The sequence below is a fragment of the Hydrogenophaga atypica genome, from assembly GCF_042665215.1.
Lineage (GTDB): Bacteria > Pseudomonadota > Gammaproteobacteria > Burkholderiales > Burkholderiaceae_C > Hydrogenophaga > Hydrogenophaga defluvii_A.
This window is the reverse complement of record NZ_JBHTCA010000026.1, coordinates 1-50,588: the sequence shown is the minus strand read 5'-3', so window position 1 is coordinate 50,588 and position 50,588 is coordinate 1. Positions and strand designations below refer to the sequence as shown.

The window sequence follows — 50,588 nt, the reverse complement described above, 5'->3', positions numbered from 1 at the left end:
GAGGCCACCATACCCGTTTACAAAGCGAACAGGAAAGTCAATGAAATCAACGGTCTACCCAGACCACCCCCGCGCCAGTGCTAGCTTTGCGTACCGTCACTTATTGCACTGAAAACGAGGAGACCCCTTCCACCACCATCTGGCAAGGCGCGAGTTGAGTCAGTTCAGTGGCGATGGACAAACGGCCCTTGAGTTGCGCCACCGCTTCGGCTGTGAGCTTGCCTTTGGCGGCCAGTTTGTCCCACTGTTCGCCCAAGGCCGCAGCGGCCTTCTCGGCAGCGCCTGCACCAGCGTCAAACAGCCACACCTGGCTGCCGGCCTGCGCGGCAATTTGCGCAATTCCGCGACCCATGGCGCCCGTGCCCACCACCCCTACTGTTTCAAATTGGAGACTCATTGCTCTGACCCTGCCTCAATCGTTAATTGGTTATGACAAAATGTTTCCGTACACCGAACAACGCCCATGGAAACCAAGGAACGCCTGATGCTCAAGTATGCGCTGGGCGGTATTGTGCTCTCGACCTCACTGCACAGTGCCGCATTGTCCTTGGGTGGCTCATCGGGGCAGGCCGTCATTGGTCGCCCGCTGGACATATCCGTGCGGTCGAGCGCGCCGCTGGCCGACATCGAATCCGCCGGTTGCCTGTTGGCCGAAGTGCAGTACGGTGACAGCGTCTTGCCCGCCAGCAGTGTGTCCCTGAGCGTACAGGCTGCGGGCGATGGGGCCCTCATACGCGTGCGCAGCAGTGTGCCGGTCAACGAGCCCGTGGTCAGTGTGTTGTTGCAAACCGGTTGCGCCGCAGATCGCTACAGCCGCAAGTACACCTTGCTGGCCGATCTGGACCCGGCATTGGCGCCGCCGCCCGCCGTGGCGTCGCCACCGCTGGTGGTGTTGTCGCCACGGACGGGTGCGCCCGCGCAGCTGCCCAGCTTGCCACCACTGGCACCGTCCAGCCCTGGCGCTGTTTTGGCCGATCCTGCACCGCTCGCCGCCAACCCGGTGCGCCCGTTGCCACCTGCAAGGCAGACGCCGCCACCCTCACCACAGGCCACCGCTAGCCCACCCCGTCCCAAGCCTGTGGCACGCCCCCCAGCGCGCCCCAAGCCCGTCGCGGCCAAGCAGGTGCCTGCGGCACCGGCCGCGCCCAAAGCGGCGGCAGCGGCGCCCGTGGCACCTGCGCCAGCGCCCGCAGGGTCACGGCTCAAACTCGATCCTGTGGACCTGTCGCCCGGGCAGCACCCAGGTCTCAAACTCAACACCGAGTTGCAGGGCCCGCCGACCGGCACCGAGGCAGATCGCAAAGCCGCGGCCGAGTTGTGGGCCGCCTTGAACACGCCGCCCGACAAGGCCGCCGAAGACGCCCGCCGTTTGGCCTCGATGGAAGCCGAATTGAAGGCCTTGCGCGAGCAACAGGCCGGGCTGCAAGCCAGCATGGCCGCACTCACCGCTCAGATGCAGGCCGAGCGCGATGAGCGTGCGCCCAAGTCGTTGTTGTACGCACTGGCGGCGGCGCTAGTGCTGGCAGGTGCGGCGCTGGCTTGGTTGTTGACCGAACGCAAGCGGCAGCGCGCCACGCAGGGGCAGGGCGATCTGCCCTGGTGGCAATCGGTGCAGGACAGCGGCGGCGTGGCCTCGCTGCCCGCCAGCACGGCCAGCGCACCGACGTTGGCCGCAGCGCCTGCCGCGCCCGTCACGCAGGCGGCTGCCGTGGCATTCCCTGAGGTGGACGACAACGCCATGGCGGCCTTGCATGTGAATGAGGCCACCGAGTCCTCGTTCGCCGCGTTCACAGAGGATGCGCCGGTGTCGCTGGAAGCCTTGCTGGACCTGGTGCAGCAAGTGGAGTTTTTCGAATCGCTGCAACAAAGCACCGAGGCCACCTTGGTGCTGGAACAGTTTGTGGAGGAGCACCCCTCGTCGTGCGAGTTGCCCTACCTGCTGATGATGCAACACGCGCAGGCGCAGGGCGACACCGAGCGCCTGCGCGAGCTGGCGCGTCGTTTTGAGCTGGCGTTTGGTGCCCAGGCACCCGATGTCACCTGCTACACGCCGAGTGTGGCTGGGCTGGACACGCAGTCCAAGTTCATCGATGTGCTCACGCGGTTCTGGCCCGACGAGCAGGTGCTGGGCTTGCTGCGCAACACCGTGCTGGCGCCGCCCGGTACCGGTTTGCTGGAGAAGCACAGCCTGCAGGCCTTTGAAGATGCGCTGTTGCTCTACAGCGTGGCGCACACCTTGTTGGGCGACACCGACTTGCGCGCGCCTGGCCCCGCGCCGGAGGCGGTGGCCTCCTGGGTGGCCCCTGCCGCTGTTGCGGTGGCCGCTGTCGCTGCGCCTGTACCTGCGCCAGCGCCGGTCGAGTCTGACGGTGGGCTGGATCTGGACCTGTCCTTCACCCCGGACCACGACATCCCTGCGCCGGCCGAGGCGCCGGTGCCCACCGACGAAGCACAGGGCCGCGACCTGCCCATGCTGGATTTCGACCTGTTTGCCATCGAGGAAGAAGGCAAGGGCGGCCAGCCGCCTGCCAAAACCTGAGGCGGCTTGTTCAGCGCCTGACCTGCAACGCGCCAGGGTTGACGATGTTGGTGGGGGTGCCTTTGATGAAGTTCACCACGTTGTCGAAGGCGGCTGAAAAATAGAGTTCATAGCTCTCTTGCTCCACGTAGCCGATGTGCGGGGTGCAGATGCAGTTTTCCAGGCGCAGCAGCGCGTGCCCTTGCAGGATGGGCTCGGACTCGAACACATCCACCGCCGCCATGCCTGGGCGCCCCCGGTTGAGTGCGCCCAGCAAGGCATCGGGTTCGATCAGCTCGGCGCGCGAGGTGTTGACCAGCACGGCAGTGTGCTTCATGCGGGCCAGGTCTTCGAGCGTCACGCAGCCTGTGGTGCTGTCGGCCAGCCGCAGGTGCAGGCTCAGCACGTCGCAGCTTTCAAAAAAGGCCTCTTTGGTGGTGGCCACGTCAAAGCCATCCTGCAGGGCACGTTGCCTGGCCGCTTCGCTGCCCCACACCTGCACCCGCATGCCAAATGCGCGGCCATAGCCTGCGACCAACTGGCCAATGCGCCCATAGCTCCACACGCCCAGCACCTTGCCCTTGAGCACCTGCCCCAGACCAAAGTTCGGTGGCATCGAGGCCGCCTTCAGCCCCGACTGCTGCCAGCCGCCGTGTTTGAGGCTGGAGATGTAGTGGGGCAGGCGGCGCATGGCGGCCATCACCAGGGCCCAGGTCAGCTCGGCCGGCGCCACCGGCGAACCCACGCCTTCGGCCACAGCCACGCCCTTTTCGGTGCAGGCCGCCACGTCGATGTGGGCGCCCACGCGGCCGGTCTGGGCGATGAGCTTCAGGCGCGGCAGTTTTTCAACCAGCTGGCGGGAAATGATGGTGCGTTCGCGGTTCAGCACCAGCACGTCGGCGTCGCGCAGGCGCACCGACAACTGGCCCACACCCTTGACCGTGTTGGTGTAGACCTTGGCGGGGTAGGGTTCAAGTTTCTCGGCACAAGCCAGCTTGCGGACGGCGTCTTGGTAGTCGTCCAAAATCACGATGTTCATGCCGCTATTGTGCCTTCCTGGGTTTTGTGGCCGGCCGGCCGGAAGTGCCGTGGCGAGGTTCCCATGCAGGCCTTGAACATGGCGCTGAACGCGCTTTCGCTGGCGTAGCCGCTGTCGGCTGCCACCTGGGCCACCGGCGTGCCTTGGGCCAGCCTTGGCAGCGCCCGCGCCAGCACCGCCTGCTGGCGCCAGTGGTGAAAACTCATGCCCAGTTCGGCCCGAAACAGCCGCGCCATGGTGCGCTCGCTCGCGCCGTGGGCGGCAGCCCACTGGGCCAGGGTGGCAAAGGTGTTCGGTTGCGCCAGCAGTTCGTTGCACAAGGCGCGCAACCGCCGGTCGCCTCGCCCGGCGGGGGGCATGGGCACCCCCACCGGCAGGCAGGTGGCGTGCGTCAGCTCGTGCCGCACCAAGGTGGTCAGCGCCGCTTGTTCATCGGCGTGCTCGCGGTAGCTGGCGTGGTCCTGCGCGTCGATGAGCGCGTGCAGCAGGGGTGTCACCGCGAGCACCCGCACCTGTTCCCAGCCCGCCTGGAACAGGCTGGCGTGCAGGTAGACCGTGCGCGACTGCGCGGCTTCCACCACCATGACGGAGTGCAAGGCGCCAGGCGGAATCCACACCGCACGTTGCGGTGGCACCACCACCGAGATGTCTTGTTCGCTGCCTCCGTGGCCTGCTGCGCGCACCGCGACCTGCAGCAGCCCACTGGCGCAACAGGCCAGTTGGGCCCATTCGTGCTGGTGGGGCTCGAAGTGGGTGTCTTGAGGCAGGTCACGCAGACGCGTGCGCAGGGGACGCTGCGGCGTGGGGGCGAAGGGCTCGGTGTCGTCCACCGTGATAGCGATGGGGGTCTTGGTGCGGCGCATGTCGGCAATGGGATGTGGACGGGTGTGCTCTTGGCGGTAATTCGCTACAAGTTGACGATTTGTCGGCAGACAGACTCTCGGTGGCAGCCTACCATGCCAGCCATGAACACCGCCACCCTTTCAAGCGCCGACATCGCCCCCGTGCCCCTCAGGCAAGACGCAGCCGTCATGGGGCTGGTTGGGCTGGCGCACGCCTGCTCGCACTTCACCCACCTGCTGTTGCCGCCGCTGTTCCCCATGTTCATGCGCGACTTCGGGCTGAGCTTCGCCGATGTGGGTTTTCTCATGACGGTGTTTTTTGTCATCTCCGGCATGGGCCAGGCCTTGTCTGGTTTTGTGGTGGACCGCCTGGGCGCACGCCCGGTGTTGTTTGGCGCCATCGGGCTGTTCCTGTTGGCATCGCTGGTGGCCTCGCAAGCCACCGGGTACGGCGGCTTGTTGTTGGTGGTGGTGCTGGCGGGCATGGGCAATGCGCCCTTTCATCCCTGCGACTTCACCATCCTCAACCAGCGTGTGTCCACGCCCCGGCTGGGGCATGCCTTCAGCGTGCACGGCCTCACAGGCAGCCTGGGCTGGGCCTTGGCGCCGGTGTTCCTGGTGGGCATTTCCTCCCTGCACGACCGCGAGACCGCTTACCTGTCGGCCGCTGTGCTCTATGTGGTGGTGCTGAGCGTGTTGTACTGGAAACGTGACCTGCTGCGTACCGAGGTGGTGGTGCGGCATGCCGATGCCCCCAAACACAGCGACCTGGCCTTCATGAAGTTGCCCGTGGTGTGGTGGTGTTTCGCCTTTTTCCTGCTCTCCACCATGACATTGGCCGTGGTGCAGAACTACTCGGCGTCGATTCTCAAGGCGGTTCACGGCATCAGCCTGGAGGCCGCCACACTCACCGTCACCTCGTACATGTTGTGCAGCGCGCTGGGCATGTTGGTGGGTGGTTTTGTGGCCGCCCGGTCCGCGCACAGCGAACGTGTGGTGGCCTGGTCCATGGGCTGCGGCGCGGTCTTGATGTTGGTGTGTGCCACCGCGTGGCTGGGTGGCACCGGCACCATGGTGGTGCTGGCCTTGACCGGTTTTGCCGTCGGCATTGGTGGCCCCAGCCGCGACATGATGATTCGCAAGGCCACGCCCAAGGGGGCCACGGGCCGTGTGTACGGCACTGTCTACTCTGGGCTGGACGTTGGCTTTGCGATTGCGCCGGTGGTGTTTGGTGTGGTGATGGACCGGGGCTGGTACGCGGCCACGCTGGTGGGGGCAGCCATCACCCTGATGCTCTCGGTGGTGGCTGCTGTGGGCGTGGGGCAGCGCACCCGGCAGGCTTGAAAAGGGCTCTCATGAGGCGTGGGACAGTGAGAGGTGGGGCAGGGCGCGGTCGGGGCACAATCACGCCATGACCCAAACCCTTGCTGGCCACCTCCTCGTTGAATGCCTTCTTGCCCAGGGCGTCACCCACGCCTTTGGCGTACCAGGCGAAAGCTACCTCGCTGTGCTGGACGGTTTCCACCACCACGCCGACAAGATCCAGTTTGTGATCTGCCGGCAGGAGGGGGGCGCCGCCTTCATGGCCGAGGCCCACGGCAAAGTCACCGGGCGCCCCGGTGTGTGTTTTGTGACGCGGGGTCCGGGGGCCACCAACGCGTCCATCGGCCTGCACACGGCCTTCCAAGACTCCACTCCGATGGTGTTGCTGGTGGGTGATGTGGCCAGCGATTGCAGAGACCGCGAGGCCTTTCAGGAGGTGGACTTCGCCCGCTTCTTTGGGCCCATGGCCAAACGGGTGGAGCGCATTGACGATGCGCGCCGCATCCCCGAGTACATCGCCCGCGCGTTTGCCACTCCCATGAACGGGCGCCCCGGCCCCGTGGTGCTGGTGCTGCCCGAGGACATGTTGACGCAGACCGTCACCGCGCAGGCCCTGCCGCGTGTGGAACCCGTGCAAGCCTGGGCCGATCCGGGGTCGTTGCGCGCCCTGCGCGAAATGCTCGTCAAGGCACAACGGCCGTTGGTGATTGCCGGTGGCGGTGGCTGGACGCCCCAGTCGGCACAGGCCCTGCAGCGTTTTGCCGAGGCCTGGCGCTTGCCGGTGGCCAACGCGTTCCGTTTTCAGGACACCTTCGACAACGACCACCCGCTGTACGCCGGCGACATCGGGCTGGGCATCAACCCGGCGCTGGCCGCGCGCGTGCGCACCAGCGACCTGTTGCTGGTGTTGGGCCCCCGCCTGGGCGAGGCCACCACCGGCAGCTACACCCTGATCGAGGCGCCGCGCCCGGTGCAAAAGCTGGTGCATGTGCACGCCAGCGCCGAGGAGCTCAACCGCGTCTACCAGGCCGATCTGGCGATTTGCGCCACCATGAACGCGGCCGCACGCGCGCTGGAGGTGCTGGATGCGCCGCCGCAGGTGGCCTGGGAGGCCTGGACCCAGGCCTGCAACCGCGACTACCGCGACAACATCGCCCCGGCCAATGGCGGTGTGGTGCTGCCCGGTGACGTCGACATGCCGGCCCTCATAGCCACCTTGTTCGAACACCTGCCGGCGGACGCCATTCTCACCAATGGTGCCGGCAACTTTGCCAGCTGGCTGCACCGCTTCTACCGCTACCGTGGGCTGGCCCGGGGCCACAAAACACAACTGGCGCCCACCAATGGGGCCATGGGCTACGGCGTGCCCGCTGGCGTGGGCGCCGCCATTGTCCAGCCCCACCGCACGGTGTTCACCATCGCCGGGGACGGCGACTTTCTCATGAACGGTCAGGAGCTGGCCACGGCCGCCCAGCATGGCGCCAAGACCATCGTGCTGCTGCTCAACAACGGCATGTACGGAACCATTCGCATGCACCAGGAAAAACACTACCCGGCGCGTGTGGCGGGCTCGTCTCTGGCCAACCCCGATTTTTGTGCGCTGGCGCGTGCCTATGGCTATGCGGCAGAACGTGTCACCCACACGGCCGCGTTCAAAGACGCTTTGTTGCGCGCCTTGGCAGCTCCCACAGGCACCGTGATCGAGGTGCCGCTGGACCCAGAGGTCATCACCACCCGTGGCACCCTCACGGCCATCCGCGAGGCGGCACAAAAAGCCGCGCGTTGAGCCACAGGCCCGCAGCCCATGAAAAAAGCCGGCATCTGCCGGCTTTTGTTTGTCTGCACCAGGGGCTGTTGCACAGCGTCCCGGGCAGGCGTCACTTCAGGTGTTCGTTGATCATCTTGGTCATTTCGAACATGGACGCCTGGGCCTTCTTGAAGATTTCCTTCAGCTTGGCGTCGGCGTTGATCATGCGCTTGTTGACCGCATCTTGCAGTTTGTTCTTCTTGATGTATTCCCACACCTTCTTGGTGACTTCGGTGCGCGGCAGCGGGGTGGCGCCGACGATGGCGGCCAGCGAAGCGCTGGGCGTCATGGCTTTCATGAAGGCGGCGTTGGGGGTGCGCTTCTTGGCAGGTGCAGCGGCCTTTTTGGCCGGAGCCGCCTTTTTAGCGGCGGGTGCTGCAGCTTTTTTGGCCGCAGGTGCAGCCTTTTTCGCCGGAGCGGCTTTTTTGGCCGCAGGCGCAGCGGCCTTTTTCGCTGGAGCCGCCGCTTTGGCGGGCGCTTTTTTTGCAGTTGCCATGGTTGAATGTCCTTCTAGAAGTGGTTCCAAGACCAGCGGAAAACGCGCTTTCTGCGTGGTCGGACCATGCTAATGGAGAAGTGAGGGGTTTTGAAGCGGTGCGCGCCCGATTTGATGCAAATTCTCCCTCTGGGAGCCCGTGTTTTTCGCAGAAAACAACACCCCATGCGGTGCTGTCTGCAAAGGGGTGTGCACGGGCGCCTGGCAGACGCGTCTTCAGCGCTGGCCCACCCAGCGGTAGCTGAGTGCGCCGAGCAGTGCGCCCACCACCGGTGCGACCCAGAACAGCCACAGCTGCTGCACCGCCGCACCGCCCACAAACAGCGCCATGCCCGTGCTGCGCGCCGGGTTGACCGAGGTGTTGGTGACCGGGATGCTGATCAGGTGGATGAGCGTGAGGCACAGGCCGATGGCGATGGGGGCCAGTCCGTCGGGGGCGCGGTTGTCGGTGGCTCCCAGGATGACAAACAAGAACAACGCGGTGAGCACGACCTCGATCACCAGCGCCGACACCAGGCTGTAGCCGCCGGGGGAGTGTGTGCCAAAACCGTTGGTGGCAAAGGCGCCTGCGGCTGCGGGGTCGATGGCAAAGCCAGGTTGGCCGCTGGCGACCACAAACAGCACGCCTGCGGCGGCGATGGCGCCCAGCACCTGCGCCATCACGTAGGGCAGCAGGTCGCGCCCTTCAAAACGACCACCGATCCAGAGACCGACCGACACCGCCGGGTTGAGGTGGCAACCCGAGATGTGCCCGATGGCAAACGCCATGGTCAACACCGTCAGGCCGAAGGCGAGCGACACGCCCAGCAAGCCGATGCCCACCTCAGGAAAGGCCGCGGCCAGCACGGCGCTACCACAACCGCCCAGCACAAGCCAAAAAGTGCCGATGAATTCGGCGACGTAGCGTTGGATGCCCACAATAAACTCCCTGTTGGTTTTTGATGGCGAGACTCTACAACCACGGCCTTGCGGTGATCCGCAAAAATAGTCAAATTTGTGGGTGAACCGCTCCACAATGTGCGATTGACCCTTGGCCACGGCCGCTGTTGTGGTGGCGGCTACGATCGGTGTTTCTGCATTCTGAAATGAGCCCATGACCACACACACTGAAACCATCACCCTGGGCGGCGGCTGCTTCTGGTGCCTGGAGGCCGTGTTCGACCGGGTAGCGGGCGTGCTCGACGTGGAGTCGGGCTATTGCAATGGGCGGGCCGAGTTGCACCCACCCACCTACGAACAGGTCTGCACCGGGCAGACTGGTTTTGTGGAGGTGGTGAAGCTGGTGTTTGACCCCGCACAGATTGGGTTGCGCGATCTGCTGGTCATCTTTTTTGGCATACACGACCCCACCTCATTGAACCGACAGGGCAACGACGTGGGGACCCAGTACCGCAGCGGCATCTATTGGCATGATGCCGCGCATGCTGAGATGGCGCGGGACGTGATGGCTGGTCTTCCGAACGCGTCTGAAGTGGTCACTGAGTTGGTGCCCATCGCCCACTACAGCGCGGCTGAAGCCTACCATCAGGACTACTTTCTCAAGCACCCCAACCAGGGCTATTGCGCCTTTGTGGTGGCCCCCAAACTTGACAAATTTCTGCGCGTGTTTGCCCAGCACGTGCGCCCCGACTGAACCATGAAACCCAGCACTCTCATCGCATGCGCCGCCCTGTTGTTCTTCAGCACGGGCGCGTGTGCCCAGCACAGCAGCAAAGAGGTCCAGGAGGACATCGAGCGCCACAAGCAGATGGCTGCGGCCCACAGCGCGGCGGCACAGTGCCTGCAATCTGGCCGCAACCCCGACGAATGCGCCAAGGCGCTTCAAGTGGCCTGCAAGGGACTGGCGCTGGGCAAGTTCTGCGGCATGCGCCACGCCCACTGAGCACGCCGCCCACTGAGGTGAGACGGCGCCGCTCCCACGCTCACATGCTCAAGCCTTTGTAGAGCATGTAGGCCGCCAGCACATAGAGCACCGCGGCAAACGCGCGCTTGAGCTGTTTGACAGGCAAGGCGTGGGCCGCCTTGGCGCCCAGTGGGGCGGTCAGCACGCTGGCCGTGGCAATGACGGCGAGTGCCGGCAGGAAGATGTAGCCCAGTGACCCGGCGGGCAGCCCCTGCACCGAAGCCCCGGCCACCACATAGCCTGCCACGTTGGCCACGGCAATCGGGAAACCCAGCGCGGCGCTGGTGGCCACCGCGTTGTGGATAGCCACGTTGCACCAGGTCATGAACGGCACGCTGACAAAACCGCCGCCTGCACCCACCAGGCCCGAGAGAAAGCCGATCACGCCACCTGCGCCCACCAAGCCGCCCGTGCCCGGCAGCCCCCGCGTGGGCGCCGGCTTTTTGTCCAGCAGCATCTGGGTGCCGGAAAAGCCGACAAAGGCGGCGAACAGCAGCGCCAGCCAGGCGCCTTTGAGCACCGCGAACACGCCCAGGCTCGCCACCATGGCGCCCAGCACAATGCCCGGTGCCAGGCCCTTGACGATGTCCCAGCGCACGGCTCCGCGTTTGTGGTGGGCGCGCACACTGGACACCGATGTGAAAATGATGGTGGCCATGGAGGTGGCAATGGCCATCTTGACCGACAACTCGGGCGCCACACCACGCGAACCCATGATGAAGGTGATGAAGGGCACCATGATCATGCCGCCCCCTATGCCCAACAGACCGGCCAGAAAACCGGTGCACAGGCCAAGCACGGCCAATTCGACGATGAGGATGGGGTCCAGGAGCATGGGGTGAAGGGAGGTGATGTTGAGCACACGCACGCTCAACTCACCATGCCGAACGCTCAACCGGAAAAAGAGGGTGTCTGCGGTGCCACCGGACCGGCATCCTGAACCGGGGTTCAGGTGGGCGAGGGCAGCAGGGCTTCGGGCTCGTCTGACGCGAGACGCTCACACCCACCATGCAATGTACCAAGCCCGGGCTCAATGAGCATTGGTTCAAGGAAATATAAAGCCCGGCACGCGCCGCAGACAGTTGACATTGTAGGCCAGTCGGGCCGCATCAAAGCAGTTGGCCGTCGTTTTCCAGGGCTTGGTCGAGGCGACGCACCAATTGCATCAGACGCGCTTCCACGGCGGTCGATTCTGTCGCCTGTGCATCCGATTGCGCCGGGTCTTCCGTGTGGCCGAAGGAGGACGCGTTGAACGCCAGCGCCTCTTTCTGCGACAGCTCAAAAGCGATGTTCAACGACGCCAAGACCGCAATTCGGTCACGTGCCTTGACCTTGCCCGCGTCGCGGATGCGGCACATCGCCGCATCGACCTTTTCCACCGCATCAAGCAGCGTTGCCTCGCCACCGTCTGGGCAGGCCAGCAAATAGCTGTTGCCCATGATCTGAACCTCGATCTGTTTCAGGCCGGGTTTGCTCATACTTCGTCTTTCACACCGGGCGTTGGCAGGCGTTGGATCAGCAGATCGATGCGCTGGCGCGCCGCGCCCAGCCGCCCCTTGAGGGCGTCACGTTCCTGGGTCAGCGTGCGCACCTGTTCGGCCAGCAAGGCGTTGGTGCGGCGCAGTTCCTCGTGTCGCAGCAGCAAGCGCTCGACGCGCTCGGCAATCTGATCGATGGGGTGGGTGGCAGCCATGTCGCCGCCATTGTAGGCGCCGCGCCCGGACCACGTGACTACAATCGGCGGCGTTGGTGCTCGCGGTGTGGCTCACATGCCGCAGTTCAACGGGAAGCTGGGGGATGGCCACCTGCACAGGTGGTGTCTAACCAGCGCTGCCCCCGCAACGGTAAGTGGACGAGAAAGTGGCTTCGCACAGCGGCCACGTCTCCGTTTCCTTCAACGCCACTGGTGGTCCACACGGCCCCTGGGAAGGCGAAGGGAATCGCTCCGCCAGCCCGGATACCGGCCAACAAGGTGGTGGTGCGCGCCCAGGTGCGCGCCGCCTTGACGTCCAGGCACCGTCGGGGAAGGCGGTGAGGACACCTTGATCGATGGACACTCCCATGCGTTCCCGCACCCCCGGCGCCCCCCTTGCCGCGTTGCCCCTGGCCTTGACCCTGGTTTGGCCTACCAGCTCCGCCCATGCGCAGCAACAGATCGCGCAACTGCGCGAAACCGTGGTCACCGCCACGCGCGTGGCCCAACCCCTGATGGATGTCGTGGCCGACGTCACCGTGGTCGATCGCGAAGCCATCGAGCGCAGCGGCGCCGTGGGTCTGGCCGACGTGCTGGCGCGCCTGCCCGGCGTCGAGCTGGCCCGCACCGGCGGCCAGGCATCGGTCACGGGCGTGTTTGTGCGTGGGGCCGACCCGCGTTTCACCGCCGTCTTCATCGACGGCGTGCGGGTGGATTCGCAGTCCACTGGCGGCGTGACCTGGAACGCGCTGCCACTCGCGCAGATCGACCGCATCGAGCTGGTGCGTGGCCCGGCCGCCGCCGTGTACGGCTCCGATGCCGTGGGCGGCGTGTTGCAACTGTTCACCCGCAAGGGCGATACCGGTTTTGCACCCACCGCCTCGCTGGGCGTGGGCAGCCACGGCCTGGCCAGCGTCCAGCTGGGCCTCAGCGGCGGCAACGGCACGGTGGACTACGCCTTGTCGCTGGCGGGCGAACGCGCCAGTGGCTTCGATTCCCAACCCGGCGCCAACCCCGACAAGGACGGTCACCGCAACCGCTCGGCATCGGCACGCCTGGGCTGGCAGGTGGACGCGCGCCACCGGCTGGAAGCCACGGCCCTGACCAGCCATGTGAACAGCCAATACGACGGCTACATGCCCGACGTGGACGACCGCAGCGTGCACGACCTCAGCACCCTGGGTTTGAACTGGACGGCGCGTTGGTCCGACAGTTACCAGACGCGCGTGAGCAGCAGCCGCAGCCGCGACCGCTACGACAGCCTGCCCTTCAGCTTCCTCACCGCGACCGACATCACCAGTCACCTGTTCCACAACGAATGGCGCCTGGGCGCACAGGTGTTCACCGCCGCACTGGAGCGCCGTGAAGACGAGTTGGACAACAGCAGCACCACGCCCACCATTTCAGGCCGCCATCAGGACGCGCTGGCGCTGGGCTATGGCTGGAATGCCGGGGCGCACGCCTTGCAGCTCAACGCCCGCCACGACAAGGACAGCGAGTTTGGCAACAAGACCACGGGCAGTGCCGCCTACGCCTATGGCTTTGCGCCCGGCTGGCGCGCCACCGCCTCGGCGGGCACCTCGTTTCGCGCGCCCACGCTGTTCCAGCGCTTCAGCGTCTATGGCGTGCCCCATCTCAAACCGGAATCCGGGCGCAACCTGGAGGCCGGCCTGCGCTACGCCCACCAGAACACGCGTTATGGCGTGGTGGCCTATCGCAACACGGTGTCTGACTTGATTGACTACGTGTCTGGCCCAGGCCCTTGCCTCAACGGCCTGGGCGACTGGGCCGGCTGCTACGCCAACACCGCGCGTGCACGCTTCAGCGGCGTCACGCTGCAGGCGGCGCGCCGCGTGGGCGATTTCAATCTCAGCGCCTCGCTGGACCTGCAGAACCCGCGCAACCTCGACACAGGCAAACGCCTGGTGCGCCGCGCCCAGCGCCACGCCAGCCTGAGTGCCGACACCCGCAGCGGTGCATGGCAATGGGGTGCGGAGTGGAAGCTGTCGGGCCAGCGCTACAGCGACGTGGCCAACACCGAGCGCCTGGGCGGCTACGGGCTGGTGAATGTGCATGCCAGCCGGCCCTTGGGGCAGGATTGGTCGCTGCTGCTGCGTGTGGACAACGTGGGTGGCAAGGACCACCAGACCATACGCGGGTACGCCACGGCGGGCCGCACGTTCTACGCGGGCCTGAAGTGGGCACCGAAGTGACGCCACCCACGGCAAGGAAGCCGTTTGACCCGGCACAGCCCGGGCCGCAGCGCATCGTTTGCCTCACCGAAGAAACCACCGAGTGGCTCTACCTGCTGGGGCAGGAGGCCCGCATCGTCGGCATCTCGGGCTACACCGTGCGGCCGCGCCGCGCGCGCGAGGAAAAGCCCAAGGTCTCGGCCTTCCTCAGCGCCAAGATCGACAAGATTCTGGCGCTGGAGCCCGACTGCGTGTTGGGCTTCTCCGACCTGCAGGCCGACATTGCGTCGGCCCTGGTCCGGCACGGCGTGCAGGTCACGGTGTTCAACCAGCGCAGCGTGGAGGAGATTTTTTCCGTGCTCTACCAGGTGGCCGCCATGGTGGGGCAGGCCGAGCAAGGCTTGGCACGGCTGGCTGCCATGCGAGCCCGGCTGGACGCCATTGCCGCCGCCGCAGCGGCCTTGCCCAGGCGCCCGCGCATTTATTTCGAGGAATGGGACGAACCCCACATCAGCGCCATCCGATGGGTGTCCGAGCTGTTGACCTTGGCCGGCGGCGACGACTGTTTCCCCGAACTGGCAGCAAAGCCGCTGGGGAAAGACCGGATCATTGCCGACGGCCAGCACATCGTCGACCGCGCGCCCGACATCATCATCGGCTCGTGGTGCGGCAAAAAATTCCGACCCGAAAAGGTGGCCGCCCGTGCGGGCTGGGAGGGCGTGCCGGCGGTGCGCGATGGCCAACTGTTTGAAATCAAATCCGCCGACATCCTGCAACCAGGGCCGGCGGCACTCACCGACGGGGTGGAGCAACTCCACCAACGCGTGCTCAACTGGGCCCATCGCCACGGCTGATCCCGGGCCGTCCGCATGAGGGCCTCGGTGTTTACCCTGAATTTGTGAATTGATTGTCAAGCTTGTCAGGTTTGATCAGTTAACTGTAAGCAAGCGCCCCGACAGTCCGCTCGACCACGGTGCCGAGACAAGCGGAACCGGGTTTTTGGCGCAGCGGTTCGCCGCTGTATTTCCACCTAAAACGAGGAGACTTCATGAAGGATGACTCAAACAGTCAGGCCTACTGGAAAGCCACGCTGGGCCTCTTGACCAAAATCATGGTCATCTGGTTCGTGGTGTCGTTTGGCGCCGGCATCTTGTTTGCCGATGTGCTCAACAACATCAAGCTCGGCGGCTACCCACTGGGATTCTGGTTCGCACAACAGGGCTCCATCTACATCTTCATTGCGCTGATTTTTTATTACGCCAAGAAGATGGGCGACATCGACCGTCAGTTTGACGTGCACGAGGACTGAACCATGGATCTGCAAACCACCATTTACATCGTGGTCGGTCTGAGCTTCGCGCTCTACATCGGCATCGCGATTTGGGCACGCGCTGGCTCCACCAGCGAGTTCTACGCGGCCGGCGGCAACGTCGGCCCCAAACTGAACGGCATGGCCACAGCCGCAGACTGGATGTCGGCCGCGTCCTTCATCTCCATGGCCGGCCTCATTTCCAACATGGGCTACGGCGGCGCGCTGTTCCTCATGGGCTGGACCGGCGGCTACGTGATCTTGGCCATGTTGCTGGCGCCCTACCTGCGCAAGTTCGGCAAATTCACCGTGCCCCAGTTCATTGGCGACCGCTTCTACTCGAAGTCGGCCTCCACCGTGGCCGTGATCTGCCTGCTGACCGCCTCCATCACCTACATCATCGGTCAGATGACGGGTGTGGGCGTGGCCTTCTCGCGCTTCCTGGGCGTGAGCAGCGAAGTTGGCATCTACGTCGGTATGGCCATCGTGTTCCTGTACGCCGTGTTCGGCGGCATGAAGGGCATCACCTACACCCAGGTGGCGCAGTACATCGTGCTGATCCTGGCCTACACCATTCCGGCCATCTTCATCTCGCTGCAACTCACCGGCAACCCCTTGCCGCAGCTGGGTCTGGGCGCTGGTTTCTCTGGCACCGACACCACCCTGCTGGCCAAGCTGGACCAGGTCGTGACCGACCTCGGCTTTGGCAAATACACCACGCAGATGCCGGGCAGCATGTTGAACATGTTCATGTACACGCTGTCGCTGATGATCGGCACCGCCGGTCTGCCGCACGTCATCATGCGATTCTTCACCGTGCCCACGGTGAAGGATGCACGTTCGTCCGCTGGCTGGGCGCTGATCTTCATCGCCATCCTGTACACCACGGCTCCCGCTGTGGCCGCGATGGCCAAGCTGAACCTGCACGCCACCGTCAACACCGCCGTCAAATCCGGTGGTGACCTGTACGCGCCGGAAGCCAGCCTGAAGAACGAAGACCGTCCGGACTGGATGAAGCGCTGGGAAAAGACCGGCCTGCTGAAGTTCGAAGACAAGAACGGTGACGGCCGCATCCAGTACTACAACGACAAGACCGGCAACGCTGCTGCCAAGGCCAAGGCCGAAGCGGCTGGCTGGAAGGGCAACGAGCTGACGGTGAACGCCGACATCATCGTGATGGCCAACCCCGAAATCGCGTTGCTGCCCAACTGGGTGATTGCGCTGGTGGCGGCGGGTGGTCTCGCGGCAGCGCTGTCCACAGCAGCGGGTCTGTTGATGGCGATTTCGTCTGCCGTGTCCCACGACCTGGTGAAGGGCGTGTTTGCGCCCAACATCAGTGAGAAGAACGAGCTGCTGGCAGGCAAGATCGCCATGGCCGTGGCCATCGTGATCTCGGGCTGGCTGGGTCTGAACCCGCCGGGCTTCGCGGCCGGTACGGTGGCGCTGGCCTTCGGTATTGCCGCCTCGTCGCTGTTCCCCGCCATCATGATGGGCATCTTCTCCAAGAAGATGAACAAAGAAGGCGCCATGGCCGGCATGATCGCGGGCCTTCTGGTGACGCTGTTCTATGTGTTCGCACACAAGGGCATCTTCTTCATCAAGGGCACCGAGTTCGTCGGCCTGATCGGCGGCCCGAACAGCTTCTTCGGCATCACGCCGGAAGCCATCGGTGCGGTGGGCGCGATGGTGAACTTCGTCGTCGCTTTCCTGGTGGACAAAGTCACCAAGGAGCCGCCGGCCCACATCCAGGCCATGGTGGAGGCCGTGCGCATTCCGCGTGGCTCCAAGGCTGTGGACGGCGCTCACTGAGCACCCGCAGAACGCCCCTGTTCGCCTCGGCGGGCAGGGGCCACAATACAGGCCCTGCCGGCCGCGCTGGCAGGGCCTTTTCATTTCAATCCCGTCTGGAGTGACCTCCCATGGTTTTTGACATCAGTGTCGCCGTGACCTGGATCTTGTTCCTGGCGCTGTTTCCCATGGCGTTTTTCTGGTTGCGCCGTGCCTGGCGCATCCTGGTGCGCCGCGACTTTTCCGAAGTGGGTCTCAAGCATGGGGTGTCGCCGCCCAATGCCGCGCAGTTCGCGCCCTACGAGATGGCCATCAACCTCATCGCCGGCACCATAGCGGCGTCGGTCATCGTGTTGGTGGTGTTGGGGCAGCTCGACTACGAAACCTGGTCGGCCATCGCCGGCTCCACCATCTGGTGCAAGTTTTTCGCCAGTTTTGGTCTGTCGCGTCACGCACACGCCAAGGCCGCGCGCGAGGCCAAAGCCTTGCAAAGCGGCAAAGCTTGACGCCGGTCAAACGCGGCGGCTGACACACGCGCTGCGCGTAAGTGGCGGGTAAGTGCCTGCGGCACAATCGCCTGCAGAGGGTGGTGCCCGCGCACCTGAACCCCCACTAGGAGACTGCCGTGCTGGAGCGACTCGGTACCCAGCGCCTGCTGGCCCTGTTTGCGGCCGGGTGGCTGCTGTTCAACTTCCCTTTGCTGGCGCTGTGGGACCACGACGCCACGCTGTGGGGCCTGCCGCTGTTTCCGGTGGCCCTGTTTGGGCTGTGGGCGGCGCTGATTGTGGTGTTGGCCTGGGCGGTGGAGCAGGGCGCCAAGAGCCGATCAACCGCCGAGCGAACCGAAACCACCGCTGCGGCCACCACCGGACTCACCACTGGCCCCATTTCCGGCCCCACCACCGGCCCAGACAGCGACTGAACCATGTTGTCGCCCAGCCTGGTCATTGCCGCCTCGTTTGCTTACCTGCTGCTGCTGTTTGCGGTGGCCCACCTGGGTGACCGCCGCGCGGCCCAGGGCCGCTCGCTGATCGCCAACCCCTGGACCTATTCGCTCTCCATGGCGGTGTATTGCACCGCCTGGACCTATTTCGGCAGCGTGGGCCGCGCGGCCACGGGCGGCGTGTGGTTTCTGCCCATCTACCTCGGGCCCACCTTGGCCATGGTGCTGGGCTGGCTGGTGTTGCGCAAGATCGTGCGCATCGCGAAAACCTACCGCATCACCTCCATTGCCGATTTCATTGGCAGCCGCTACGGCAAAAGCCACCTGCTGGCCGGCCTGGTCACGCTGATCGCGCTGGTGGGCATCATTCCCTACATCGCGCTGCAGCTCAAAGCCATCTCGGCCGGTTATGCGCTGCTCACCTCGGGCAGCGCCAGCACGGCCGCCCCCCACTGGAGCAGCGACAGCACCTTCTACATCGCACTGGCGCTGGCGGGTTTCACGATGGTGTTTGGCGCGCGCCACCTCGACAACACCGAGCGCCACGAGGGTTTGGTGGCGGCCATCGCCTTCGAGTCGCTGGTCAAGCTGGTGGCGTTTCTGGCGGTGGGCCTGTTTGTGGTGTACGGGTTGTTTGACGGCCTGCATGACCTCTTTGCCCGCGCCCGCGCCGTGCCCGATGTGGCCCGCTTGCTGCGGCTGGAGCAGGGCACACCCTTTGCCTGGACCCAGTGGTTTGCGCTCACGCTGCTGTCCATGTTGTCGGTGCTGCTGCTGCCGCGCCAGTTTCAGGTGATGGTGGTGGAGAACGTGCACGAAAACCACCTGCGGCGCGCGGCCTGGGTGTTCCCGCTGTACCTGCTGCTGATCAACCTGTTTGTGTTGCCCATCGCGGTGGGTGGACTGTTGCACTTTGGCAGTGCCAGTGGGGCCGAGAACTTCGTGATGTCCTTGCCATTGGCCGCCGGGCAATCGGCGCTGGCGCTGTTCGTGTTCATCGGCGGGTTGTCGGCCGCCACCGGCATGGTGATTGTTGAAGCCATTGCCGTGTCCACCATGGTGTGCAACGAACTGGTGTTGCCCTGGCTGCTGCGCAGGCGCCACTTTCGCAACAGCGCCGGCGCCGACCTCACCCGGGTGCTGTTGGGCATACGCCGTGCCGCCATTTTGGGCATCTTGCTGTTGGGCTACGCGTACTTTCACATTGCTGGCGAGGCCTACGCGCTGGTCAGCATCGGCCTCATCAGCTTTGCCGCCGTGGCCCAGTTTGCGCCTGCGGTGCTGGGTGGCCTGTATTGGAAGGGGGGCACCCAGCGCGCCGCCTTGACCGGGCTGCTGGCCGGTTTTCTGATGTGGGGCTACACCTTGATGTTGCCGTCCATTGCCAAGTCGGGTTGGATGGACGACAGCTTCATCCAGCAGGGCGCCTGGGGTTTGGCCCTGTTGCGGCCCGAACAACTGTTCGGGTTGCAAGGCCTTGACAGCCTGACCCACGCGCTGTTCTGGAGCCTGCTGGTGAACACCGCAGCCTACGTGGGCGTGTCGCTGTGGCGCCCGCCTTCGGGCCAGGAGGCCAGCCAGGCCATGCTGTTTGTGGATGTGTTCCAACGCACAGCCAGCCGCGACCCGGTGTTCTGGCAGGGCCGCGCCAGCGTGGCCGACTTGAACAAGCTGTGCCAGCGGTTTCTGGGGGCCAGCCACACCACCCTGTTGTGGGCGCGGTACGCGCGCGAGCACGGGCTGCGCGATGCCGGTCAGTTGCAGGCAGACCCTCGGTTTGTGCACTTCGTTGAGACCCAGCTCGCGGGCGCCTTCGGCAGTGCGTCCGCGCGTGTGCTGGTGGCTTCGGTGGCCGAGGAAGAAGCCCTGTCGCCCGACGACGTGTTGCGCATCCTCGATGAAAGCTCGCAACTGCGCGCCTATTCGCGCGAGTTGGAGGACAAGTCGCGCTCGCTGGAGCGTGCCACCGAGGAATTGCGGCGCGCCAACGAGCAGCTCAAGAGCCTGGACCGCCTCAAGGACGACTTCATGTCCTCGGTGACACACGAGCTGCGCACGCCCCTGACATCCATACGCGCGCTGGCCGAACTCATGCGCGACGACGCCGAGATGGACGCCACCCAGCGGCAGCAGTTTGTGGCCATCATCGTCGGTGAGACCGAGCGCCTCTCGCGCCTGGTCAACCAGGTGCTGGACATGGCCAAGATCGAGTCGGGCCACGCCGAATGGCACAACAGCCCGGTGGACATGTGTGTGCTGATCGAGCAGGCCACCAGCACCACGGCCGAGCTGTTCCGCGAGCGCCAGTGTCGGCTCACGCTGGACATGCCGGACCAGGTGCCGCCGCTGCTCGCTGACCCCGACCGCCTCACCCAGGTGCTGCTCAACCTGCTCTCCAACGCCGCCAAGTTTGTGCCGGTGCCGGGTGGTGAGGTGGTGCTGAGCCTGGTCAGCGACGAACAAGGTCTCACGGTGCGGGTGCAAGACAACGGGCCTGGCGTGCCAGCGGCGCAACAAGGCCTGATTTTCGAGAAATTCCGCCAGGGAGGCGATGCGGCCAACCGCCCGCAGGGCACCGGCCTGGGCCTGCCCATCAGCCGCCAGATCATCGAACACTTCGGGGGGCGCCTGTGGTTGGCGCCCAGCGCGACAGGCGCCTGCTTCTGCTTCAGCCTGCCCTGGTCGCGTCAAGACAACAACGTTCCAGTGGAGGGAGACACACCATGAACACAAGCCACAAAATTCTGATCGCCGACGACGAGCCCAACATCGTCATTTCGCTGGAGTACCTGCTCAAACGCGAGGGCTACCAGGTGCTGGTGGCACGCGACGGCCAGGAAGCGTTGGACACCATCGCGCGCGAGCACCCCGATCTGGTGCTGCTGGACGTGATGATGCCGCACAAGACCGGCTTCGAGGTCTGCCAGGCGGTGCGCACCACGCCCGGCATCGAGGCCACCCCCATCCTGATGTTGACCGCACGCGGCCGCGAAACCGACGTGGCCAAAGGCATGGCGCTGGGTGCCAACGCCTACATGACCAAACCGTTCTCCACCCGCGAGCTGGTGTTGAAGGTGGCTGAGATGCTGGGGGCGGCAGGATGATGAGGCGCGAGAAAGGCCTGTGGGGCATGGTGGCGGCCGGCGCCTTGGCGCTGGGCGCCTGGTTGCTGCTCACGCTGGGCATGTTGTGGTCCACACTGGAGCCACAGGAACAAACCCAGGTGGCCGATCTGCTCGGGCCGCGCGCCGCCTTGCTGTTCATGGCCTGGGTGCTGGGGGCCATCGGCTGGTGGGCGTTCTGGCAGCGCGTGCACAAACGCCACGTGGGCGCCCCACAGCGGCTGGCGGAACAGGTGCGCGGCATGTTGGGAGGCGCGTCCAGCAAACGGCTGGCGGTGCAGGGCGAGGCCGGCATGGCCGCGCTGGTGGCTGCCATCAACGCACTGGCCGACCAGCGCGAGGCCTTGCGGGGCGACGTGGCGGCTCAGATCGAGCAGGCCAGCCAGGGCGTGCAGCAGGAAAAAAACCGGCTGGCCGCGCTGATGGCCGAACTCACGCAAAGCGTGGTGGTGTGCAACCTGGACGGTCGCATCCTGCTCTACAACAACCGCGCGCGGCTGCAGTTCCGTGCGCTGTCGCAGGCTCCCACGCTGGCCGGTGGTGCCGAGCTGGTGGGCATTGGCCGGTCCATCTACGCGGTGTTCGACCGCGAGCTGGTGGCCCACGCGCTGGAACGCATTCAGGAGCGGCGCGCCCGGGGCGCCGCCCACCCCTCGGCCCAGTTCATCACCACCACCCGATCGGGGCAGCTGCTCAAAGTGCAGATGGCGCCGGTGGGGCAGGTGGGCAGCGATGACGCACAAGCGCCGTTGGCCGGATTTGTGCTCATGCTGGACAACGTCACGCGCCACTTTGAGGACGAGGCCCAACGCGACCAGACCCTGCAGGCACTCACCGACGGCAGCCGTTCGGCCTTGGCCAACATCCAGGCGGCGGTGGACATGCTGGGCTTTGATGACCTGGAGCCCACGATGCGCGAGCGTTTTCTGGCCGTGGTGCGCGACGAGGTGCGCACGCTGACCACCCGGCTGAACGACAGCACGCAGCGCGCGGCCGAGGGCCTGAAAACACGCTGGCCGATGGAGGAAATGCTGGCCGCCGATTTTGTGGTCGCGGCACAGCGGCGCATAGAGGCGCATTGTGGTTTCAAGGTGGTGGTTGACGAGGTGGAAGCGGGCCTCTGGCTGCGGGTGGACAGCTTCATCTTGCTGCAGGCGCTGGCCTATTTGTCGCAGCGACTGCGCGACGAGTTTGCCTTGCCCTTTGTGGCCCTGCGTGTGGCGGCGGCCGGTGGGCGTGCTCAGCTCGACCTCATCTGGAACGGCTCGGCCATGAGCACCGAAACCGTGATGAGCTGGGAAATGGACCCGATGCGACTGGGCGCCAAGCACCTGCCCCTGAGCGTGCGCGACGTGCTGGACCGCCACAGCGGCGAAATGTGGTTTGAGCGTGATCGCGCCCGCGCGCAGGCCTTCTTCCGTTTTCTTCTGCCGCAGGCCAGCGCCCAGGACGGCGCGGAGCAGGTGGCGCTGGCCCAGCTGGAAAGCCGGCCCGAGTACTACGATTTCGACCTGTTCAGCGTGCGTGGCATCGCCAGCGATCTGGACGACGTGCCACTGACCGAGCTGACCTACACGGTGTTCGACACCGAAACCACGGGCCTGAACCCGTCTGGTGGCGACGAGATCATCCAGATCGGGGCCACGCGCATCGTCAACGGCAAGCTGCTGCGGCAGGAGAGCTTCGAGCAACTGGTCCACCCCGGGCGCGCCATACCGTCGGCGTCCATTCCCATCCACGGCATCACCGACGACATGGTGCGCGACCAGCCGGCCATCACCGCCGTGTTGCCCGCCTTCCACGCCTTTGCGCAAGACACCGTGCTGGTGGCACACAACGCGGCCTTCGACATGAAGTTTCTGCAACTGCTGGAGCGCCGAACCGGCCTGAGTTTCCGCCAGCCCGTGCTGGACACCTTGTTGTTGTCGGCGGTGGCGCAGCCCAGCCAGGAATCGCACCGCCTGGAAGCGATTGCCGAGCGTTTTGACATCACCGTGTTGGGCCGCCACACCGCACTGGGCGACGCCCTGGTGACCGCCGAGGTGCTGTTGCGTCTGCTGCCCTTGCTGCGGCAGCAGGGCATACACACCTTGCGTCAGGCGCGCGAAGCGGCTGAAAAAACCTACTACGCGCGGTTGAAGTACTGACTCAGAACCGCCCGCCCTGGTAGCGTTGGCCCAGCACGCTTTGCAGCTGTTGCACCACGCCAAAGGCCGACTTCAGGTGGGCGCGCTCGACGTTGCTGAGCTCGTCGGGTCGCAAAAAGTTGTCGGGCGGCTGGCCGCGTTCGATCTGTCGCGCCTGGTGGGCGATGCGGATTTTTCCGAGTGATTCCAGAGCGTCACGCAGATCGCGCGCGCTGTCCTCGCTCACCTCGCCGGCGTGGGCAGCCTGCTCCAGCCGGTCGTGGGTGTTGACGGCGTCCAGCCCGCCGGCCAGCGCGTACACGCGCGCGAGGTCCACGATGGGCACGATGCCCGTGTGTTTGAGGTCGATGGTGCCGCTGTGTTCGCCGCCCCGTGTGGGGGCAATCTGGCCGAACAGGCCCAGGGGCGGTCGGTGCTTCAACGCGTTGCCCACCATGTGCGCCAGAAACAGGGTATTGCCCCGCGTTTCGGCCAGCACCTGCCGGCGCAGGCCGTCGAGCAGGGTGGTGTTGCCATGCACGGCGCGCAGGTCGAAGAACACACAGGTCAGCATCAGCGCCTTGGGGTCGGGCTGCGCCACCCATTGGCGGAAGTAGCGCCGCCAACGCGACAGGGGCTGTCGCCACTGATCGGTCATGGCCATCATTTCACCGGGGCAGTGCACATAGCCACAAGCGTCCAGGCCGTCACAGACAAACTTGGACAAGGCTCGGAAGTAGTCGCCGTGCTGCGCGTCGTCGTAGCTGTCGTCCAGCACCAGGCAGTTGTCCTGGTCGCTTTTGGCAGTCTGTTCGCTGCGTGCCTGCGAACCCGCCGCCACCCACACGTAGTCCACCGGCGCGGGGCCCAGCTCGGCTTCGGCCAGGTGGATCAGCCGGGTGGTCAGCGCATCGGTGATGGTGGTGACGATGTGGCCCGTGCTGTAGGCGCTGGCGTCGGCGGCGGCCAGGTGGCGCTGCAGGCGTTTGACGCGTGCACTCACCGCTGCCAGGCCGGTGATGGTGGTCTGCTTGTAGATGTCGCTGGCCAGGTAAACGGCCGACGTGCTGTGTTGTTCGGTCAGGTCGGTGGCGGTGACCATGCCCAGGATGCGCTGGCCATCCATCACCGGCAGGTGGTGGATGTTGTGGCGGGCCATCAGTTGCAGCGCCTCAAAGGCGGGGCTGCGGGCTTGTACGGTCAGCGGGGCCAGCGTGGCGATGTCGGCCACCGGGCGCTCGATGTCCAGGCCCTGCGCCACCACACGGTTGCGCAGGTCGCGGTCGGTGACGATGCCAAACAGCAGGTCTTGTTCGATCAGCAGCACGGAGGAGGCGCGCTGTGTGGCCATGATGGTGGCCACCTCGCGAATGGTGGCGGTGGGGGGCGCCACGATGGGCTCGCGCTTGAGCAGGCTGCGCATGGGCGTGGCCAGCAGGTTCATGGCCGGGTCGTTGTGCACCCGCTCCAGCCCCGGGCCGCCCACAACGGGGGGCAATGTGCCCAGCTGGCTGGCCAGGGCCGGCGCCTGGGCGCTGGCGGCCACCAGGGTCGCCAGTGGCAGGGCCACCAGGGTGGCGTCCTGCAAGGCCACCAATTGGGCTTGTTGTTGCACCGCTGGGCTGCTCACACCGGCGCCCACCCAGTCGCCCGCCTGCAAGTTCACCTGCCAGCCTTGTTCTGTGTCTTCCAGGCGGGCGTGGCCCTGGGCCACCAGCCACAGCTGCTCGGCCAATTGGCCGGGCGTGGCCACCAAGTCACCGTCGGCAAACGTCGTCAGTGTGGCCTCGCCGGCCAGCGTCTCCAGCGCCGCCGCCGCCAGTTGACCCAGCACCCGGTGCTGTTGCAGGACGGACAGGGGGGAGGGCAGGGTGCTGGTCATGGCTGTCGTCCATTGTGTCAGAGCGTGCGGCGGGTCCAGCGCGCCCGTCACAACCCGTTTGATGTGGGTCAATGCGGACTGATCGAACTGACAAGCCGCCCGCGAAGACCGACAATCGCGCCATGAGTGTTCGTTGGTCTGTTCGTTTGAAGTGGCGCGCCGCGTGGGCGCTGGTGTGTGCACTCGGCCTGTCGGGCGGCGTGGCTGCCTCGGTGCGCCCCGGCATGCCCGCCGATCCCCCACCCGACTGGACGGAAGATGCGCCAGTGCTCTCGCGCCTGCTCGAACAGGCTTATGCCGCCCAGGTGGCCGGCTGGCTGTCCGAGGCCGCCGACCGCTACTGCCAGGCCGCCCGGCTGGGCCAGCTGGACGCCCAATACCGGCTGGGCCGCATGTTGGCCGACAGCCCAGACGCCACACAGCGCGCGCAAGGCCATGCCTCGCTCGCACTCGCGGCCCAGCGTGGGCACGAACAGGCAACCCGTGTGCTGTTGGAACTGCAGGCGGCGGCGACCGCCTCCGGCACCCCGCTGCCCATGGGCGACCCGCCTGGCTGCCAGCTCACCGGCGAGGCGCTGGCGCTGGCGCTGCCCGCCGCAGCAGAACCCGCCGAGGTGGTGCCCCACGAGGTGGTGGAGCGCTACGTGTTGGCGCTGCCGGGCGACAAACGCCGCCATGCTCAGCTGATCCAGCACCTGGCGCCCCGATTTGCGGTGGACCCACGTTTTGCACTCGCCATTGCCCGCGCCGAGTCCAACTTCGACGCCGAGGCGGTGTCGCCCAAAAATGCGCAGGGCCTGATGCAGCTGATTCCCGACACCGCCGAGCGTTTTGGCGTGCGCAACATCCGCGACCCGGAGCAGAACGTGCGGGGCGGGCTGGCCTACCTCAAATGGCTGCTGGCGCGCTTTGACGGTGACGTGGCACTGACGTCTGCCGCCTACAACGCCGGCGAACGCGCGGTGGAGCGCCACGGTGGGGTGCCGCCTTACCAAGAAACCCAGGCCTATGTGAAGCGCATCTTGCGCTTTTACCGCTCCGAACTGCACCACGCCCCTGGCCGCACACGCTGAGCCGAGGTCGGCCCATCAGCGCCCGCTGGTCAAGCGCACGTAGGCCTCGCGGGTGGGGGCCGACACGGCGGCCAGCACCTGGTCGTGGCGGGTTTTGTGGCGCGTGACCAGCCGCGCCGAGGCCACCAGCCTGGATTGGCAGTACCAGTGGCAGGTGTGCTGCATCAGCATGAGTTCGGCGGTCATGGTGAAGGCGCGTTGTTTGTGGCTCCAAGCGTGCTGGGCGCGCACAAACGCCACACCACGCGCATGGATGGCCAGGGCCTCGCGCAGATCAAAACACAGTTGGGGCAACCACTCTTCCACGCGCGGCACGGCCATGGGCACGCGGCTGATGCGGGCCTGCGCGGCGGGCATCGCGCGCACCGAATCGGCCAGGCGGCCCATCTGTATCTCGGTTTCCGCCTCGGCGGTTTCCAACACGCCCCAAACCTGCTGCTGGCGCTGCGCATCGCTTTCGCCCAGCGCCCGCAGGTAGCCCTCCATCAAGGTGCTCATCAGCATTTCAATGCGCAGCGGGCTGAGGTGTTGCGACAGCCTGGCAATGCGTTGCCGGTGGGACGTGCGGTTGGCCAGGCGCCACAGGATGCCGAAGATCACCAGCAGGGAGAGAATTTCCATGAGAACGGATCAGGTGAGGAAGACGCGGGGCCGCCGTCAGACACCAGGCGGGTTGGCCAGCAGCACGCGGTTGCGGCCTTGCCGTTTGGCCTCGTAGAGGGCTGCATCGGCCCGGGCCATCAGGCTTTCCAGGCTCAGTTCCTGGGCCTGGAATTCGGCAACGCCAAAACTGGCGGTGAAGTGTAGCGGCTGGCCGCGCACATGGATCTGGCTGTTGGCCACCGCTTCACGCATGCGCTCGGCCACGCGTGCGGCCTGTTCGGCGTTGCTGTTGGGCAGCAACACGGCAAACTCCTCGCCGCCGATGCGGCCGATCATGTCGTTCTCGCGCAGCTCGCGCGCCAGCAACTGCGCAAAGTGCAGCAACACGGCGTCGCCGGTGGCGTGGCCGTGGGTGTCGTTGATGGTTTTGAAGTGGTCGATGTCGATCATCAGCAGCGACAGCGGGTGTTGGTAGCGCATGCTGCGCTGTATTTCGGTGTGGGCCTGTTCGGTGAAGCCGCGCCGGCCCAGCACCTGGGTCAGCGCATCCAGCCGAGCCGCCCGTTCGGCCGCTTCTTTCTGTTCGCGCAGTTCCCGCGTGGCCAGTTCCACCTGTTGGCGCAGTTCCTGTTGGGTCATGGCCACCTGTTGTGCCATCTCGTTCACCCCCTGGGCCAGGCCAGACAACGCGCCACAGTGCTGGGGGTTGGTTCGGGCATCGAGCGATCCGCTCGCAATGCGTTGCACCACCAGGCTGATCTGCCCGATGGGCCGGGTGACACGGCTGGCGATGGCGGTGGACAACAGCGTGGCCAGCAACATGGCCCCCAGCGTGGCCGCCAGCGCCCACGCCAACAATTCGCTGCGGCGGCGCTCCAGGCTTTCCAGGCCAAACTGCATCAGCACAAAACCACGCGGCGTGGTGGCGTCGGGCTGGGGCAGGCCCAGGCCGGTGGTTTCCTGGAACAGGTCCACCCGGGCGGCGGGCGAGCCTTCGATGGGCACCAGCACGGTGAGCCGTTCGCCGCTGATCTCCAGCTGGACACGCGCCTCCAACGGCAGCAGGCCACCTTGCAAGGTGCCCGCGCTCACCAACAGGCGGCCATCGCGGTCAAACACCTTTACCGCCCGCAACTGGCTGTCGCCCTTGTGGCTGGCTTCCACCAGGCGCTGCAGGGTCTCAATGTCGTTGGCAAACAGCGGAAATTCCGCCGCTCCAGCCAGCTGGGTGGCGGCCACGCGTGCGCGCTCCTGCCAGGCTTCGGTCAGGTCCTCGGCGTAGCGGCTCAGGAACACCCACAACAAGGCCACCACCACCAGCACGGTGGGCAGGGCGGCGGCCAACCACAGGCGGGCGCGTATGCCGGGCTTGCTGCTCATGGTTTGCCCTCGCTGCGCTGCAGGGTTTGTGTCAGGCTGCCCGCGTCGGGCAAGACCAGGCCCAGCGAGCGCGCGACCTGGTCGTTGAGCCCCACGGTCCACAGCCGCGATGGGCTGGCCGCAGGCACCCGGCGTTCCGTCAGCACCCGGCGCGCCAGTTGGGCGATTTCACGGCCGGCCTGCTGGGGCTCGGTGTGCAGTGCCAGCATGGCGCCGGCACGCACGTGGGTGGCGGCGTAGCCCAACACCGGCACCCGCTGGCGGTAGGCGGCGATCAGCATGTTGTTGAGGCTGGTGGGGGTGAACACGGCGTTGTCTGGCAGGGCCAGAAACACGTCCGCATCGCCCAGCACCTGGCTCAGGGTCGGAAACAGTTCGGTGTCGGTGAGTTCGGCTTCGGCCAGCACCAGTCCGCGCTCGGCAGCCGCACGCTGCAACTGCGGGCGCCAGCGCCGCGAGCTGGGGCCCCACAACACGCCCACCCGTTTGTGGGTGGGCAGCGCCAGCCGGATGAGATCGAGGTGGCGCTCCACACTGGGGTCCAGCCACACACCGGTGACTTGTGCGGCCGTGCGCTGCGTCTGGGCCTCGTAGCTGGCGCGTGGCAGCAGGCCGGCCACCACCGGCACGCGGGCCATCGTGGGCTCGGCCGCCGCGCGACTCAGCACCGAGGCCAGCGCTGCACTGCCCAGGGTGATCACCAGTGGCGGTGGGCTTTCTGCGGAAGTCGCCGGCAACTGGCTGGGGTTGAACACACGCACAGTTTTGCCGACCAAGCCTTCGCGCAGCGCGGCCAGGGCCTCACCGTAGGCGCCGGCTTGATCGGGGGCTACCAGCCAAAGAGAGGGTGGGGCGCTTTGTGCCCAGGCACCGGCTGCGAGCCAAGCGCTCAGCCCTGCACCCAACAGGGTGCGTCGCGGGGTCAGCAAGGTGGCTTGTTTCGGCACTCAGAACTCGGCGTCCAGGCTGGCATAGACTTGGCGGCGCGACATCGGGCTGGCAAACCGGGACTCGAACAAGGGCTGCGCACCGTTGAGGTGGCGCACGGTCAACGCGGCGCGGACTTGTGTGCCGCCCACCCGCATGGGGTAGGACAGGTGCAGATCGGCTTGTCGCAAGGGTGCCGGCATGAGGCCCACGCCCAGCCAGCTCATGGCGCGCCGTTCGGTCAGCAACAGCCCGAGCTTCAGGCGGTTGGGCCACTGCTGAAACAGCGCCAGCGTGGTGGACCGCTGCGGTGGCATGCCCACCGAGGCGTTGGGCCAATGCACCCGGGTGAAGGCCTGGCCCAGCCACACCTCGGTTTGTGGGCTGGGTGCCCAGCGCCACTGGTACTCCAGGCCTGACAGCTTGGGGCCTGGCGTGTTGCTGTAGTCCGTCACCACCGAGCCGGTGTAGAGCAGGGGGGTGGGCAGGCGGTAGTTGGTGCTGCGTATGTAGCCGTCCATGCGTTCGCGGAACACGCGCACGTCCACCGTCATGCGCAGCGCGCGCAGGTTGCCGAAGTAGCCCAGTTCGTGGCTGAGCATGCGTTCGGGCTGCACCTGGCCCGTGGCCGCAAAGGTGCGGCCCACGGTTTCGCCACCCAGGTCGTAGCGCACGTCGCCAGCCAGCTCGAACAGCGAAGGCGTGCGCAGCGAGCGGTTGATGCCGGCGCGCAGGGTGTGGTCGTCCCCCAGCTGGTGGTTGACCATGAGCCGGGGTGTGGCGAAGCCGCCGGTCCAGCTGTGGTGGCCCAGGAACAGACCACCGTTGACCGTCCAGGCGGGTGCGGGTCGCCACTCGAGGTTGCCAAACAGGCGCGACTCTCGGAAGGACAGGGCGTCGTCGCGGTAGTACAGCGGGCGTGATTGCGCCGCTTCGTAGCGCAGGCCCACCCCCCACACCAGCCGCAGTTCGGGCGACAGGCTGCGCTGGTGCTGCAGTTCGGCGTCGAGCCGGCGCCCCACGCCACTGAAATCCACCACGATGCCGGGCACGGGCTCGTAGTCGTAGCGGTCGCGCAGCGATTCGCGGGTGGCGCTCAGCGAGAGTTTGAGCTGTTCGGTGTCGGACAGCTGGCGGCGCCAGACACCGTGTACATGCCAGTCGCGCCACTGCAGCGTGCGTGCGGGGTTGCCCACGTCGCCCGCGTAGCCATCGCCGGCCCGCAAGGCACTCAGACCGGCGTCGATTTCGACTTCGTTGCTGGTGTCGGGTGAGGCATCCACCCGCAGGCGCAGCTGGTTGAGCTGGCGGTTGTCGAACAGACCACGCAAGCCATCGTCGCTGCGCCGCAGCGCGCTGAGGCGGTAGCTCAGGTCCTGGTCGCCCAGGCCGAGGCTGACGCGGCCGTCGCGCACGCCACCCGCGCCCACACGCACGCTGGCCGAGCCGCCCAGCGTGTCAGCCGTGTGGCGGGTGACGATGTTGATGACGCCAAACATGGCGTTGGCGCCATAGGCCGCCGAGTTGGCGCCGCGCAGCACCTCCACGCGTTCGACCTCCTGCGGATCCACCGACATCAGCCCGCGCGACGTGCCGCCAAAGTAATACGAGGAATAGGCTGGCCTGCCGTCGATCAGCAACAGGTTGCGGATGCCGAATTCGTCCAGCGGCGCGTGGTAAACCGCGATCGGGTTGGCGCCGTTGTAGCCGCTCACAAAGTAACCGGGCACCAGGCGCAGCAGCTCGGCCATGTCGCGCACCTGCAGGGCTTCGATGGTCTTGCGGTCGATCACCGTCACCGCACCGGGCGTCTCCCTGATGGGCTGGGCCAGGCGGCTGACGGTCAACACCACGGGCAAGGTGTCGAAATAGTCCTGCTCCGACAGCTCACCCTGTGCCTGCGCGGCCGGGGCCAACAGACCGACGGCGGCGGCCAGCCAGAAGCTCAAGCGTGGTGTGGGGGTGGGCAAGGGGCGGGCGCGCATATTGTTAATAAATCATAACCTTGCCCCGGCGCCGCACCCATGCCGCCGCAACCCTTAACGCGTTCGCAGCGGGTGCGGTCAGCTGTCCAGCGCCTGCAAGGCCTCGCTCAGCTCCAGCCAGCGTTCTTCGCGTTCGGCCAGTTCGGTGTCGATGGCTTTGAGGCGTTTGCCCATCTCGGCCAGCTCGGCCGGGGGCAGGTTGCCCATCAGGCGTTCGTTGAGCTGGGCCTGTTCGGCGTTCAGGGCTTCCAGGCGTTTGTCCACCTCGGCGAGTTCGCGTTTGAGCGGGCGTTGCTTTTCGTTCAGTTCCTGGCGGCGCTGGGCGTCGGCCTTGCGTTGCTCGGCGCCGCCGAGCTTGGGTGCGTCGGGGGCAGGCTTCGCCTTGGCGGCCACCAAAGCGGCGGCGGCAGCGGCCTGTTCTTCCTTGGCGGCACTGGCCGCCTTGTTTTGCGCCAGTTCGCGCAGGCGTTTGGATTCGTCCAGCAGGTAGCGCTGGTAGTCGTCCAGGTCACCGTCAAACGGCTCGACCCCACCACGCGACACCAGCCAGAACTCGTCGCACACGGCGCGCAGCAGGGCGCGGTCGTGACTGACCAGCATCACCGTGCCTTCAAATTCGTTGAGCGCCACGCTCAAGGCCTCGCGGGTGGCGAGGTCGAGGTGGTTGGTGGGTTCGTCCAGCAGCAGCAGGTTGGGGCGCTGCCAGACGATCATGCACAGCACCAGGCGGGCTTTTTCGCCGCCGCTCATGCTGCCCACGGCCTGCTTGACCATGTCGCCGGTGAAGTTGAAGTTGCCCAGGAAGTTGCGCAGCTCCTGCTCGCGCGCCTGCGGCGACACCTCCTTGGCCAGGCGGATCATGTGCTCCAGCGGGTTGTCCTGCGGGCGCAGCACATCCAGTTCCTGCTGGGCGAAGTAGCCGATGTTCAGGCCCTTGCCTTCGGTGATCTGGCCATCGATGGCCTGCAGCGTGCGCGCCACCGTTTTGACCAGGGTGGACTTGCCCTGGCCGTTGGCGCCCAGGATCCCGATGCGCTGGCCGGCCATCACCGACTTGCTGATGCCTTGCACGATGACCGTGGGCGCGTCGCCCTCGGCTTCGCCGGGGTAGCCCACGCTCACCGCGTCCAGCGTCAGCATGGGGTTGGGCAGGCTCGCGGGCTCGCGGAACTCAAATTCAAAGTCGGCCTCGGCCAGCACGGGGCCGAGCTTCTCCATGCGCTCCAGCGCCTTGACGCGGCTTTGTGCCTGTTTGGCCTTGCTGGCCTTGGCCTTGAAGCGGTCGATGAACTTCTGCAGGTGGGCGATCTTTTCCTGCTGACGGGCGTAGCTGGTCTGCTGCAGCGCCAGTTGCTCGGCCCGCATGTCTTCAAAGCGGCTGTAATTGCCACCGTAGCGGTTGAGCTTGGCTTTTTCAATGTGCAGGGTGACGGTGGTGACCGCGTCCAGGAACTCGCGGTCGTGGCTGATGACCAGCAGCGTGCCTTCGTAGCGGCGCAGCCAGGCCTCCAGCCACACCAGGGCGTCCAAGTCCAAGTGGTTGGTGGGTTCGTCCAGCAGCAGCAGGTCGCTTGGGCACATCAGCGCACGGGCCAGTTGCAGGCGCATGCGCCAGCCGCCCGAAAAGCTGTTCACTGGGCGCTCGAGCTCGGCGTTGTTGAAGCCCAGGCCCATGAGCAGCGCCTGCGCGCGCGACACCGAATCGTGCGCGCCCGCATCGTGCAGCGCCATGTAGGCGTGCGCCATGCGCTCGCCGTCGCCACTTTCTTCCGCCGCTGCTACCTCCTGCTCGGCCGCCAGCAAGGTGGTGTCGCCTTCCACCACAAAGCGGGTGGCGGCTTGTTCGGTCTCGGGCATGTCCTGCGCCACCTGCGCCATGCGCCACTGGGCGGGGATGCTGAAGTCTCCGCTGTCCTCGTGCAACACGTGGGTGAGCAGGGCAAACAGGCTGGACTTGCCCGCGCCATTGCGGCCCACCAGACCCACTTTTTCGCCTGGGTTGAGGGTGGCCGAGGCGCTGTCGAGCACGACCTTGGTGCCACGGCGCAGCGTGACGTTCTTGAGTTGGATCATGAAAAAACGAGACCGCACCACAGGTGCGGCCGGAGACTTGAATCAGGTCAGGGGGGCGTGGAGCGCCCGGAGCAGGCGGCACGCGAAGCCTAGATTGTGCCGCAGGGGGGCTGGATGGGGTCAGCGTGGCTCAAATGGGTTGAGCACCTGCAGCCCCAACGCGCGGAAATCCGCCACGTCGCGCGTCACCACCGTCAGGCCGTGGGTTTTGGCGGTGGCAGCGATCATGGCGTCTTCGGATAGGGTGTTGTTGGCCCTCTGAAGGTGCTCAGCCCCGCAGCGCCTCGGCCGTCAACAACAACACCTGATCATCCCCCGCGCTGGTGCTCAGCCACACCGGCTGCAGGTGGGGGAAGGCGGCTTCGAAGAAGGTCCGCTCGTGGCCAATTTCCAGCACCAGCACGCCGTGGGGTGAGAGGCGTGAAGGCGCGTCGCGCAGCAGGTTGCGCACGAAGTCCATGCCATCGCTGCCACCGGCCAGGGCCAGTTCGGGTTCGGCGCGGAACTCGGCGGGCAGTTCGGCCATGCTTTGGGCGTTGACGTAGGGCGGGTTGCAGAGGATGAGGTCGTAGGGGCCGGGGCAGGCGCTCAGGCCGTCGGATTCGATCAGCGTGACGCGGCCTTGCAGGCCATGGCGGTCCACGTTGATGTGTGCCACGGCCAGGGCGTCGGGCGAGAGGTCGGCGCCGGTGACTTGCACCTCAGGCCAGGCGAGGGCGGCCAGCACGGCCAGGCTGCCGTTGCCGGAGCACAGGTCAAGCACGCGGTGGGTGTCGGCGCTGAGCCACGCGTCCAGCGTGCCATCGGCCAGGGGCTCGGCGATGAGGCTGCGGGGGATGATGACGCGCTCGTCCACATAAAACGACACGCCTTGGAGCCAGGCTTCGCGGGTGAGGTACGCGGCAGGCTGGCGGGTGGCGATGCGCTGCTCGACGAGGGCCGACACCTGCTGTTGTTCGTCCGCCGTCACGGGGCGGTTGCCCTCGGCGTCGAGGTCGCCGTCCAGCGGCAGGCCCAGGCGCCACAGGACCAGCCACACGGCTTCGTCGAAGGCGTTGGTTGTGCCTTGGCCAAAGGCGACACCCGCTTGCAGCAGGCGCTGTTCGGCAACGCCGATGAGTTCGGTGAGTGTCATGCGGCGAGTGCTTCCAGCACGCGGCGGTAGATGTTTTTCAGCGGCTCGATTTCGGCCACCGGCACACACTCGTCGATTTTGTGGATGGTGGCGTTGGTGGGGCCGAGTTCGATGACTTGGGGGCAGATCTGGGCGATGAAGCGGCCGTCGCTGGTGCCGCCGGTGGTGGAGAGTTCGGTCTCCAGGCCGGTTTCAAGCCGGATGGCGTGGCGCACCGCATCCACCAGGGTGCCGGGCGGCGTGATGAACGGGCGGCCGCCCAGGGTCCAGGCGAGGTCGTAGCCCTCACCGGGCTGCAGGCCGTGGCGGGCCAGGATGTCGTGCACGCGCTGCTGCAGGCCTTCGGGGGTGGATTCGGTGCTGAAGCGGAAATTGAAGTCCACCACCACGGTGCCCGGGATGACGTTGCTCGCGCCGGTGCCGCCGTGGATGTTGCTGACCTGCCAGCTTGTGGGCGGGAAAAAGCCGTTGCCGTTGTCCCACACGGTGGCCACCAGTTCGGCCAGGGCGGGTGCGAGCAGGTGGATCGGATTCTTGGCCAGGTGCGGGTAGGCGATGTGGCCTTGGATGCCTTTGACCGTGAGCTTGCCGCTCATGGTGCCTCGGCGGCCGTTCTTGACCATGTCGCCCACACGCTCGACCGAGGTGGGCTCGCCGACGATGCAGTAGTCCAGCTTTTCGCCGCGCGCCTTCAGGGCATCGCAGACGATGACGGTGCCGTCGTTGGCCGGGCCCTCTTCGTCGCTGGTGAGCAAAAAGGCGATGCTCAACGCGGGGTCGGGGTGTTGGGCCAGGAATTCTTCCACCGCCACCACCATGGCGGCCAAGGAGGTTTTCATGTCGCTGGCGCCGCGTCCGTACAACATGCCATTGCGGTGGGTGGGCACAAAGGGGTCGCTGTGCCACTGGGCCAACGGGCCGGTGGGCACCACGTCGGTGTGGCCGGCAAACACCAGCAGCGGGGCGGCTTGGCCAGCCATCACGCGGCCGGTGCGTTTGGCCCAGAGGTTGGTGACGCGGAAATCGGCCGGGCCACTCTCCAGGGTTTCGCACTCGAAGCCCAGGGGTTTGAGGCGATCGGTGATCAGTGCCTGGCAGCCGGCATCGAGCGGCGTCACGGATGGGCGGGCGATCAGCGCCTCGCCCAGGCGCAGGGTCTCAAAGCTCATGGTGTCCATTCAGCGCGCGGGTGGCCCCACGCCTTGTTCAATGCTTGATTTCGAGCGAGAACTCGGTGAAGGAGGGGCCGGCGGCGGCCTCTTCGGCAGCTTGTTCTGCCGCCGCCTGAGGGCCCTTGGCAAAGGTGTTCTGCAGGCGCCACAGCAGGTTGGTGGGCGAGTCGGCGTAGGCCAGGCCTTCCTTGCGGTCGATGCGGCCGGAGGTGATGAGGCGCGCCAGGTCCTCCTCGAAGGTCTGAGAGCCTTCGGCCATGGAGTTTTCCATGGCCTCGCGCACGCCGGAGAAGTCGGCCTTCTCGATCAACTCCTGCACCAGTTTGGTGTTGACCATCACCTCCATGGCGGGCGCGCGGCTGCCGTCCACGGTGCGCAAGAGCCGTTGCGAGATGACGCCGCGCAGCGAGGCCGCCAGGTCGCCCAGCAGGGTGGGGCGCACTTCCACGGGATAGAAGCTCAGGATGCGGTTGAGCGCGTGGTAGCTGTTGTTGGCGTGCAGCGTGGCCAGGCACAGGTGGCCCGATTGCGCGTAGGCGATGGAGGCCGACATGGTCTCGCGGTCGCGGATTTCGCCGATCATGATCACGTCAGGCGCTTGGCGCAGCGCGTTTTTCAGCGCCACGTGGAGCGAGGCGGTGTCGGTGCCCACCTCGCGCTGGTTGACGATGGACTTCTTGTTGCGGAACAGGTACTCCATCGGGTCTTCCACCGTCAAGATGTGCCCGGACATGTTCTCGTTGCGGTGGTCCAGCATGGCCGCCAGCGTGGTGCTTTTGCCCGCACCGGTGGAGCCGACCATGAGCACCAGCCCCCGCTTGGCCAGGATCATCTCTTTGAGGATTTCGGGCACGCCCAGCGCGTCGAGTTTGGGCACCTCGGTCTGGATGTAGCGGATCACCACCGCATAGGTGCCGCGCTGGCGCATGCCGCTGATACGGAAGCGCCCCACACCCGGCAGGGCGTGGGCCATGTTGAGCTCGCCCGTGCGCGCCAGCTCGTCCATGTGGTCTTCGGACAGCACCTCGGCCAGCAGCGCCCGGGGCGCATCGGCCGGCAACACCTGGCCATTGATGGACTGGGTGACGCCGTTGATCTTGATCTGCACGGGCGAGCCCGCCGACATGTAAACGTCGGACGCTTTTTTCTCCGCCATCAGCCGGAGGATGCGCTCCATGGTGCCAGTGCCGTTCGGGGTGCTCATGGGTTTCTCCTACGATGACAAATGACCGGCGGCTGCGCCTGCCATGACAAATGACACAACGCCGAATTCATTTGTCATCGACGCGAAGCGAGGTCATTCGTCATTGCCGCGCAATCAATCGCGCAGCAGGTCGTTCAGGCTGGTCTTGGAGCGGGTTTGGGCGTCCACCGTCTTCACGATGATGGCCGCGTAGGTGCTGTAGTCCTGGCCCGACTTGGTCTTCTTCGGCAGGTTGCCGCTGATGACCACGCTGCCGCTGGGCACGCGACCATAGATGGTCTCACCGGTGTCGCGGTTGAAGATGGGGGTGCTCTGGCCGATGTACACGCCCATGCCCAGCACCGAGTTTTCTTCGATCACCACACCCTCGACCACCTCGGAGCGGGCGCCGATGAAGCAGTTGTCTTCGATGATGGTGGGGCCGGCCTGCAGTGGCTCCAGCACGCCACCAATGCCCACGCCACCGCTGAGGTGCACGTTTTTGCCAATTTGTGCGCAGCTGCCCACGGTGGCCCAGGTATCCACCATGGTGCCTTCGTCCACGTAAGCGCCGATGTTGACGTAGCTGGGCATGAGGATGGCGCCCTTGGCAATGTAGCTGCCACGGCGGGCCACGGCCGGTGGCACCACACGCACGCCGGTGGCCTTCATTTCGTCTTCGCTCAGGTGGGCGAACTTGGTTTTGACCTTGTCGAAAAAGGCCAGCTCACCGGCTTTCATCACGGCGTTGTCGTTGAGGCGGAACGACAGCAACACGGCCTTCTTGATCCACTGGTGCACCGTCCACTGGCCCACGGCTTGGCGGGTGGCCACGCGCAGCTGGCCCACGTTGAGTTGCGAGATCACCTGCTCCACGGCGTCCACCACCTCTTTGGGGGCGGAGGTGGGCGAGAGGCTGGCGCGGTTGTCCCAGGCGGTGTCGATGATCTGCTGCAGTTGTTGGGTCATGTTGAGTTGGCGTTGAGAGTAAAGCGTTGAGCGTGGGTCAGCCTTGGCGGCAGAAGGCGGCAATCCGTTCGGCAGCTTCCACACATTCGGCGGTTTCAGCCACCAGGGCCATGCGAACGCGGTTGGTGCCCGGATTGACGCCCAAAGCGGTGCGCGCGAGGTAGCTGCCCGGGAGCACGGTCACATTGTATTGAGCCAGCAGGTCGCGGGCGAACAACTCGTCTGCGCTGAGGCCGGTGTCAGGCCGGTGGAAGTGCGCGGGCACGCCTGCCCACAGGTAAAAGCCGGCGTCGGGCAATCGCACGTCCAGCACCTCGGCCAGCATGGGCGTCACGCGGGCGAACTTTTCGCGGTACTGGCGGCGGTTGTCCACCACATGGTCTTCGTCGTCCCAGGCGGTGATGCTGGCGGTCTGCACCACCGGGCTCATGGCGCACCCGTGGTAGGTGCGGTACAGGCCAAATGCCTTGATGAGTGCCGCGTCGCCGGCCACAAAACCGCTGCGCAGGCCGGGCACGTTGCTGCGCTTGGACAGGCTGGTGAAGGCGATGAGGTTTTTGAAATCGGCTCGGCCGAGTTGTGCCGCCGCTTCCAGACCGCCCAGCGGCGCTTCCTCGCGAAAGTAGATTTCGCTGTAGCACTCGTCCGAGGCGATCACAAAACCGTAGCGGTCGCTCAGCTCAAACAGCAGTTTCCATTCGTCCAGCGGCATCACCGCGCCGGTGGGGTTGCCGGGGGAGCACACGAACAACAACTGCGTGCGCGCCCACACCGATTCGGGCACCGCCGCCCAATCGATGCCGAAGTTGCGCGACGGGTCGCTGTTGGCGTACCACGGCTGGGCGCCGGCCAACAGGGCTGCGCCCTCGTAGATTTGGTAGAAGGGGTTGGGGCACACCACCAGCGGGGGGCCCTCGGCCGTCCGCCGGGAGGCGTCCACCACCACCTGCGTGAGGGCAAACAGTGCCTCGCGCGAGCCGTTGACCGGCAACACCTGAGTGACCGGGTCCACCGTCAGCCCATACCGCCGCCCTATCCAGCCCGCCATGGAAGCACGCAGCGCGGGTGTACCGATGGTGGCCGGGTAGGCGGCCAGGCCGCCGGCCGGGTCGTTGATGGCGTCACACAAAGCCTGTTTGAGGAACGCGGGCGTGGCGTGTTTGGGCTCGCCAATGCCCAGGCTGATGGGCCGGTGGGCGGCGCTGGGCGTGACGCCGGCAAACAGTTGGCGCAGCCGCTCGAAGGGGTAGGGCTGGAGGTGGGACAGCTGGGGATTCATGCGGCGGATTATCCGGCAGGGCGTCTGTGGCCTTGGGGTGGCTTGGCGGGCAGCCACGGGCGGGATGGCCGTTGGGGCTTTGCCTGTTGACGATGCGCCTAAACACCACGAAGATGTCATTGTCAAACAAAATTAAAACAACAGGGGGCGCTATGGACAGTGCGCGCGCGAGTCTGGTTCCGGGAAGCGGGGACGCTGGCTTTGCCGGTGAACCCGGTCTGCAGCAGTTGGCTTCTGCCGCTTGCCACCGCATCCTGCGTTTGTTCGGGGTGAGCGGTGCGGCGGTGCTGTTGGCGGGCGGCGCACACCCTCAGGTCATTGCACAGGCGGGTGATGTTGCCACCAACCCGATGGCGCTGCCGGCCGTGCGTGGGCTCATTGACCGGGCCTTGTCGCTGGGGCGGGCGGGGCGCACCGAAGCCCACAATGCCGTTGACGCGCACGCCATCGTGACGCCGCTGCGGCGCGACGGTGTGCCGGTGGGCGTGATCCTGATGTGGCGCCCGTCCGCCCATTCCTTCACCGACACCGAACTGGCGCAGTCGGCTTTGTCGGCCGAGTCCCTGGGCATGACCTTGCAGTTGCACCATGTGGGCGAAACCCTGCGGCGCTCTGAGGCGCAGTACCGCCTGCTGTTTCAGCGCAATCCGCTGCCCATGTACGTGTCCACCTTCGAGGAGCGGCGCATCATCGCCGTCAACCCCGCAGCCATCCAGCTTTACGGGTACGACGAAGCGCGTTTTTTGCAGCTGCACTCTGCCGACCTGATGTTTGAGCAGTCTGCGGAGGAACGCGCTCGTGTCATGCGCGAAACCGCCCCGTACCACCGCATTCAGGGCTTGGTGGGCCAACATCGCACGGCCACAGGTCGGACGCTGGATGTGGAAGTCTGGACCGACGAAATCGAGTTCGAAGGCCGCAACGCGCGGCTGGTGCTGGTCTATGACATCACCGAGCGCTGCAACGCCGAACGTGAGCTGGCGCGCGTGAGCCGGGTGCAGCGCATGCTGAGCGCGTGCAACGAGGCCTTGGTGCGCAGCCAGGACGAACCCGATCTGCTGGCGCGCGTGTCCGACATCGCCTTGAACATCGGTGGCTACCGCTTTGCGATGGTGTGTATGGCCTGTGACGACGAAGGCCGCAGCATCCGCATCGTTGATTGGCCGGGGCAGCCCCCCAACCACCTGCGCGAGCTGCGCGTGTCTTGGGCCCCCGATGGCCCGTGTGGACAAGGGCCGATGGGGCGGGTGATCCGCAGCGGCGAACCGGTGGTCATGGACGACCTGGCCCAACACCGCGACGAGCTGGTGATGGCGGACGCGTCGCTTAACCTGGGCTACCGCAGCCTGGTGGTTCTGCCCTTGCGCGATGCGGGGCAGACCTTTGGGGTGCTCAACCTCCTGGGGGGGGAAGTGCAGTCGGTCATGGGGCGTTCGGAGCTGGCCTTGCTCATGGAATTGGCCGACAACCTGGCCTATGGCATCGTCCACCAACGTGCGCGCCAGCAGCGGCGCCTGGACGCCGCCCGCATTGCACAACTGGCCTATTCCGACGAGCTGACCGGCCTGCCCAACCGCGCTCGGCTGAGCGAGCAACTGCAAAACCGAATCGACGACACGCGCGCCCATGGCGGCTGGAGCAGCTTGCTGCTGCTGGACATCCACAACCTCAAGGCGCTCAACGAAATCTGGGGGCACCAGGAAGGCGACCGGCTCTTGCGGTCTTTTGCGCAGCGCCTGCAGTTGGCCACGGCCGGTGTGTGTGCCCGCCTGGGCGCCGATGAGTTTGTGGTTTTGCTCGGGCCTCACCGCGCAGGCGATGAAACCATCGCGGTGGACGAAGCGACCGGCGCGGCCAGCCGGCTGTTGCAGGCATTGGCTTACACCCACCACAGCGAAGGCTGGGTGTTTGAATGCCTGTGCAGTGCGGGTCTGGTGCTGTTCAATGGCCACGACGGCGGCGTGAGCGAACTGCTCCAACGGGCCGAAATCGCGCTCTACGCGGCCAAAGCCGCAGGCCCCCAATCCCTGCGTCGTTACGACCGGGAGCTGCACGCCGCCGTGGTCGAGCACGCACAACTGGACCAGGCCTTGCGCGAGGCCCTGAACCAGCGCCAGTTCGAGCTTCACTACCAGCCGCAGTGCGACGTCAACGGCACTTGGGTGGGTGCCGAGGCGCTGGTGCGTTGGCGCCACCCGCAGCGCGGCTGGGTGTCGCCCGGCACGTTCATACCGGCGTGCGAAGAAAGCGGTTTGATCCTGCGCTTGGGGTTGCAGGTGCTGGAGATGGCCTGCGCCCGGCTGGCCCAATGGCAGGCCATGCCTCATCTGGCGGGGCTGATGCTGTCCGTCAACGTCAGTGCGCGGCAGTTTCGCCAGCCCGAATTTGTGCGGCAGGTGGCCCAGGCCTTGGCCGCGTCTGGCGCGCCGGCCCGCAAGCTCAAGCTGGAGCTGACCGAAAGTGTGATGGTGGACGATGTGGAGCAAGTCACCGGCAAGATGAAGGCCCTGCGCGAGCTGGGTGTGTCGTTTTCCCTGGACGACTTTGGCACCGGCTACTCTTCCCTGAGCCAGCTCCAGCGCCTGCCGTTGGACCAGATCAAGATCGACCAGTCGTTTGTGCGCGACTTGTTGACCAGCCCGAACGACGCCAGCATCGCCCGCACGGTGATTGCCCTGGGCCAAAGCCTCGGGCTGGACGTGGTGGCCGAAGGCGTCGAGACCGCCGCGCAGCGCGACTTCTTGCACCAGCACGGTTGCCGCACCTTTCAAGGCTACTTCTTCAGCCGGCCGCTGCCCCAGGCGCAGTTCGAGGAAGGGGTGCCGGCGCTGGCAGACCCGCCGCGTGCCCTGCAGAGGCTCAGTTAACATCCTGTTTCCTGCGGCGTGCGCCATCTGGGCGCGGCTGGCAGTTTCTCGAAGAAAATCAAGGGCTTGTCGGGGCAACTTAAGGCTCCGCCCGCCGATACAGGGTCATCCGTGCGTCTCAACTCCATCAAGCTGTCGGGCTTCAAATCCTTCGCTGAACCCACCAATTTCATGCTGCCTGGGCAGCTGGTGGGCGTGGTGGGGCCCAACGGTTGTGGCAAGTCCAACATCATGGATGCGGTGCGCTGGGTGCTGGGCGAGAGCAAGGCCAGCGAGTTGCGTGGCGAGTCCATGCAGGACGTGATCTTCAACGGCACCAACCACCGCAAACCGGCCAGCCGCTCCAGTGTGGAGCTGGTGTTCGACAACGCCGACCACCGCGCCGGTGGCCAATGGAACCAGTTCACCGAAATCGCCGTCAAGCGCGTGCTCACGCGCGACGGCACCAGCAGCTACTACATCAACAACCAGCCCGTACGCCGCCGTGACGTGCAGGACGTCTTCCTGGGCACCGGCCTGGGGCCACGCGCCTACGCCATCATCGGCCAGGGCACCATCAGCCGCATCATCGAGAGCAAACCCGAGGAACTGCGCCTGTTCCTGGAGGAGGCCGCCGGTGTTTCCAAATACAAAGAGCGCCGTCGCGAAACCGCCAACCGCTTGAACGATACGCGGGAAAACCTGACGCGCGTCGAAGACATCCTGCGCGAGCTCAACGCCAACCTCGACAAGCTGGAGAAACAGGCGGAGGTGGCGGCGCGCTACCACCAGCTCAACAACCAGGTGACACTGCGCCAGCAGCAGCTGTGGTTTTTGAAGCGCAGCGACGCCGAGGCCGAGCTGGCGCGCGTGCAGGCCGAAGGCCTCAAAGGCGTGAACGAGCTGGAGTCGCGCGTGGCCGATCTGCGCCACGTGGAAGCCGAGCTGGAAACGCTGCGCCAGGCGCATTACGCCGCTGGCGACCAGGTGAACCAAGCACAAGGCAAGCTCTACGAGGCCAGTGCCGAAGTGGGCAAGCTGGAAGCTGAGATCCGCTACGTGGTGGAAGGCCGGCAGCGGGTGGAGCAGCGACTGGTGCAGCTCAAAGAACAAATGGCCCAGTGGGCGGCGCGGCAAGACGACGCCACCGCCGAGATCGAGAACCTCGCCGCCACCGGCGAGCAAGCCGAGGAGCAGGCCGAAATCCTGGCCGCGCAGCTGGAAGACGAAGCCCAACGCCTCCCCGCCCTGGAAGACGCGCTGCGGCAAGCGCAGGCGCGCAGCAACGAGCAGCGCGCCAGCGTCACCCAGGTGCAGCAGCAGATTCAGGTGCTGGCGGCCGAGCAGCGCAGCATTGAAGAACAGTCGCGCGGTTTGAACACGCGGCGCGAGCGCCTCAACGCGGACAAGAACGCTCTGGCTGCACCCGACGAGGCCCGCTTGCACCAGCTGGAAGAGCAGTGGCAGGCGGCCCAGGCCATACAGGAAGAGGCCGATGCCCGCCTGCACGAATTGCAAGAACAGGTGCCCGGTCTGGACGATCTGCGGCGCAGCCGCCAGCAAACGCTCAACAGCGAATCGGCCCGCCTGGCTGACTTGTCGGCACGTTTGGAGGCACTCAAGGCCTTGCAGGAGAAGGTCAAGACCGACGGCAAGTTGCGCCCTTGGTTGGCCCAGCACGGGCTGGAGGGGATGGCCGGGTTGTGGAGCAAGCTGCACATCGAAACCGGCTGGGAAAACGCCCTGGAAGCCGCGCTGCGCGAACGCATGGGCGCGCTGGAGGTGTCGCGCCTGGACATGGTGCGGGGTTTCCTCGGCCACCAGGCACAAGACGCGCCGCCGGCCAAGCTGGTGTTCTACAGCCCACCCAGCGGTGCCGCACCCACCCAGGCCAGCGTGGCCGGGTTCACGCCCTTGGCGGCCAAACTGCGCTTGAACGACGCCGGCTTGCAGTCCCTGCTGGAGGAGTGGCTGCACGGCTGCCTCACCGCGCCCAGCCTCGAAGACGCCCTGGCCCAGCGCGCCCAGTTGGCGCCCGGGCAGCAGGTGTTTGTGGCCAGCGGCCACGTGGTGACCGCCCACAGCGTGGGCTTTTACGCCCCCGATTCGGAGCAGGCCGGCCTGCTGGCCCGCGCCCAGGAAATTGAAAACCTCGAAAAAAGCCAGCGCGCCCAGGTGCTGCTGGAAGACGAAGCCCGCACCGCGTTGACCCGCGCCGAAGCCGCGTATGCCGACGCCTCCCAGCGCCTGGTCAGCGCGCGGCGCGAAGCGACCGAAGGCCAGGGCCGTGTGCACGAGCTGCAGGTGGAGGTGCTGCGCCTGCGCCAGCTGAGCGAGCAGGCCCGCGCCCGGCGCGAGCAGATCGCGGGCGACATGGCTGAAATCGATGCCCAGCTTGAAGACCTGCAGGAACGCCGTTTGGCCGCCGAAGCACGCTTTGAAGAGTTGGACATGCAACTGGCCGACAGCCAGGAGCGCCACAGCCAGCTCGACGATGCAGTGATTGAGGCCGAACGCAAGCTGGGCCAGGCCCGCGAGCAACTGCGTGCGCTGGAGCGCCAGGCGCAAGAAGCCACCTTTTCACAACGCAGCTTGCAAGCCCGGCGTGCCGAACTGGAGCGTGCGGTGGACACCGCGCGCCAGCAAATCACCGCGCTGACCGACGAAGACCAGCGCGCCCGCGACGAGTTGTCGCGCCTGAGCGATGCCGCCGCCCAAGGCGGCCTGCAAGACGCGCTGAACATGAAGATGGAGCGCGAGCAGGCCCTCGCCACCCAGCGCAGCCAGTACGACGACCTCACCGCCGAGCTGCGCGCCAGCGAGGAGCGCCGCTTGCAAACCGAACGCGCGCTGGACCCGCTGCGCGCGCGCATCACCGAGTTCCAGCTCAAAGAGCAGGCGGCCAAGCTGGGCATCGAGCAGTACGCCCAGCTGCTGCTGGAGGCCAACGCCGACCTCGCTGCCGTGGCCGCCAGCATCGAAGCCGACAGCGTGCGCCTGACGGGTTTACAGAGCGAGATCGACCGCCTCAACCGCGAGATCGCGGCGCTGGGCGCGGTCAACCTGGCCGCGCTCGATGAATTGACGGCCGCCCGCGAACGCAAAGGCTTCCTCGATGCGCAGATGACCGATTTGCTCGACGCCATCGGCACGCTGGAAGACGCGATCAAGAAAATCGACGCCGAAACCCGCGACTTGCTGGGCAACACCTTCAACACCGTCAATGAGCACTTTGGCCGCATGTTCCCCGAGCTGTTTGGCGGCGGCAACGCCAAGCTGGTGATGACCGGCGAAGAAATTCTGGATGCCGGCGTGCAGGTGCTGGCCCAACCGCCGGGCAAAAAGAACCAGACCATCCACCTGCTGTCGGGGGGAGAAAAGGCGCTCACCGCCATCGCGCTCGTGTTCGCCATTTTCCAGCTCAATCCCGCGCCCTTCTGTTTGCTGGACGAGGTGGACGCGCCGCTGGACGACGCCAACACCGAGCGCTACGCCAAGCTCGTCACCAGCATGAGCAAAAAGGGCACCCAGTTCCTGTTCATCAGCCACAACAAGATCGCCATGGAAATGGCCGAGCAACTGATTGGCGTGACCATGCAGGAACAGGGCGTGTCACGCATCGTGGCGGTGGACATGGAAGCCGCCAACAGCCTCATGGAATCCTGAAAAGCATCGACACATGAGCACCTTGCAACTCAGCCTCATCGTCATTGGCCTGCTGATCCTGGCCGCCGTCATGGCCTACAACGCCTGGGTCACACGCCAGAGCACCTCGCGCAAAGCGGCCCAGCGCGAGATCACCACGCCGGCCAGTGCCGACAACAGCCAGCGCATCGAGCCCGTGCTGGACGGCTCGGACGGCGAGGGTGTGGCGCCCTCGCTGGAAGCGGGTGACACGGTGCCGCCGCTGCCCACGGCGCCCCAGGCCGACAAGCGCCTGCGCCTGGACCCGCTGATCGACGTGATCGCGCCACTGGCCCTGGACGCGGTGGTGTCGGGCGACGCGGTGCTGGCCGCCTTGCCCCGTTCGCGCCGCGTGGGCACCAAACCCTTTGCCGTCGAGGGCTTGAACACAGCCACCGACGAATGGGAAGTGCCCCGTGCCGGCCAGCGATACCAGGCCCTGCAGGCCGGCGTTCAACTGGCCAACCGTGCGGGTGCGCTCAACGACATCGAGTTTTCCGAGTACGTGGTCAAAACGCAGGCCTTTGCCGACGTGTTGGGCGCTACCCCCGAGTTTCCCGACATGCGGGAAGAGGTGGCGCGTGCGCGCGAGCTCGACCAGTTTGCCAGCACACACGATGCCCAACTGGGCTTCATGCTGCGGGCGCGCCGCGCCGCCTGGAGCCCGGGCTACGTCACCCAAAGTGCCGCGCGCCTGGGGTTTGTGCCCGGCGCCCTGCCTGGCCGCATGGTGTTGCCGGGCGAGGTGGACAGTGCGCCCATCCTGAGCCTGCAGTTCGACACCCAGGCCGCCCTGGCGGAAGACCCCGAACAAAGTGCCCTGCGTGAGGTCAGCCTGTCGCTGGATGTGGCCCATGTGGCCCGCAGCGAGCGCCCTTACCAGCGCATGCGCGAAGCCGCCGCCGAACTGGCCACCGCCATGGACGGTGTGGTGACCGACGACAACGGCCAACCGCTGGCGCAAGAACTCATGGACCGCATTGGCGCCGACCTCGAAGGCCTGTACGACGCACTCGACGCGCACGACCTGTCAGCCGGGTCACCCCAAGCCCGGCGACTCTTTTCCTGATCGCGATGCAAGACGACCTGTTTGCCGCTCAGCCCACCCCGGCTGAGCGCGCCGCCGCACTGCGCGCCCAGTTGCAGCACCACGCCCACCGCTACTACGTGCTGGACGACCCGCAAATCCCCGATGCCGAGTACGACCGGCTGTTCCGGGAATTGCAGGCGCTGGAAGCCGAACACCCTGAGTTGCTGACGCCCGACTCGCCCACCCAACGCGTGTTGGGCAAGGTGCTCGATGGCCTGACGCCGGTGCGCCACGCCGTGCCCATGTTGTCCATCGACACCGAAACCGACACCTCGCCCGAGGGTGCACGCAACTTCGACATCCGCGTGCGCAACGCGCTCAAGCTGGCCGACGATGCGCCCCCCATCGAGTACGCCGCAGAGCTGAAATTCGACGGCCTGGCAATGAACCTGCGCTACGAGCATGGCGTGCTGGTGCAGGCCGCCACACGCGGCGATGGTGAAACGGGTGAGGACGTGACACAGAACGTGCGCACCATCGGGCAAATCCCTTTGCGTTTGCATGGGGTGGACGCCGAGGTGCTCGAAGTGCGCGGCGAGGTGTACATGCGCCGCGACGACTTCGAGGCGCTCAATGAACGCCAGCGTCAGAGGGGCGACAAAACCTTCATCAACCCACGCAACACCGCCGCAGGCGCCATCCGCCAGCTCGATCCGGCCCTGGTGGCACAGCGGCCACTGAGTTTTTTCGCCTACGGACTGGGTGAAGTGCAGGGTTGGGCTCTGCCGCCCACCCACGGCGCCTTGCTCGACGCCTTTGCCGCCATGGGCCTGCCGGTGTGTGCCGACCGCGCCGTGGTGCTGGGCGCTGATGGGCTGGTCGCATTTCACGCCGCCATCGGCGCCAAACGCGACAGCCTGCCTTTCGACATCGACGGTGTGGTCTACAAGGTCAACGCACTGGCTTTGCAGCAGCAACTTGGCTTCAAGACCCGCGAACCGCGCTGGGCCGTGGCCCACAAATACCCAGCGCAGGAACAGCTCACCACGGTACTTGCCATCGACGTGCAGGTGGGCCGCACCGGCAAGCTCACGCCGGTGGCCAAGCTCGCGCCGGTGTTTGTGGGCGGTGTCACGGTCACCAACGCCACCCTACACAACGAACTGGAGGCTCGCCGCAAGGATGTGCGTGTGGGCGACACCGTCATCGTGCGCCGCGCCGGCGACGTCATTCCCGAGGTGGTGGGCGTGTTGCCCGACAAGCGCCCCGAGGGCGCGGCTGAGTTCACCATGCCCGCGTGCTGCCCCGTGTGTGGCAGCGCGGCGGTGCGGGAGGAGGGCGAGGCCGACCACCGCTGCACCGGTGGTTTGTTCTGCAGCGCTCAACGCAAGCAGGCCTTGCTGCATTTCGCGCAGCGGCGGGCGCTGGACATCGAAGGCCTGGGCGACAAGCTGGTCGATCAACTGGTGGATGGCGGCGTGGTCAAGACGCTGCCCGACCTGTACCGCCTGGGCCTCAATGCCCTGGCGACGCTGGAGCGCATGGCCGACAAGTCGGCGCTGAACATGTTGGCCGCGTTGGAAGCCAGCAAACAGACCACCTTGCCGCGTTTCCTGTTCGGCTTGGGCATACGCCATGTGGGCGAAGCCACCGCCAAGGCCTTGGCGCGCCACTTTGGCGCGCTCGACGCCGTGATGGACGCATCGCTGGAGCAACTGACCGAGGTGGCGGACGTGGGGCCGGTGGTGGCGCAGAGCATCCACACGTTTTTTCAACAGCCGCACAACCGTGAAGTGGTGGAACAGTTGCGCGCCTGTGGCCTCACCTGGCCCGAAGGGGCGCCCGCCCCGCGCGAGGCCTTGCCGCTGGCCGGCAAAACCTTTGTCATCACCGGCACCTTGCCCACCTTGGGCCGCGACGAGGCCAAGGCCTTGCTGGAAGCGGCTGGCGCCAAGGTGGCCGGTTCGGTGAGCAAAAAAACCGATTACCTGGTGGCCGGTGCCGAAGCCGGCAGCAAGCTGGCCAAAGCGCAGGAGCTGGGTGTGGCCGTGCTCGATGAGGCGGGCATGCGGGCCTTGTTGCCCACGACCACGCCCTGACCCGGCTCAAAGCGTGGGCGGCTTTTCAGGTCGCCGCCAGAGCCAGGTGGCAACACTTGCCATACAGGCAATGGCCAGCCACGCGGCCCAGCGCGGGTGTGACGACCACAACAGGTAGGCGCCCGACGCGGCCATCATCAGGGTGGCCATCCACTTGGCGCGCCGGCTGACCACGCCCCCTCGGCGCCAGTCGCGGATCATGGGGGCAAACACGGTGTGGTTTTCGAGCCATTGCAGCAGCCTGGGTGAACTGCGCGCGGCCGCCCAAGCCGCCAGCAGCACAAAAGGTGTGGTGGGCAGCACAGGCAGAAACGCACCCACCACGCCCAGCAAAAGCGACACCAACGCGAGCGCCAGGTACAGGCCCCGACGCACGGCCGACAAAGGCGACGGCACCGCCCGAGTTGGGGCCATGGGGGGAGGGGTCTCCGGCATGGGGCGATTGTGCCTGTGTCTGCTGGGGCGACCGTGTGCGGGCGGTGACAGTGATATTCTTGATGCCTTTGTGCCCGTTGCCCCGCCATGGCCATTCACACGATTCTCAAAATGGGCGATCCGCGCCTGTTGCGCATCGCACAGCCCGTCACCGCGTTCGACACGCCCGAGCTGCACGCCCTCATCGCCGACATGCGCGACACCATGGCCGCTGTCAGTGGCGCCGGTCTGGCCGCACCTCAGATCGGTGTCGATCTGCAGGTGGTCATTTTTGGCACCGGCCAGGTCAATCCGCGCTACCCCCGGTTCGAGCCGGTGCCGCCCACGGTGTTGATCAATCCCGTCATCACGCCGCTGGGGCAGGACGAGGCCAGCGATTGGGAAGGCTGCCTGTCGGTGCCGGGCTTGCGCGCCGTGGTGCCGCGCTGGCGGCACATCCGCTACACCGGGTTCGACGAAATGGGGCATCCCATCGACCGGACGGTGAGCGACTTTCACGCGCGTGTCGCACAGCACGAGTGTGATCACCTGATCGGCAAACTCTACCCCATGCGGGTGCGCGACTTCAGCCAGTTTGGCTTCAACGAGGTGCTTTTTCCGGGCTTGCCGCAGGAAGACGACTGAGCCGTACACCATGCAACTGCCCGCCCATCCGCTTTTTCGGGTTTGCCTGGGCCCGGTGGTGGCGCTGGCGCTGACCGCTTGCGCCACGCCGCCCCCACCGCAGCTCGCGCCGGTCGAGCTGCCCGCCACGTGGTGGGCACCCACGTTGCCACACCAGGGCACGCCGCAGGATTTGACAGCCTGGTGGTCGCGTTTCAACGACCCGTTGCTCACTGACTGGATCGCCCAGGCGCAGCGGCGCAGCCCCAGCGTTGCGTCTGCGCGCGCCCAGGTGTTTGCCGCGCGTGCGGCGCTGGCGGGTGCGGAACAACAGGGCCGACCCCAGGTGGCGGGTGTGCTCAGCGGCAGCCGCGCTTTCACCGACCCCACCACGCCGGTGGCCACCGTGCTGAGCGCGGGCGCGCAAGCCTCGTGGGCCATCGCGCTGTGGGGTGAAGATGTGTCGCGCGTGTCGGCGGCCCAGGCGCAGCAGGACGCGGCCGGCGCGGGTTGGCACGAGGCCCGTGTGCTGGTGGCGGCCGAAACGGCACAGGTCTACTTTGGTCTGCGTTTGTGCCGCGAGCAACTGGCGGTGGCCCGCGCCGACAGCGACTCACGCCAGCGCACCGCCGACGCCAACGGCATCACCGAGAAAGCGGGCCTGACCGCACCGGCCGTGGCCGCACTGGCGCGTGCCAGCGCGGCCGAAAGTGCCGGGCGTCTGGCGCAATGGGGTGAGTTGTGCGAACGCCAGCTCAAATCTCTGACCGCGCTGACCGGTGTGCCCGAGCCCACATTGCGCGCAGGGCTCGCACAGGCGCCCCGGTGGGAGACCCCGGCCGACCCGTTGCTGCAGGTGCCGGGCGTGCCGGCCGATTTGCTGCGCCAACGCCCCGATGTCTACCGTGCGCAGCGCCAGTGGGTGGCTGCCGCGCAGGCGGTGGGCCTGGCCCAGGCCGCGCTGCGGCCCAGCCTCAGCCTGTCGGGCAACCTCATGGTCAACCGGGTGCGCGCCGCGGGCATCAGCGCCACGGTGGACACCTGGTCACTCGGACCCTTGACGCTGAGTGTGCCGCTGCTGGGCCGCGACCGGCTGCACGCTGAGGTGGACGCTGCGCAGGCCCAGCTC

41 protein-coding genes, 1 other RNA gene, 1 pseudogene and 1 riboswitch are annotated in these 50,588 nt (G+C 66.2%); of the genes and pseudogenes, 21 read left to right on the top strand and 22 right to left on the bottom strand.

What is annotated here, in order from left to right; translation table 11 throughout:
• Positions 1 to 100 precede the first annotated feature (100 nt).
• Positions 101 to 397, bottom strand: coding sequence for a 3-hydroxyacyl-CoA dehydrogenase NAD-binding domain-containing protein (locus ACFQPB_RS20355; RefSeq protein ID WP_382227290.1), 297 nt, complete (start codon positions 395 to 397; stop codon positions 101 to 103).
• Positions 398 to 463: 66 nt separating this feature from the next.
• Between ACFQPB_RS20355 and ACFQPB_RS20350 the strand changes: the two genes are divergently transcribed.
• Complete coding sequence (locus tag ACFQPB_RS20350; RefSeq protein WP_382227287.1) at positions 464 to 2,539, top strand: FimV/HubP-related protein; 2,076 nt, start codon at positions 464 to 466, stop codon at positions 2,537 to 2,539.
• A gap of 10 nt (positions 2,540 to 2,549) precedes the next feature.
• Here ACFQPB_RS20350 and ACFQPB_RS20345 read toward each other — a convergent pair whose 3' ends face one another.
• Both ACFQPB_RS20345 and ACFQPB_RS20340 read right to left on the bottom strand, forming a co-directional pair.
• On the bottom strand, positions 2,550 to 3,557 hold the full coding sequence (locus ACFQPB_RS20345; protein ID WP_382227285.1) for a D-2-hydroxyacid dehydrogenase family protein: 1,008 nt from the start codon (positions 3,555 to 3,557) through the stop codon (positions 2,550 to 2,552).
• Positions 3,554 to 4,420, bottom strand: coding sequence for an AraC family transcriptional regulator (locus tag ACFQPB_RS20340; protein WP_382227282.1), 867 nt, complete (start codon positions 4,418 to 4,420; stop codon positions 3,554 to 3,556). Before ACFQPB_RS20340 ends, ACFQPB_RS20345 begins: the two co-directional genes overlap by 4 nt.
• 102 nt (positions 4,421 to 4,522) lie before the next feature.
• Between ACFQPB_RS20340 and ACFQPB_RS20335 the strand changes: the two genes are divergently transcribed.
• Together ACFQPB_RS20335 and ACFQPB_RS20330 are read left to right on the top strand one after the other, a co-directional pair.
• On the top strand, positions 4,523 to 5,743 hold the full coding sequence (locus tag ACFQPB_RS20335) for an MFS transporter (protein ID WP_382227280.1): 1,221 nt from the start codon (positions 4,523 to 4,525) through the stop codon (positions 5,741 to 5,743).
• A gap of 67 nt (positions 5,744 to 5,810) precedes the next feature.
• Complete coding sequence (locus tag ACFQPB_RS20330) at positions 5,811 to 7,508, top strand: thiamine pyrophosphate-binding protein (RefSeq protein ID WP_382227277.1); 1,698 nt, start codon at positions 5,811 to 5,813, stop codon at positions 7,506 to 7,508.
• Between the two features lie 91 nt (positions 7,509 to 7,599).
• Here the strand turns inward: ACFQPB_RS20330 and ACFQPB_RS20325 are convergent, their stop codons facing one another.
• Positions 7,600 to 8,025 (bottom strand): SWIB/MDM2 domain-containing protein, encoded by a 426-nt coding sequence (locus ACFQPB_RS20325; protein WP_382199380.1) that lies wholly within the window; start codon positions 8,023 to 8,025, stop codon positions 7,600 to 7,602.
• Positions 8,026 to 8,241: 216 nt separating this feature from the next.
• Positions 8,242 to 8,937, bottom strand: coding sequence for an aquaporin Z (gene aqpZ, locus ACFQPB_RS20320; protein ID WP_382227293.1), 696 nt, complete (start codon positions 8,935 to 8,937; stop codon positions 8,242 to 8,244).
• A gap of 181 nt (positions 8,938 to 9,118) precedes the next feature.
• Between aqpZ and msrA the strand changes: the two genes are divergently transcribed.
• Together msrA and ACFQPB_RS20310 are read left to right on the top strand one after the other, a co-directional pair.
• Positions 9,119 to 9,658, top strand: a complete 540-nt coding sequence (msrA, locus tag ACFQPB_RS20315; protein WP_382227274.1) for a peptide-methionine (S)-S-oxide reductase MsrA — start codon at positions 9,119 to 9,121, stop codon at positions 9,656 to 9,658.
• Between the two features lie 3 nt (positions 9,659 to 9,661).
• Positions 9,662 to 9,907 carry a hypothetical protein gene (locus ACFQPB_RS20310; RefSeq protein ID WP_382227271.1) on the top strand — a complete coding sequence of 82 codons (246 nt, stop codon included), beginning with the start codon at positions 9,662 to 9,664 and terminating at the stop codon, positions 9,905 to 9,907.
• 40 nt (positions 9,908 to 9,947) lie between these two features.
• Here the strand turns inward: ACFQPB_RS20310 and ACFQPB_RS20305 are convergent, their stop codons facing one another.
• From ACFQPB_RS20305 to ACFQPB_RS20295, 4 genes are all read right to left on the bottom strand, one after another.
• Positions 9,948 to 10,763, bottom strand: coding sequence for a sulfite exporter TauE/SafE family protein (locus ACFQPB_RS20305; protein WP_382199383.1), 816 nt, complete (start codon positions 10,761 to 10,763; stop codon positions 9,948 to 9,950).
• A 70-nt stretch (positions 10,764 to 10,833) separates the two neighbouring features.
• Positions 10,834 to 11,012: non-coding RNA, 6S RNA (gene ssrS, locus ACFQPB_RS23925), on the bottom strand.
• A gap of 25 nt (positions 11,013 to 11,037) precedes the next feature.
• Positions 11,038 to 11,391: a cell division protein ZapA gene (locus ACFQPB_RS20300; protein WP_382199436.1), complete on the bottom strand. Its 354-nt coding sequence runs from the start codon at positions 11,389 to 11,391 to the stop codon at positions 11,038 to 11,040.
• A gap of 11 nt (positions 11,392 to 11,402) precedes the next feature.
• Positions 11,403 to 11,621, bottom strand: a complete 219-nt coding sequence (locus ACFQPB_RS20295; RefSeq protein WP_382227268.1) for a DUF904 domain-containing protein — start codon at positions 11,619 to 11,621, stop codon at positions 11,403 to 11,405.
• A gap of 37 nt (positions 11,622 to 11,658) precedes the next feature.
• Positions 11,659 to 11,911: riboswitch (cobalamin riboswitch) on the top strand.
• 78 nt (positions 11,912 to 11,989) lie between these two features.
• Here ACFQPB_RS20295 and ACFQPB_RS20290 point away from each other — a divergent pair.
• The 9 genes from ACFQPB_RS20290 to ACFQPB_RS20250 all read left to right on the top strand — a co-directional run bounded on the left by ACFQPB_RS20290 (position 11,990) and on the right by ACFQPB_RS20250 (position 23,122).
• On the top strand, positions 11,990 to 13,834 hold the full coding sequence (locus ACFQPB_RS20290; protein WP_382227265.1) for a TonB-dependent receptor domain-containing protein: 1,845 nt from the start codon (positions 11,990 to 11,992) through the stop codon (positions 13,832 to 13,834).
• Positions 13,831 to 14,667, top strand: a complete 837-nt coding sequence (locus tag ACFQPB_RS20285) for an ABC transporter substrate-binding protein (protein ID WP_382227263.1) — start codon at positions 13,831 to 13,833, stop codon at positions 14,665 to 14,667. Before ACFQPB_RS20290 ends, ACFQPB_RS20285 begins: the two co-directional genes overlap by 4 nt.
• A 194-nt stretch (positions 14,668 to 14,861) precedes the next feature.
• Positions 14,862 to 15,122, top strand: a complete 261-nt coding sequence (locus ACFQPB_RS20280) for a DUF4212 domain-containing protein (RefSeq protein WP_382227260.1) — start codon at positions 14,862 to 14,864, stop codon at positions 15,120 to 15,122.
• A 3-nt stretch (positions 15,123 to 15,125) separates the two neighbouring features.
• Complete coding sequence (locus tag ACFQPB_RS20275) at positions 15,126 to 16,931, top strand: sodium:solute symporter family protein (RefSeq protein WP_382227257.1); 1,806 nt, start codon at positions 15,126 to 15,128, stop codon at positions 16,929 to 16,931.
• 110 nt (positions 16,932 to 17,041) lie between these two features.
• A complete protein-coding gene (locus tag ACFQPB_RS20270) occupies positions 17,042 to 17,416 on the top strand; it encodes a hypothetical protein (RefSeq protein ID WP_382227255.1) in 375 nt (124 codons plus the stop codon).
• 119 nt (positions 17,417 to 17,535) lie between these two features.
• On the top strand, positions 17,536 to 17,832 hold the full coding sequence (locus ACFQPB_RS20265; protein WP_382227253.1) for a hypothetical protein: 297 nt from the start codon (positions 17,536 to 17,538) through the stop codon (positions 17,830 to 17,832).
• Between the two features lie 3 nt (positions 17,833 to 17,835).
• A complete protein-coding gene (locus tag ACFQPB_RS20260; RefSeq protein ID WP_382227250.1) occupies positions 17,836 to 20,580 on the top strand; it encodes an ATP-binding protein in 2,745 nt (914 codons plus the stop codon).
• A complete protein-coding gene (locus ACFQPB_RS20255; RefSeq protein WP_382227247.1) occupies positions 20,577 to 20,957 on the top strand; it encodes a response regulator transcription factor in 381 nt (126 codons plus the stop codon). Before ACFQPB_RS20260 ends, ACFQPB_RS20255 begins: the two co-directional genes overlap by 4 nt.
• Positions 20,957 to 23,122, top strand: a complete 2,166-nt coding sequence (locus ACFQPB_RS20250; protein WP_382227244.1) for a 3'-5' exonuclease — start codon at positions 20,957 to 20,959, stop codon at positions 23,120 to 23,122. Before ACFQPB_RS20255 ends, ACFQPB_RS20250 begins: the two co-directional genes overlap by 1 nt.
• A gap of 1 nt (position 23,123) precedes the next feature.
• On the opposite strand, the gene ACFQPB_RS20245 is transcribed toward ACFQPB_RS20250, so the two are convergent.
• A complete protein-coding gene (locus ACFQPB_RS20245) occupies positions 23,124 to 24,983 on the bottom strand; it encodes a putative nucleotidyltransferase substrate binding domain-containing protein (RefSeq protein WP_382227241.1) in 1,860 nt (619 codons plus the stop codon).
• 122 nt (positions 24,984 to 25,105) lie between these two features.
• Between ACFQPB_RS20245 and ACFQPB_RS20240 the strand changes: the two genes are divergently transcribed.
• Positions 25,106 to 26,056 (top strand): lytic transglycosylase domain-containing protein, encoded by a 951-nt coding sequence (locus tag ACFQPB_RS20240; protein WP_382227239.1) that lies wholly within the window; start codon positions 25,106 to 25,108, stop codon positions 26,054 to 26,056.
• Positions 26,057 to 26,071: 15 nt separating this feature from the next.
• Here the strand turns inward: ACFQPB_RS20240 and ACFQPB_RS20235 are convergent, their stop codons facing one another.
• The 11 genes and pseudogenes from ACFQPB_RS20235 to dapC all read right to left on the bottom strand — a co-directional run bounded on the left by ACFQPB_RS20235 (position 26,072) and on the right by dapC (position 38,762).
• Positions 26,072 to 26,677: a hypothetical protein gene (locus tag ACFQPB_RS20235; RefSeq protein ID WP_382227236.1), complete on the bottom strand. Its 606-nt coding sequence runs from the start codon at positions 26,675 to 26,677 to the stop codon at positions 26,072 to 26,074.
• Between the two features lie 36 nt (positions 26,678 to 26,713).
• Entirely contained in the window at positions 26,714 to 28,039 is a 1,326-nt protein-coding gene (locus tag ACFQPB_RS20230; RefSeq protein ID WP_382227233.1) for a GGDEF domain-containing protein, read from the bottom strand.
• Entirely contained in the window at positions 28,036 to 28,986 is a 951-nt protein-coding gene (locus ACFQPB_RS20225; RefSeq protein WP_382227230.1) for an ABC transporter substrate-binding protein, read from the bottom strand. The genes ACFQPB_RS20230 and ACFQPB_RS20225 overlap by 4 nt, the downstream gene beginning before the upstream one ends.
• A complete protein-coding gene (locus ACFQPB_RS20220) occupies positions 28,987 to 30,951 on the bottom strand; it encodes a TonB-dependent receptor plug domain-containing protein (RefSeq protein WP_382227227.1) in 1,965 nt (654 codons plus the stop codon).
• 78 nt (positions 30,952 to 31,029) lie between these two features.
• On the bottom strand, positions 31,030 to 33,024 hold the full coding sequence (locus ACFQPB_RS20215; RefSeq protein ID WP_382227224.1) for an ABC-F family ATP-binding cassette domain-containing protein: 1,995 nt from the start codon (positions 33,022 to 33,024) through the stop codon (positions 31,030 to 31,032).
• Positions 33,025 to 33,144: 120 nt separating this feature from the next.
• Positions 33,145 to 33,276: pseudogene (locus ACFQPB_RS20210) on the bottom strand (PIN domain-containing protein); the annotation flags it as partial.
• A 16-nt stretch (positions 33,277 to 33,292) separates the two neighbouring features.
• Positions 33,293 to 34,159, bottom strand: a complete 867-nt coding sequence (gene prmB, locus ACFQPB_RS20205) for a 50S ribosomal protein L3 N(5)-glutamine methyltransferase (RefSeq protein WP_382227221.1) — start codon at positions 34,157 to 34,159, stop codon at positions 33,293 to 33,295.
• Positions 34,156 to 35,328, bottom strand: a complete 1,173-nt coding sequence (dapE, locus tag ACFQPB_RS20200) for a succinyl-diaminopimelate desuccinylase (protein ID WP_382227219.1) — start codon at positions 35,326 to 35,328, stop codon at positions 34,156 to 34,158. Before dapE ends, prmB begins: the two co-directional genes overlap by 4 nt.
• A 37-nt stretch (positions 35,329 to 35,365) precedes the next feature.
• Entirely contained in the window at positions 35,366 to 36,535 is a 1,170-nt protein-coding gene (locus tag ACFQPB_RS20195; RefSeq protein WP_382227216.1) for a PilT/PilU family type 4a pilus ATPase, read from the bottom strand.
• A 114-nt stretch (positions 36,536 to 36,649) separates the two neighbouring features.
• A complete protein-coding gene (dapD, locus tag ACFQPB_RS20190; RefSeq protein WP_382227213.1) occupies positions 36,650 to 37,483 on the bottom strand; it encodes a 2,3,4,5-tetrahydropyridine-2,6-dicarboxylate N-succinyltransferase in 834 nt (277 codons plus the stop codon).
• 37 nt (positions 37,484 to 37,520) lie between these two features.
• Positions 37,521 to 38,762 carry a succinyldiaminopimelate transaminase gene (dapC, locus tag ACFQPB_RS20185; protein ID WP_382227210.1) on the bottom strand — a complete coding sequence of 414 codons (1,242 nt, stop codon included), beginning with the start codon at positions 38,760 to 38,762 and terminating at the stop codon, positions 37,521 to 37,523.
• A 152-nt stretch (positions 38,763 to 38,914) separates the two neighbouring features.
• On the opposite strand from dapC, the gene ACFQPB_RS20180 reads away from it, so the two are divergent.
• The 4 genes from ACFQPB_RS20180 to ligA all read left to right on the top strand — a co-directional run bounded on the left by ACFQPB_RS20180 (position 38,915) and on the right by ligA (position 48,421).
• Entirely contained in the window at positions 38,915 to 41,629 is a 2,715-nt protein-coding gene (locus tag ACFQPB_RS20180) for an EAL domain-containing protein (RefSeq protein WP_382227207.1), read from the top strand.
• A 111-nt stretch (positions 41,630 to 41,740) separates the two neighbouring features.
• Complete coding sequence (gene smc, locus ACFQPB_RS20175) at positions 41,741 to 45,274, top strand: chromosome segregation protein SMC (protein ID WP_382227204.1); 3,534 nt, start codon at positions 41,741 to 41,743, stop codon at positions 45,272 to 45,274.
• A gap of 13 nt (positions 45,275 to 45,287) precedes the next feature.
• Positions 45,288 to 46,361, top strand: a complete 1,074-nt coding sequence (locus ACFQPB_RS20170) for a cell division protein ZipA C-terminal FtsZ-binding domain-containing protein (protein WP_382227201.1) — start codon at positions 45,288 to 45,290, stop codon at positions 46,359 to 46,361.
• Between the two features lie 5 nt (positions 46,362 to 46,366).
• Positions 46,367 to 48,421: an NAD-dependent DNA ligase LigA gene (gene ligA, locus ACFQPB_RS20165; RefSeq protein WP_382227198.1), complete on the top strand. Its 2,055-nt coding sequence runs from the start codon at positions 46,367 to 46,369 to the stop codon at positions 48,419 to 48,421.
• Positions 48,422 to 48,427: 6 nt separating this feature from the next.
• On the opposite strand, the gene ACFQPB_RS20160 is transcribed toward ligA, so the two are convergent.
• A complete protein-coding gene (locus ACFQPB_RS20160) occupies positions 48,428 to 48,856 on the bottom strand; it encodes a YbaN family protein (protein WP_382227195.1) in 429 nt (142 codons plus the stop codon).
• Between the two features lie 87 nt (positions 48,857 to 48,943).
• On the opposite strand from ACFQPB_RS20160, the gene def reads away from it, so the two are divergent.
• Complete coding sequence (def, locus tag ACFQPB_RS20155) at positions 48,944 to 49,480, top strand: peptide deformylase (protein ID WP_382227192.1); 537 nt, start codon at positions 48,944 to 48,946, stop codon at positions 49,478 to 49,480.
• Between the two features lie 10 nt (positions 49,481 to 49,490).
• The coding region (locus ACFQPB_RS20150; RefSeq protein ID WP_382227189.1) for a TolC family protein at positions 49,491 to 50,588 on the top strand (1,098 nt) is incomplete at its 3' end.

Excerpts from the sequence above, each read along its gene's own strand:
- ACFQPB_RS20355 (WP_382227290.1), bottom strand. The coding sequence starts at position 397 with ATGAGTCTCCAATTTGAAACAGTAGGGGTGGTGGGCACGGGCGCCATG.
- ACFQPB_RS20350 (WP_382227287.1), top strand. The coding sequence starts at position 464 with ATGGAAACCAAGGAACGCCTGATGCTCAAGTATGCGCTGGGCGGTATT.
- ACFQPB_RS20345 (WP_382227285.1), bottom strand. The coding sequence starts at position 3,557 with ATGAACATCGTGATTTTGGACGACTACCAAGACGCCGTCCGCAAGCTG.
- ACFQPB_RS20340 (WP_382227282.1), bottom strand. The coding sequence starts at position 4,420 with ATGCGCCGCACCAAGACCCCCATCGCTATCACGGTGGACGACACCGAG.
- ACFQPB_RS20335 (WP_382227280.1), top strand. The coding sequence starts at position 4,523 with ATGAACACCGCCACCCTTTCAAGCGCCGACATCGCCCCCGTGCCCCTC.
- ACFQPB_RS20330 (WP_382227277.1), top strand. The coding sequence starts at position 5,811 with ATGACCCAAACCCTTGCTGGCCACCTCCTCGTTGAATGCCTTCTTGCC.
- ACFQPB_RS20325 (WP_382199380.1), bottom strand. The coding sequence starts at position 8,025 with ATGGCAACTGCAAAAAAAGCGCCCGCCAAAGCGGCGGCTCCAGCGAAA.
- msrA (WP_382227274.1), top strand. The coding sequence starts at position 9,119 with ATGACCACACACACTGAAACCATCACCCTGGGCGGCGGCTGCTTCTGG.
- ACFQPB_RS20310 (WP_382227271.1), top strand. The coding sequence starts at position 9,662 with ATGAAACCCAGCACTCTCATCGCATGCGCCGCCCTGTTGTTCTTCAGC.
- ACFQPB_RS20305 (WP_382199383.1), bottom strand. The coding sequence starts at position 10,763 with ATGCTCCTGGACCCCATCCTCATCGTCGAATTGGCCGTGCTTGGCCTG.
- ACFQPB_RS20295 (WP_382227268.1), bottom strand. The coding sequence starts at position 11,621 with ATGGCTGCCACCCACCCCATCGATCAGATTGCCGAGCGCGTCGAGCGC.
- ACFQPB_RS20290 (WP_382227265.1), top strand. The coding sequence starts at position 11,990 with ATGCGTTCCCGCACCCCCGGCGCCCCCCTTGCCGCGTTGCCCCTGGCC.
- ACFQPB_RS20280 (WP_382227260.1), top strand. The coding sequence starts at position 14,862 with ATGAAGGATGACTCAAACAGTCAGGCCTACTGGAAAGCCACGCTGGGC.
- ACFQPB_RS20275 (WP_382227257.1), top strand. The coding sequence starts at position 15,126 with ATGGATCTGCAAACCACCATTTACATCGTGGTCGGTCTGAGCTTCGCG.
- ACFQPB_RS20270 (WP_382227255.1), top strand. The coding sequence starts at position 17,042 with ATGGTTTTTGACATCAGTGTCGCCGTGACCTGGATCTTGTTCCTGGCG.
- ACFQPB_RS20260 (WP_382227250.1), top strand. The coding sequence starts at position 17,836 with ATGTTGTCGCCCAGCCTGGTCATTGCCGCCTCGTTTGCTTACCTGCTG.
- ACFQPB_RS20255 (WP_382227247.1), top strand. The coding sequence starts at position 20,577 with ATGAACACAAGCCACAAAATTCTGATCGCCGACGACGAGCCCAACATC.
- ACFQPB_RS20250 (WP_382227244.1), top strand. The coding sequence starts at position 20,957 with ATGAGGCGCGAGAAAGGCCTGTGGGGCATGGTGGCGGCCGGCGCCTTG.
- ACFQPB_RS20245 (WP_382227241.1), bottom strand. The coding sequence starts at position 24,983 with ATGACCAGCACCCTGCCCTCCCCCCTGTCCGTCCTGCAACAGCACCGG.
- ACFQPB_RS20240 (WP_382227239.1), top strand. The coding sequence starts at position 25,106 with ATGAGTGTTCGTTGGTCTGTTCGTTTGAAGTGGCGCGCCGCGTGGGCG.
- ACFQPB_RS20235 (WP_382227236.1), bottom strand. The coding sequence starts at position 26,677 with ATGGAAATTCTCTCCCTGCTGGTGATCTTCGGCATCCTGTGGCGCCTG.
- ACFQPB_RS20230 (WP_382227233.1), bottom strand. The coding sequence starts at position 28,039 with ATGAGCAGCAAGCCCGGCATACGCGCCCGCCTGTGGTTGGCCGCCGCC.
- ACFQPB_RS20220 (WP_382227227.1), bottom strand. The coding sequence starts at position 30,951 with ATGCGCGCCCGCCCCTTGCCCACCCCCACACCACGCTTGAGCTTCTGG.
- ACFQPB_RS20215 (WP_382227224.1), bottom strand. The coding sequence starts at position 33,024 with ATGATCCAACTCAAGAACGTCACGCTGCGCCGTGGCACCAAGGTCGTG.
- prmB (WP_382227221.1), bottom strand. The coding sequence starts at position 34,159 with ATGACACTCACCGAACTCATCGGCGTTGCCGAACAGCGCCTGCTGCAA.
- dapE (WP_382227219.1), bottom strand. The coding sequence starts at position 35,328 with ATGAGCTTTGAGACCCTGCGCCTGGGCGAGGCGCTGATCGCCCGCCCA.
- ACFQPB_RS20195 (WP_382227216.1), bottom strand. The coding sequence starts at position 36,535 with ATGAGCACCCCGAACGGCACTGGCACCATGGAGCGCATCCTCCGGCTG.
- dapD (WP_382227213.1), bottom strand. The coding sequence starts at position 37,483 with ATGACCCAACAACTGCAGCAGATCATCGACACCGCCTGGGACAACCGC.
- dapC (WP_382227210.1), bottom strand. The coding sequence starts at position 38,762 with ATGAATCCCCAGCTGTCCCACCTCCAGCCCTACCCCTTCGAGCGGCTG.
- ACFQPB_RS20180 (WP_382227207.1), top strand. The coding sequence starts at position 38,915 with ATGGACAGTGCGCGCGCGAGTCTGGTTCCGGGAAGCGGGGACGCTGGC.
- ACFQPB_RS20170 (WP_382227201.1), top strand. The coding sequence starts at position 45,288 with ATGAGCACCTTGCAACTCAGCCTCATCGTCATTGGCCTGCTGATCCTG.
- ligA (WP_382227198.1), top strand. The coding sequence starts at position 46,367 with ATGCAAGACGACCTGTTTGCCGCTCAGCCCACCCCGGCTGAGCGCGCC.
- ACFQPB_RS20160 (WP_382227195.1), bottom strand. The coding sequence starts at position 48,856 with ATGCCGGAGACCCCTCCCCCCATGGCCCCAACTCGGGCGGTGCCGTCG.
- def (WP_382227192.1), top strand. The coding sequence starts at position 48,944 with ATGGCCATTCACACGATTCTCAAAATGGGCGATCCGCGCCTGTTGCGC.